The organism is Streptosporangium sp. CA-115845, assembly GCF_050943795.1.
GTDB lineage: Bacteria > Actinomycetota > Actinomycetes > Streptosporangiales > Streptosporangiaceae > Streptosporangium.
The window spans coordinates 1,233,979-1,291,040 of sequence record NZ_CP191988.1 but is presented as its reverse complement, the minus strand read 5'-3'; the positions used below and the strand labels follow the sequence as shown (position 1 = coordinate 1,291,040).

Below are 57,062 nucleotides of genomic sequence, written 5' to 3'. Positions count from 1 at the left end.
GCGATGAGCCGTTCCTCCGTCACGATCAACGGAGGGTCGATCCTGATTGGTTTCGCGCTGTTCGCGAACTTCCTCGGGATCGTCGGACGCCTCCAGGCGCCGGTGTCGACCGGTTACGGGCACGGGCTGTCGGTGCTGATGACCGGTCTGTGCCTGCTGCCCGGCGGGCTGTTGTCGGCGGTGGTGTCACCGTTGTCGGCCAGGCTGAGCGCGATCGTCACCCCGCGGGTGACGATCGCGCTGGGCTGCGCGGTCTCCGCGGCCGGGTTCGCGGCCCAGATCTCGCTGGGACACAGATCGCTGTGGGTGCTCGTCTGCCTCATCGCCGTTGTCTCGGCCGGCAACTCCATGGTCCTGGCGAACCTGCCCGCCCTCATCCTTCAGGTCACGCCCGAGGAGAACATCGGCGTCGCGAACGGGCTCAACTCGCTGGCCCGCGCCATCGGCATGTCGGTGAGCAGCGCGGTGTTCGGCATCGTCATGACGATGCCGGTCGGCGTCGCGTTCGTACCGCGCGGCTCCTATGACGCGTTCACCGCCGCCGGCGGGGCCGCGACGCTGGTCGCCCTCGTCATGTTCCTCCTGCAGCGCTCCCGGCGCGCCACCGCGGTCTGATGAGAACGGAGCGGCCGCTCCACCGATCCGAGGATCGGTGGAGCGGCCGCGGTTGGTCCTGAGGTCAGCGTCCGCCGTCCGGGGCCGCCCCCACGGTGGCGGGGGGCGGCTCGGGCAGCGAATCCGGGACCTGGCTGATCATCGAATCCTGCTTGGGGATCCGCAGGACCGTTGAGGCGAGGATCAGCCCGACGATCATCAGGCCCACCAGGAACACTCCGCCCGCGTTGATCGCGCTCTCGGGGTACCGGACGGCACCGTCCGGGGTGCGCATCGCGAGCTCCCCCATGATGACGAAGAGGATGACCGGCGTGGTGCTGGCGAAGCCGCTGTAGCTCACCTGCACCATCCCGGCGATGGAGCCCTGCTTGTCGGCCGGTGAGCCGGCGATGACCAGGCCGGGGACCGAGCCATAGGCCAGGCCCGTCCCCGCGCCCACCAGCAGGGCGGCGATGAGGACCTGCAGGTAGCTGCCGTGGTTGAAGCCGAGTTGGAAACCACCCAGCAGCATGAGCAGCAGACCGATCCTCATCATGGTCGCGCCGCCCACCCGGTTGAGCATCCGGCCGACGACGACGCCCATCACCACCATCGCCATCGATTGGGGTGCGGTGACCATCGCGTACTCCGACGCGGTCATCCCCAGGCCGTAACCGAGGCCGGCGGCGCCCGGCGTCATGCCGATCATCGGAAGGATCGAACCGGTGACGGCGGTCGCCCCGTACGCGGTGGCGGCCGTCACCGCGGCGAGAAGGATCGGCCGGCGGGTGAAGATCCGCAGGTCGACGATCGGCTGGGTGAAGTTCAACGACCGCTTGACGAACCCGAACAGAAGCAGCATGCCGACCGCGAGCGCGCCCAGCGTGGCGACCGAGCCCCAGCCCCACCTGCTCCCTGAGCTGATCCCCAGAAGCAGGATGCCCAGACCGAAGCCCAACATGGCGGCGCCCAGGAAGTCGACCCGCGAGGGGACGCGGAGCCGCGTCTCCGGAGTGGTGATCAGCAGCAGCGGTGTGAGGATGAGCATCCACAGCGCGTCGAAGGCGAACAGTCCGCGGAAACCCCAGTTGTCGAGCAGCCATCCGATGAGGAACGGCACCCCGACGGAGAAGACCCCGGTGCCGGTCATCGCGACCGCACTGGCCAGTGGCAGGATCCGCCGCGGGTACACGTCGCGCATCAGCGAGTAGCTCAGGAACATCGTGGGCAGCACGGCGCCCTGCAGCATCCGGCCCGCGACGAGCACGTCGAAGGTCGGCGCCAGGGTCGTGACGACCGAGCCGACCGTGCTCGTCATCAGACAGATGATCATCATCCGCCGCTTACCGTGGATGTCGGCCAGCTTCCCCACCAGCGGGCAGAGGATGGCCCCGGCGAGGATGAAGCCGGTGAGGAGCCAGCCTCCCTGGTCCGTCTTGAAGTGGGTGGTGATCGCCGGCAGCGCGGTCGTCACCAGGCTGTACCCCAGTGCGGTCCCTTCCAGGATCATGACCATCGTCACCATGGAGAGGACAAGCCGTGGGGTCCACCCGCCCGTCTCCGCCGTCGTATCCGTCGTACTCATCGTCAGGCCCTCCAGAAAAACGCGGTATTTCAATGAATCTCGGCATAGCCGCTGACCCGGCGCCTTCGTCGCGCGGGGTCCCGGCGGGGGGTGCTGTTCCTCCTCGGCGCCACGCGTGACACCGCGGTGTCACGCACGTCTCTCGATCGATGACGGACCACAGGTCCCCACGATGGGGATGCGGTCATCCCGGCCCGGCGGGGAACCGCCGGGGCTCAGTGACCATGCCTTTCATCGAGCACTCGCGATGAGCGGCGTCGTGCATTGGCGCAGACGCTAAGCCCCCGGTGACACGCATCACGTCGGGATCCCAATGAGCGGGACCCGGTAGTGAGAAGACCGTCACAAACATCTCGTCCGTACGGCGAGTCCGCGCCCGGCGAACCGGTCGGAACCGGCGACCGGCAGGTCGTGCGCGCCGCTGATCGGCCCCTCTCCCCGGTCTTGCCCCGCGTGTCCTGCTGAGCGAGACCGGTCCGAGACCGCGGGGAGGTCGTTGATTACGGTCCGGTTAGCCCGAAGGCCAAGCCCAAAGGCCAAGCCCACCGGTTCCGGCGGGCCGATGTGGACGTACTGGAGGAGATCAGTGCCGATTCAGTGGGATGAGACGACCGACGTCGTCGTCGTGGGATCGGGGGCCGCCGCGCTGACGGCGGCCTACACCTCGGCGGCGGGCGGACTGCGCACCCTGGTGCTGGAGAAGACCGAGTACTTCGGCGGCACCAGCGCGTACTCGGGGTCGGGGCTGTGGCTGCCAGGCAACCACGTCCTGCACCGGGCGGGCGTCGAGGACAGCGTGGAGCGGGGGCTGGAGTACTTCCGGGCCGTCGTCGGCGACCGCACACCGGCCGCGCTGCAGGAGGCGTACGTCTCGACGGCACCCGAGCTGGTGGAGTTCCTGGACCGCGACCCGGTGCTGGAGTTCGACTATCTGCCGTTCCCGGACTACTTCGCGGCTCCGGGGCGTGCCCCCGGCGGCCGGGGGATCTGCCCCAAGCCGCTGCCGGCGCACCTGCTGGGCACCAGGCTCGGTCAGCTGCGCCCGCCGATCTCGATCGACCAGTTCGGCGTGCCGCAGGAGCGGGAGACGCTGACCGGGGGTCAGGCCCTCATCGGCAGGCTGTTGCTCGCCCTGGACGGCACCGGGAACGCCGCCCTGCGGACCGAAACGCGGATGCGGTCGCTGGTGGTCGAGGACGGCCGGGTCGTCGGCCTGGAGGCCGAGCACGAGGGCCGCGCACTGATGATCCGCGCCGAACGCGGCGTGATCGTGGCCGCCGGCGGGTTCGAGCGCGACGCGGAGTCGCGGCGCGAACTGCAGGGCCTGCCCGGCGCGGACTGGTCGTCGGCCGCGCCCGGGTCGAACACCGGGGACGCGCTCGCCGCGCTCCAGGCGGTGGGCGCCGCGACGGACCTGACCAACGAGGCGTGGTGGTGCCCGGCCGTGCTGTTCCCCAACGGCCACGCCGCCTTCACCCTCGGCCTGCGCGGGGGCGTCTTCGTGAACGCCGCGGGCGAGCGGTTCGCCAACGAGTCGCTGCCGTACGACCGGATGGGCCACGAGATCCGTGCGGGCCACGCCACCGGTGTGTCACACCTGCCGGTGTGGTGGATCTTCGACGGGCGCTTCGCCAACGCGCCCGGGATGTCGCAGCCCGCGCCCGATCCCGAGGCGTTCCATGCGGCCGGTCTGTGGTGCAGCGCCGACACGCTCACCGCTCTCGCCGAGCGGATCGGCGTGCCCGCCGACGTGCTCGGCAAGACCGTCACCCGGTTCAACGGGTTCGCCGCCTCCGGCGTGGACACCGACTTCCATCGGGGCGAGGACCCCTACGACCGGTTCTTCGCGACCGGGGACGGCCCGAACCCCGCCCTCGTCCCGATCGAGCGGGCCCCGTTCCACGCGGTGCAGGTGGTGCTCGGCGACCTCGGCACCAAGGGCGGCGCGCGGATCGGGGAGGACGGGCAGGTGCTCGGCGAGGACGGAAACACGATCCCCGGCCTGTACGCCATCGGCAACTCGGCCGCCTCGGTCGCCGGGCATGTCTACCCGGGCCCCGGGGTCCCGCTCGGCTCAGGAATGGTCTTTGGTTACCGTGCCTCCTCCCGGATCCTCAAGGAGGGCCGATGAGCACCGAGAAGATCAACGACGCCGTCGTCCGTTACCTGGACGCCGTGGCGAACGGGACCGCGGACGACATCGCGTCCTGCTACGCGGAGGACGGGACGCTGGAGGACCCGGTGGGCAGCGAGCCGCGCCGTGGCCGCGCCGCGATCCGCGAGTTCTACTCGGCACTCGAAGGCGCGCGACGGGACACCGAGCCGCTGACCGTCCGCGTCGCCGGCAACAGCGCCGCCTTCCACTTCCGGGTACGGATCGAGCGCGGTGACCGGACGTTCGAGATCGAGCCGATCGACGTGATGACCTTTGACGAGGACCGGCGGATCACCAGCATGAGGGCGTACTGGAGCGGCGACGACATGCGGGAGGTCCGGTGAACCCTCGGTGCGCGACCGGCCGGGCCGTCGCCCTCCGCCACCGGGCCGACCGCCCGGCCACCTAGTGCGACGTTCCTCATCGGATGCACAGATCCACATCGGCCAAGGACGCGGAAAAGGCCGCCTTGACAAGCTCGGCTTCTCGGCCACGCGTTCGCGCCCTCCGTTGAGGAACGGAGCACCAGGTTGAACCCGTCCATGCCACGGGCCCGGCGCGTCGCGCGCCGGGCCCGTGACCGTTCCACCCGCCCCTCCCGGTCCCGCCTGAGTGCCCGGCGGGACCGGCCGGCATCAGACCAGACTGTCCTCGATGGTCAGGCCGAACTCACCCTTGCCGTACATTCCCAGGGCGCGCTCGGCGTCGTTGGCGACGTGCACGCTGCCCGCGTGCGCGTCCCGCCAGGCCCGCTCGATGGGGTTGCCCCGGCCGAGCGAGTTCCCTCCGGCGGTCTTGAAGAGGCTGTCGATCGCCTCCACCGCCCGCTCGGTGGCACGGACCTGGTCCCTGCGGACGCGCAGCCGCAGCTCCATCGGAATGCGCTCGCCCCGGACGGCGTACTCGTACACCTCGCGCACGTTGTGGTCCGTCTGCAGCACCGCCGCGTCGATCTCCGAAGCGGCCCTGGCCACCGCGACCTGGGCGAACTGCTCCTCGGCGAACCGTCCGCCGCCCAGACTCAGCCGTACCCGGTCACGCATGGCGGTGACGTAGGCCCGGTAGCAACCGGCCGCCATGCCGACGACGGGAGCGGTGATCGCGTTGGTGAAGACGGTCGCGAACGGCATCCGGTAGAGCGGGCCGGTGTTCACCTTCTGGCCGGGGCCGCGCAGTTGTGCCTGCTCGTAGTTGCGCATGGCGCGGTGCTGGGGCACGAACACCCGCTTCACGATGATGTCGTTGCTGGCCGTTCCGCGCAGTCCGATGACGTCCCAGACATCCTCGATCACGTAGTCGGTGCGGGGGACGAGGAGGGTCATGAAGTCCACCGGCCTGCCCTGCTTCTCCACCACCAGGCCCCCGACCAGTGCCCACGACGCGTGGCCGCAGCCGGAGGAGAAGCGCCACCGGCCGGAGAGCTCGTATCCACCCTCGACCGGGGTGAGCCGCCCCACGGGAGCGTACGACGAGGACACGAGCACGTCCGGGTCCTCCCCCCAGACCTCGTCCTGCGCGGCCTCGTCGAACAGGGCGAGCTGCCACGGGTGGACGCCGAGCACGGAAACCACCCAGCCGGTGGATCCGCAGACCGCGGAGATCTCCCGGACGACCTCGAAGAACCTCACGGGATCGCTCTCGGTGCCGCCGTACCTGCTGGGCTGCAGCATCCGGAAGACCCCCGTCCGGATGAGCTCCCGTATCGTCTCCTCGGGCACCCGCCGGTTCACGTCGGCCGCGCCGGCCCGCTCCCCGATCTTCGGCAGCAGTGCGCGGACCGCGTCCAGGACCTCGTCGCCCGCGGGAGAGTCGCGTTCACGCCGGTGCGCCGTACCGATGCTCATCTCCCCGCCGCGAGGGCGACCGCGATCTCGATGAGCTGGTCCTCCTGACCGCCGACGAGCTTGCGGCGCCCGGCCTCGATCAGGATCTCGGCGCCCGACACGCCGTACTTCCTCGCCTGGCGGTCGGCGTGCTTCAGAAAGCTGGAGTAGACCCCGGCGTACCCCATGGTGAGCGACAGCCGGTCGAGCAGGCACTCGCCGTCCATGACCGGGCGGACGACGTCCTCGGCGGCATCGATGATCTTCAGGGTGTCGATGCCGGTGCGGATGCCGAGTTTCTCGGTGACCGCGGCGAACCCCTCGACGGGCGTGTTGCCGGCACCGGCGCCGAACCTCCGCGTCGAGCCGTCGATCTGCAGGGCGCCCGCCCGCACGGCGATGACCGAGTTGGCCACGCCGAGGCCGAGGTTCTCATGGCCGTGGAAGCCGACCTGGGCGTCGGATCCGAGCTCGGCCACCAGCGCGGCGATCCGGTCACCGGTCTCCTCCATGATCAGCGCGCCGGCCGAGTCGACCACGTACACGCACTGGCATCCCGCGTCGGCCATGATCCGCCCCTGCCGGGCGAGGACCTCGGGCGGCTGGCTGTGCGCCATCATCAGGAACCCGACCGTCTCCAGGCCGAGCTTCCTGGCGAGACCGAAGTGCTGGATGGAGATGTCCGCCTCGGTGCAGTGGGTGGCGATCCGGCAGATGCTCGCGCCGTTGTCGGCGGCCTCGCGGATGTCGTCCTGGAGCCCGAGGCCGGGCAGCATCAGGAACGCGATCTTCGCCCGCTTCGCCGTCGCCACCGCGGCCTTGATCAGCTCCTGTTCCGGGGTGTGGCTGAAGCCGTAGTTGAACGACGAGCCGCCGAGCCCGTCGCCGTGGGTGACCTCGATCACCGGCACGCCAGCGTCGTCCAGCGCGGCGACGATGGACCGGACGTGCTGAGGCGTGAACCGGTGCTGCTTGGCGTGCGAGCCGTCGCGCAGCGACGAGTCGGTGATCCGGATGTCGAGGTCGGAGCTGTAGGACATGGATCGATCTCCCTGTGACTAGGAGCGCTCGGCGAGAATGCGCTGCGCGAAGCCTTCGCCGACCTTGGCGGCGGCGGCGGTCATGATGTCGAGGTTCCCGGAGTACGGCGGCAGGAAGTCGCCCGCGCCCTCGACCTCGATGAACACGGCGACCCGGGCGAGCCCGCCGCTCATCGGCGTGGGGTCGTCGAACTGCGGTTCGGCGCGCAGCCGGTAGCCGGGCACATACGATGCCACGGCGCCGACCACATCCTTGATCGAGGCCGTGATCGCGTCCTGGTCGGCGTCGAGCGGGATCGAGCAGAACACCGTGTCCTGCATGAGCATCGGCGGCTCGGCCGGGTTGAGGATGATGATGGCCTTGCCCTTGCGCGCACCACCGATCATCTCGATGCCCCGCGCGGTGGTGCGGGTGAACTCGTCGATGTTGGCCCGGGTCCCGGGGCCCGCCGACGGAGAGGCCACACTGGCGACGATCTCCGCGTAGGCCACCTCGGTCACCCGGGAGACGGCGTGCACGATCGGGATCGTCGCCTGCCCGCCACAGGTGATCAGGCTGACGTTGGGCACGTCGAGGTGGGCCCCGAGGTTGACGGCGGGTACCACCGCCGGCCCGATCGCGGCCGGGGTCAGGTCCACCGCCGGGATGCCGAGCGCCTGATACCTGGGCGCGTTCTCCCGGTGGACGTACGCCGAGGTCGCCTCGAAGACGACGTCGGGCCGTTCGGCCTGGGCGAGCAGCCACTCGACGCCCTCGTCCGAGGCGATCAGGCCCGCGGACTCCGCCCGCTTCAGCCCGGGGCTGTCAGAGTCGATGCCGATCATCCAGCGCGGCTGGATGACGTCGGAACGGAGCAGCTTGTACATCAGGTCGGTGCCGATGTTGCCCGAGCCGACGATCGCGGCGGTCGCCTTGGTCACTGTGTCACCCTCATTCGAATCGAGCGGTCACGGAGCCGAGCCCGGAGAACTCGGCGCGGAAGGTTTCGCCGGGGCGCGCGTCGATCGCCCTGGTGCAGGACCCGGGGAGGATGACGTGCCCGGCCTCGAGCTTCACTCCGAAGGAGGCCACCTTCCTGGCCAGCCAGGCCACGGCGGTGGTCGGGTTCCCCAGCACCGCGTTGGTGTTTCCCCTGGTGATCTCGGTGTCACCGGCGTAGAGCACGGCCTCGATGTCGGCGACGTCCATGCCCGCGGCCTTCAGGTCGGCCGGGCTCATCCGGGCGTCGCCCAGGATCACGCCGGCCGAGGACGCGTTGTCCGCGATGGTGTCGGCCAGGCGGATCCGCCAGTCCCTGATGCGGCTGTCGATCAGTTCGATGCTCGGCACGACGTACTCGGTGGCGGCGAGCACGTCCTCCTCGGTGCACCCCTCGCCCGGAAGGCTCGCCCCGAGCACGTACCCGATCTCCACCTCGATCCGGGGGTAACAGTACCGGTCGGCCCGGATCGGCGCGTTCTGCGACAGCACCATCGTGTCGAGCAGATGACCGTAGTCGGGCTCGTCCACGCCCATCATCCGCTGCATCACCGGGGAGGAGAGTCCCACCTTGTGGCCGTACACCCGGGCCCCGTCGGCGAGACGGCGGCGGATGTTGATGAGCTGGACCTCGTAGGCGTCCACCACGCCGATGCCCGGGTATGCGTCGGTCAGCGGTTCGATCGGCACCCGATCCCGCTCTGCCTCCCACAGCCGTTCGGCCGCGGACTCCCGTCGCGTTACCTCCAGCATTCAGTCCTCCCGAATTCGTGTCCCGCATCGCGCTCGGGCGGTGCGGGCGGTTGATGGATGGGGATGGTCAGGGGTTCCCCGGACGGCTCTTCCCTTCGGCGAAAGTGGTCCGCCTCACCCGTCGTAGGTGACCCTGAGGTGCTCGCTGAGCGGGGTCGCCTGGCAGGAAAGGATCAGCCCGTCGGCGAGGTCCTGCTCGTCGAGGACCGTGTTGCGCTCCAGCGCGACCTCGCCCTCCAGCAGCACGCAGGCACAGGCGCTGCAGGCCCCCTCACGGCACGAGTACGGCGCCTCCATGCCGGCCGCCAGCAGCACGTCAAGGAGCTTGTTGCCCTTCGGCCAGGTCAGCGTCCTCTTCTCACCGTCCAGCTCAATCTCGACCGTGCCGCCGGGGCCCGACGGGTCGACCGCGACACCGGGCCCGGCGAAGGGGTCGGTGGCCAGCGACTCGAAACGCTCGACGTTGACCCGCCGCCTCGGGACACCCAGGTCGGCGAGGACCCGCACGGCGAGGTCCATGAACGGGCCGGGGCCGCAGACGAACGCCTCCCGGTCGGTGTAGGGCCGGGTCAGCGCGGCCAGGGCCGTCGCGCTGGGCAGGCCCTGCACCGACTCCAGCCAGTGGACGACGGTCAGCCGCTCGCCGTACTCGGCGGTCAGCGCGACCAGTTCGTCGCGGAAGATCACCGAGTTCTCGTCGCGGTTGGCGTACAGGAGGGAGACGGCGCCGGCGCCTCCGCGCAGACACGATTTGAGGATCGACATGACCGGGGTGATGCCGCTGCCGCCGGCGAGCAGCAGCAGGTCCTCGTCGAGCGAGGCGGGGACGAAGGTGCCCGCCGGTCGCAGCACCTCCAGCATGTCCCCCTCGGTGACGTGATCGCAGATCCAGTTCGACCCGTAGCCGCCCCGGGTGCGCTTCACCGTCACCTTGAGCTTCTCGTCGCACACCGGTGAGCTGCTCAGGGAGTAGCAGCGCGCCGCGCCCTCCGGGCGGGTGGTGGGCACCCGGATGGTGAGGAACTGGCCGGGCCGGTAGCCGAACCGGGTGTGGTCTCCGTCGGCGGGCTCCAGTACCAGCGAGTGCGCGTCGGAGGTCTCCCGGATGACCTCGACGACCCGCACCTTCAGCGGTCCCGGCCGGGTCATGCCCGCCACTCCTCGCCGAGCCTTCGGAGGTCGGACGGGACCGGCTCGATCGACCGGCACAGCGGCCTGCCGCCTTCGAACTCGTGGTCCCACCCGCTCACCGCTCGTCCTTCCTGGTCAGGAAGGACAGCACGACGCTCTCCCAGGCGGCTTTCTGCTCGATCATCACCCAGTGACCGCAGTCGGGGAAGATGTGCACCTCGACATCGGGGATGGACCGCATCGGCAGGATCGCCATGTCAACCGGGCTGACCCGGTCGTCGCGGCCCCAGGTGATCAGCGTCTTGGCCTTGATCTTGTGCAGCATCGCCCAGTACGGCGGGGCATCCGAGGCCGCCGCGGCCGCGGCGCCGGCGGCGAACGCCGCCTTGCCGTACATCCGGCGGGCGCCGGCCAGGGTGGCCGGTTCGGTGGCCAGCGCCCAGCGCTCCTCGATCAGCTCCTCGGTGACCAGGGACCGGTCGTAGACCATGGAGTCCAGCCACTGGACGAGTCGCTCCCGAGTGGGCTCCTCGGTGAAATCCATGAGCAGCCTGATGCCCTCACCGGGGCCCGGGCTGAACAGGTTCCTGCCGATGCCGCCGATGGTGACCAACCGGCGCACCCGGTCGGGATGGGCCATCGCCACCTGGGCGCCGACGGCTCCACCCATGGAGTTGCCGATCACGTCGGCCTGCTGGAGCCCGAGCCCGTCGAGGAAGCGGATCACCGCTGCCCGCGCCCCCACCATGGGATGTTCGCCGGTGGAGTCGCTCACCCCGAAACCGGGGAACTCCAGGATCAGGCAGCGGAAGTGCTCCGCCAGGACCGCGAGGTTGCCGCGGAAGTTCCGCCAGCCGGTGACTCCGGGCCCCGAGCCGTGCAGGAGCAGCAGCGGCGGGCCCTCGCCGGCTTCGTGGTAGCGCAGTACACCCTGGTCGGTCGCAAGTTCCCGCGCCGTCGACTCGTAGGTCAGCTCGGTAAGCATTCATCCGTCCCGTTCATCGCGGAGTATCGGCTTCGGGGAAGGTAGCCCGCGAGAGCCGGAGAGCGGATCGCTCCTCCCGATGAGTGAGACCCGGCCCGCCTCAGCCCGCGATCGGCCGGAACACCGGGCCGCGCACCGCGCCCCTTCCGCTCAGCGGGATCCGGTCCCGGCGAAACCCGCCGGAGATCCGTAACTTCGTTGCCCGAAGCCGCCGACGGGGCGGCGCTCGACGTTACCCGAGGTGAACCGCATGACAGCCGAGCCCTCACTCACTCCGGACTCCGCCGGTGTGGCTCCGCCCGATCCCGCGGAGATGCGGCAGGCGATGGGCATGTTCGCGAGCGGCGTGACGGTCATCACCGGCGTCGACGGCGGGGAGCCGGTGGGATTCGCGTGCCAGGCTTTCGCGTCGGTGTCCCTCGAACCGCCGCTGGTCCTTTTCTGCGCCGACCACAACAGCCGCACCTGGCCGAGGATCAGGAAGTCCGGGAGGTTCGGCGTGAACGTGCTCGGCGAAGAGCAGTCCGACCTCTGCGGCCGGTTCGGCTCCAGCAGGGGCAGGAAGTACGACGGGCTCGACTGGGAGCTGTCCCGGTGGGGTACTCCGGCGCTGCGCGATGTGCTCCTGCGCGTCCACGCCGAGGTCGTCGACGTGCACATCGCCGGGGATCACGACGTGGTGATCGGCCGGGTACTGGAGGTGGAGCGGGACGCCGGGCGGCGTCCCATGGTGTTCTTCCGGGGACGGTTCGGCGTCGACCATGAGACGGACGCCGAACAGGCGCTGTTCGCTCCCGGTCTGTGGGGCTGGGCGGATCAGTGGGGCCGGGACCGGGCCTGGGAATGACGCCGGGCCGTGCGGATCACAGCCAGTCGTCGTTCTCGCCCATGGTGAGCAGTCGGTTCATGGTCTCCGGAGACCAGTTGCAGTCCGGCACCCGGGCGGCTTGACGGGATCGCCCCCGCTGGTTGTCCAGGTCCGGGAAGAGGGCGAGCGAGGCCTGCCGTGCCGCGTCGACCACCAGCGGGGCAATGTTCTCCAGCGGCGTACGGGTGTCGCCGACGAGAGAGATGCTCGCCACCGGGCCCTCGTGGCCTCGGATCGCCGCGGCGGCACACGAGATGCTGGGGACGTTCTCGCCCCGTTCGAAGGCCAGCCCCTGGCGCTGCCGGACACGGTTCAGCTCCTGGTGCAGGGTGCCGATGTCGCCGATGGTGCGGCTGGTGAGCCGGCTTACCCTGTCCCCGACCAGCTCATCGACCCGCTCGGGCTCCAGCCAGGCGAGGATCGCCTTGCCGAGCGCGGTGGAGTGCGCCGGGGCACGGCCGCCGACTCGGGAGGGCACGGACAGGGCGAACCGCCCGCCGACCTTGTCCAGGTAGAAGACCTCCGAGCCGTCCAGGACCGCCAGATGGACGACCATCCTGGTTCTCATCTGCAGGTCGTGCAGCAGCGGCGCGGCTGCCTCTCGGATCTCGCCGTGGCTGCCGTCGCCCCCGCCGATCCCGAGCGCCCGCTTGCCCAGGCTGTAGCCGAAGGACGAGTGCTCCAGCCAGTTCAGTCGTACGAGTTGGTCAAGGATGCGATGCGCCGTCGAGCGCGGCAGGTGAGTGCACCGAGCCACGTCCTCCAGCGTGAGGTGGGTGAAACGGCCGTCGAACGCGTCGATGATCAGCGTCATCCGCTCGACCATCGAGGGCGGGAGCTCTCGCCGCGCGGACGCGGCCTGGCCAAGCTCAGAGAGAGCGGTCATCACATCTCCCCAAAAACTGAAATGAATTCTTGTTTTGGAATGTAGCAACGGGATGGGCGACAGGGAAGAGGGAGAAAGATCCCATAGTGATACTTTTTGTTCGATTCATCCCATGGGCACGTGAGCCCGCACCCCTCCACGCCGGGAAGATTTCCGCGAGGAGCTCCGGGTTGCGAGAAGCCGCTCGCCACGCCGCGGAGCGTGGCGGCGAGCGGGACCAGATTCATGCCATATGTAACATGTGGCTAATAAGTGCGTCAACGGACACAACACCGTCATATCTCCGCAACAAACCCGTGTCAGCCAGCCCCTCGCCCGACCGCCTCCCAGCAGCCTGTTCAGCTGAGACGGACCCCGGAACGTCCCGTCGACGACGGCCTGGCCGGGACCGCTTCGACGCCGCCCACGCGCGGATGACGGCGGCCGGTGTCGAGTTCGTGACCGTACCGCGCACCGAACCCTACGGGCGGATCGCCGTCTTCCTGGACATCGCCGGCAACCGATGGGACCTGCTCGGTCCGGCCTGAACGCGGATCCCGGTGCGAGGGCTGCCCGTGAGCGCCTGGCAGTAAAGGTGCAAGTGGTCGTTTAGCGTGATGCAATGATCTACTGACACGATCGGGGCCGCTTTGAAGGAGGCTCCCCCGTGCGTCGTTCCATCCCCCTGGCTCTCGTTGTCGCGATCTTCGCGCTGTCGGGGACGGTCGTCTCCCCCGCCCAGGCCACGGCCGGGCCGTGCAAACCCGGCCAGGGCGCCAACCTGCGCGGCAGGGACTTCACCAGGGGCGCCCGGCTCCCCGCCGACCTGCGCTGCGCCGACCTGACCGGGGCCAAGCTGAACAACGTGGAGCTCATCCAGAAGGACCTCACCGGAGCGATCCTGCGCGGCGCCTCGCTCAGGCGGGCCAACCTCACCCAGGCCACGCTGAAGTACGCCGACCTGCGGGGCGCCAACCTCACCGAGGCCGACCTGGGCCAGCTGCACGCCGACTACGCCGACCTGCGCAAGGCGATCCTGGTCGACGCCGAGGCCGGGCAGGCGGAGTTCCCGCACGCGAACCTGACCGGGGCGAGGCTGACCAGGGCCGAGCTGACCCAGGTCAACTTCACCGGCGCCAAGCTGATCGACGCCGACCTCGACGAGAGCACCCCCGGCCAGCTCAAGGCCCGCAAGGCCGACTTCACCAGGGCCAAGCTCCGCGAGGCCAAGCTGAGCCAGTCGAACCTGCGCAACGCGACGTTCACGTACGCCGACGTGAGCGAGGCCGAGTTCACCCAGGCCGAGCTCAAGGGCGCCGACTTCACCGGCGCGCTGGTCCAGGGGGCGTCCTTCATCCAGGCCGACGACGTCGACCTCACCGGCGCCAAGGGCACCCCCACGGGCCTGACCGTCCCGCTGCCGACCTCGTTGCCCACCTCCCAGACCGAGGACGCGGAGAAGGCGGACATCCCGCAGGCGGAACCCGCGCGAAGCGTCGGTCCGTCCGTGGGGCTCGTCATGGTCGTGCTCAGCGCGGTGGGCCTGGCACTGACCGTGGTGGCCTGGGGCGTCAGCGCCCAGCAACGGACCCGGCGCGCCGCGCGGTTCGCCGTGGTGCGGCGCGGCGCCGAGGACGACATCACCCGGCTGGGCGAGGAGATCGACCAGCTCGACTACGAGTTCCAGATCAGCGGGCGTGGCGGCATGACCGCCGACCACGACTGGCGGCACGCGCTCGACGCCTACGAGGCCGCCAAGCAGGCCCTGTCGATCGCCCGCCGCTCCGAGGAACTGCACTTCGTGGCCCGCGCCGTCCAGGACGGCAGAGCCGCCCTCGCCCGCCTCCGCTCCCGCGTCCGCTGACGCCGTCCGGCAGGACGGCGACAACCGGGAGCGTGCGGGTTCGGGCAGCAGATCATCGCCTCGTGCGCGTGGCGGTCACCTCGGGCGCGGAGTCACTTCCGGCGAACGTGGCTTCGGGGCGATTCGCAGCAAGAGGAAAACCTGTTGATATCTCTCCCCTCCTCCGCTTCACTCGCATCGTCGCGACGAGTTTTCGAAAGGGGGGATTTTGATGCCTGCGGGCACCGAAGCCGCCGTCGCACGCCCACGACATGGCGTGACGAAGGCACCGGTGACCTGTGCCCATCATCATCCCTGAGGAAGTCTCCTTGTCCCGCAACCCGTCCCGCGACCGCGCTCGCATCCGTTCCTTCCGCTGCGTCCACTGCGGCCTCGACGTCCCCGCCGACGCACCGGGCACGGCGCACCGCAACCACTGCCCGACCTGCCTGTGGAGCAGGCACCTGGACAACACCCCAGGCGACAGGGCGGCGGACTGCGGGGCGTCGATGGCCCCGATAGCCGTCCACGTCCGCCACCACGGCGAGTGGGCCCTCGTCCACCGCTGCACGGGCTGCGGAACACTCGACACCAACCGCATCGCGGGTGACGACAACCCGCTCGCCCTCATGCGGATCGCGGTGGCGCCCCTGGCCCGGCCGCCGTTCCCGCTCGACTGGTTCGCCCGGCTCTGAACTCGGCCGGCGCGGCATCGCGGCTGTCGGCCCGGCACGCAGCGGCGACAGAGAGCCTCTCCCCTCGTCCGCGAGGTGAGAGGCCTCCTCCGCCTCGAACGAGGGGTGGCCGGGGGCGTCGGGGAACGTGGCCGGAGCCGGGCACCGGCTCGGGGGTCACTGCATGGACGACGCCCGGCGATCACTCCTGTGCTGAGCGGGCGCCTCGGCCGGTGAGGTCAGGGCCTCCTCCTGGCCGAAGGTGATCACCATGTACCTGCCGTTGGCATAGCTGACCACAGGCCGCCCGAGCATCTCGCCCACCCGGCGGGCGACCGCCTGGAACAGCTCCACCATCTCCGGCGTGTCGGCGCTCACCCTGAACCGTCCGTTGGCGACGAGCTGCTGGGCGACGAGGGAGGCGAAGTTCGCCTCGCTCCGGACCCTCTCCTCCACGCTGAGAGGGGTGCGCCGGTACGCGGGCGGCGTGCCGAGAGGGTGGGTCATCGCTGATCTCCTTGTGATCTCCGGCTTCCCAGCATGCCATTCGCGCTCCACCCGGGAGCCACGACCGAGCAACCGAGACGAACCGGAGATCACGGCCCATGATCCCGACAAGCCCCGTTTTCCGCACGTGCCACGTCGTTGCAGGTCAGCAGCTATAGCTGATCCAGTGCAGCGGGTAATCACCCCAGGTCTATCGGGGTCGTGTGCGGAATACAGGACGAGCCGATGTGAGCCCGGCGAAGGTTTCCGGTCACGGCGGGCGAAGCCGGGTGAGCCGGGTGGCGGCCGGTCAGATGCCGCTGGGGGTCATGGGCTGCATGAGGCGGCGGGCGGCCTCGGTGACGGAGCCGGACAGGGAGGGGTAGACCGCGAAGGTGTGGGCGACCTGGTCGACGGTCAGGCGCTGCTGCACGGCCACCGAGACCGCCAGGATCAGCTCCGAGGCGCGGGGGGCGACCACCACGCCGCCGAGGACGATGCCGGTGTGCGGGCGGCAGAACAGCTTCACGAAGCCGTCGTTGAAACCCTGCATCTTGGCGCGGGCGTTGGTGGCCAGCGGCAGCTTGACGATGTTGGCCTCGATCTCGCCGGCCTCGATCGCCCGCTCGGCGACGCCCACCGCGGCGATCTCGGGGTCGGTGAAGATGGCGGAGGCCACGGTGGCCAGGCGGAGCGGCTGCACGGCCTCGCCGAGGGCGTGCCAGACGGCGATCCGGCCCTGCATGGCGGCGACCGAGGCGAGCATCAGGACCCCGGTGCAGTCTCCGGCCGCGTAGACGCCGGGGGCGGAGGTGCGGGAGACCTTGTCGACCTGGATGAAACCGCCCCGGTCGAGGGTGACCCCGGCCTCCTCAAGGCCGATCCCGGCGGTGTTGGGGACCATGCCGACGGTCATCAGGCAGTGGCTGCCCTCGGCGGTCCTGCCGTCCTCCAGCGTGACGACCACGCCGTCCGCGGTGCGCTTGACGGACTCCGCGCGGGAGCGGCCCATCACGTTCATGCCGCGGCGGCGGTAGACCTCTTCGAGGACCTCGGCGGCGTCGGCGTCCTCGTTGGGCATCATCCGGTCACGGGAGGAGACGAGCGTGACCTCCGAGCCCAGCGAGCGGTAGGCGCCCGCGAACTCGGCGCCGGTGACGCCGGAGCCGACCACGATGAGGTGCTCGGGCAGCTCCTCCAGGTCGTACAGCTGCCGCCAGGTGAGGATGCGCTCGCCGTCGGGCTCGGCGCCGGTCAGGATGCGCGGGGTGGCGCCGGTCGCCACGATGACGACGTCGGCGCGGATCGTCCGGTCTCCGGCCCTGATCACCTGCGGGTCGACCAGTCGTCCCGGCGCCTTGATCACCTCGACGCCCTCGGCGGCCAGTCGCGCGGCGATGTCGGCGGACTGCGCCTTGGCGAGCTCCTTGACGCGCCTGTTGACCAGCGGCATGTCGGCGATGACGCCGCCGACGTCGCCGTCGGGGCCGCCGGTGAAGTGCACCCCGAGCATGCTGGCGTCGAGAAGCGCCTGCTTGCGTACGGAGGTGGCGATCAGCGTCTTGGAGGGCACGCAGTCGGTGAGCACGCAGGCTCCGCCGGGGCCGTCCTGTTCGACGACGGTGACCTGGGCCCCCAATTGGGCGGCGACCAGCGCGGCCTCGTATCCACCGGGTCCGCCACCAATGATCACTATCCTCGTCACGTACCCCATTCTCCCGCATGGCGCGACCGGCCATCGCTCGGCATCCCTCTCAAAGCACGAAAGTCCCCCAAAACCGTCGTAATTCCACGAGACATCGGCGTGGCTTCGAGGCCGGGTGAGCGTCTCGCGGATCTTCGATTAGTGTTGGCCAACGTGCCTGTCTACGCCGCCTACGGCAGCAACATGGACCCGAAGCAGATGGCCCAGCGGGCCCCGCACTCCCCGATCAGGGGAACGGGCTGGCTCCAGGGCTGGCGTCTGACCTTCGGCGGGAACGATCTCGGCTGGGAGGGCGCCCTCGCCTCCATCGTCGAGGACGCCGCCGAGCAGGTCTTCGTGGTCCTCTATGACGTGCCCGAGTGGGACGAGAGCTCTCTCGACCAGTGGGAGGGTGCGGCGCGCGGCCTCTACCACAAGGTCAGACTCCGGGTGCAGACCATGGAGGGCGAGGTCGTGGCCTGGTTCTACGTGCTCGACGGCTACGAGGGCGGCCTGCCCTCGGCCCGCTACCTCGGCATCCTGGCCGAGGCGGCCGAGCGCGCCGGCGCCCCCGACGACTACGTCAAGGAACTGCGCGGCCGCCCCTGCACCTCCCTGGGAGGCTAGGCCCTGTCCTGTGGATCTTGCCGTGGCGAGGATCGGTCAGGTGGTGTCTCGCAAGGCGGAGGAGGGAGCCGCAGCGTGCTGCGGTGACCAACGACAACGCGGCGAGGCGCCGCCTGACCGTAGTGGGCAAAAGATCCGCAGGACAGGGCCTAGGCCCGGCGTTTCCACCCGACATCGGGCCTGTGACGATGTCGCATGCCCGGAGGCATCGCAGAACGGCTGTCCGCGACGCCTCCGCCGTCTCACCCGAGGCGGGCCGGGCCGGCGCCGGCTCTCCTCGCACGAAGCAGGAACACGGTCAGCACGGCCGCCCCGGACAGCGCCTGCGCGACCACCAGGGCGCCGAGGGCGGACGGTCCGGCGGCCGGCGCCAGTAGCGCGGGGGCGCAGCCGAGCGCGGCGATGTCCACGCCGGTCATCGCCCAGACGAGCGGGCCCATGGGTACGGAGCCCATCGGAGTGTCGATGACCGGCATCGAGTGATCGACGAAACCCCGCCGGGCCATCCGCAGGGCTCCGGCGGCCAGGGCGGGCGCGGACAGCGGGCCGAACAGCCACCACGGACCGGCGGGCAGGGCCCCCGTCGCGGCCAGTCCGGCCAGGGCGAGGGTGAGCCAGACGGCGCTCAGCAGCATCGGCAGCAGCGCCCGTGCGGTGAGCGCCGCACGGGCGCCCACCCCGAAGAGCCGCGCCAGACTCGGGTCCTCCCCGTCGCGGCGCGCGCCTGTGGTGCACGCCACCGCGGCGGTCAGCGCGCCGCCGGCCGTCAGGATCATCGCGACCGGGGAGAGACCGCCTGCGGCCTGGGCGGCCAGAGCGGGCAGCGCGGTCGCCGCGAGCAGGGCGGCCAGCCGGCCTGGGCGGCGCCCCAGCCTGCGCCAGTCCTGCCAGGCCAGGGCCGACGGGGCGGACAGGGGCCGCGGGAGCCGGGGCATCGGCCACGACAGGGCCCCCGACAGCGGCGCCGGCCACGGGCGGGAGCGCAGGGTGCGCCCGCGCCAGTGACCGTCCTCGGCGATCCAGGTCAGGGCTCCGAATTCCAGGACCACCGTCGCGGCGGCCACCCGGCCGGCGCGGGTGGACGCGGCCAGGACGGTACGCGCGTGGATGCGCCCGAGTGCCGCCCACGCCCGCCGTACCAGCAGGGCGGTCACGGTAGCGCAGAGCGCCACCGAGGCCGCGCCCAGCGAGACCGGCGCGTCGGCGACGGCGACCAGCAGATGCCGCCCCGGACCGCTGCCCAGCACCGCCGCGAGCACGGCCACGATCACGAGGACGACGAGCGCCCCCTGCAGCCAGGAGTCCCACTGCGGGGACGCCTGCGCCAGCACGGCCGCCGCCATCCCGCCGACCGCCGCCGAGACTCCCAGTAGCACCGCGGTGACCAGCCGCGGCGTCAACTGATCCGGCGCACCGAGTACGGCGAGCAGGGCCAGGCCCAGTCCCGCGCCGACCAGCAAGGAGATCGCCAGCAGGATCGCCGCGCTCCGTCCCAGCACGGCGCGGCGCGGGAGCGGGGAGAGCAGCAGCCAGGCGGCGTCGGCGGCCGGCAGCGCGACGGGGCCGAGCGTGCGGGCGAGCGCGAGGAGGCCCGCGTAGGCCAGTGCGATCAACGCCACCCCGGCCCCGAGCCTCGACGGATCCGCCTGACCGGCCATGGTCGCGACTGCGGAGGTGACGGGCCGGCCCAGCACCGCCACCGCCATCGCTAGCCCGAACAGGGCGATGTACCGGTCCGACCAGCTCATCGGTGCCCGGCCACCCGGCCGGATGAGGGCCCGCACGGCCTGGACCTCGTTCACGCGGCGACCTCCAGCGTGATCTGGCGTGCGCGGGTGACCTGGGCGAAGTCGAGGTCGTGGGTCGCCATCACCACGGCGCCACCGGCCGCCGCGTATTCGGTCAGCATGGTCGCCAGCCGCTTCCTGAACGTCGCGTCGAGTCCGCGCTCCGGCTCGTCCAGCAGGAGCAGCCGGCTCGGCCGGAGCAGGGCCATCGCCAGCGACAGCCGCTGTCGTTGGCCGGTGGAGAGCGTCGGCGGTGCCATGTCCCCTCGCCCCGCCAGGCCGAACACCTCCAGGGCCGTCCCGACCTCCAGACGGGACGAGCGGTGTACGGCGTGCATCAGTTCCAGATGTTCCCGCACGGTCAGCCCCGGGTACCACGCCGGTTCGTCGCCGACGAGGATGACGTCGCGCCAGAAGTCCGCATCATCCGCCGGCGGCCGATCAAGGACGCTGACCTCGCCGGACCTCGACGGCTGGAGACCCGCGAGACAGCGCAGCAACGTCGACTTGCCCACGCCGTTCACCCCGACCACGGCGACGATGTCACCTCGGTCGACCGTGAGGTCGACCCCCCGCAGGACCGGATTACCACTCAACTCCACTCGCACGTCACGGACCACGATGATCGATTCAGCCACCGTTTGACCCTAATACCCCCCCTGGCGGTATGGGGGTCTCCGGGGGCGAGGCGCCGACCCGGCAGACCGGATCCGCGACCCGCTACACGATGACGGCGTTCACCAACACCAGCGAGTCTTCACCGAGTCGCCCAGTGGCAACGGCGCCGACTACGGGCTGCACCTCGCGGTCAGCGCCGACTCGCTCAACTGGACACCGCTGAACCAGAACAACCCGGTGGTCACCCCGGCCCAGGGCACCGGGGGCTGCGCGGCCCGTTCATCCAGCGGAAGCAGGACGCCACCTTCCAGCTCCTGAACTGAGTCGGTGCCTGTCCATGGCCGTCCGGCGGACGGCCATGGACAGGCATGCAGGAAGCGGTACGGAGCGGACGGAACAGCACCGCTGACCGGTACGCTCGGTGAGTGAGCAACGATCCCTATGCACTCGCCACGGACGCCGCGGACGCGCTGAGCAGCGCCGTCGGCGTGGACTCCTTCGACGTCGCGCTGGTGATGGGTTCGGGCTGGGTCCCGGCCGCCGACGCGATCGGCGAGACGGTCGCCGAGATCCCGGTCACCGACCTGCCCGGCTTCGCGCCGCCCGCCGTGGCGGGCCACGCGGGCCGGATCCGCGCCGTGCGGACCGAGTCCGGCAAGAACGTGCTGATCTTCCTCGGCCGCACCCACCTCTACGAGGGCCGCGGGGTGGAGCCGGTCGTGCACGGGGTGCGGACCGCGATCAGGGCCGGGGTGGGCACGGTCGTGCTGACCAACGCCGCCGGGGGCCTGCGCCCCGAGACCCAGGAGGTCGGCGAGGCGGTGCTGATCAGTGACCACATCAACCTGACCGGGGCCAGCCCGATCACCGGCGCCACCTTCGTCGACCTCACCGACGTCTACACCCCGCGCCTGCGCGAGCTGGCCCGCGAGGCCGACCCCTCGCTGGCCGAGGGCGTCTACGTGGCCTTCCGCGGCCCGACGTACGAGACCCCGGCAGAGGTCCGGATGTGCCGCATCCTGGGCGGCGACATGGTGGGCATGTCCACAGTGCTCGAGGCCATCGCGGCCCGCGAGGGCGGCGCCGAGGTGCTCGGCATCTCCCTGGTCACGAACCCGGGCGCCGGTCTGGTGGGCGAGCCGCTCAACCACGAGGAGGTGCTGGAGGTCGGCCGCGCCACCGCCACGCGGATGGGCGGCCTGCTGGCCAGGGTCGTCGGCAAGCTGTAGATCCCACGGCCGGGACCGCACGACCGGGACTGCACGGTCTGGGACTGCACGGTCTGGGACTGCACGGTCTGAGGCCGCACCAGCCGAGACCACACAGTCCGGGAGCACACAGTCCGGGAGCACACCGGCCGGGACCACCCCCGGCCGTGGGAACCGGCCACACACGAGGATCGGTTCCCTTCGGGGAGACATCCGGCTTTCAGGAATCACCCTGCTTGCAAGGGTTCAACCGGTGACGGGCCCAGGCCCGAGAGGTGACAATGAGCAGCGATCTCGTGGGGCTCGCCCGTTCCTGGCTGGCCCAGGACCCCGACCCCGACACCCGCGCGGAGCTGACCGAGCTGCTGGAACGCGGCGACGGCGACGCGCTGCGCGAGCGGTTCGGCGCGAAACTGGAGTTCGGCACCGCCGGGCTCCGCGGCGAGCTGGGCGCCGGCCCCAACCGGATGAACCGGGTGACGGTCATGCGCGCCGCCGCCGGTCTGGCCCGCGTCCTCGGTCCCGGCAGGCACGTCGTGATCGGCTACGACGCCCGGCACAAGTCCGACGTCTTCGCCCGTGACACCGCGGCCGTGCTCACCGGGGCCGGGCTACGCGCCTCGGTCCTCCCCGCGCCGCTGCCCACGCCCGTGCTGGCCTTCGCGGTCCGCCACCTCGGCGCCGACGCGGGCGTGACGGTCACCGCGAGCCACAACCCACCCCGCGACAACGGTTACAAGGTCTACTGGGGCGACGGCTCCCAGATCGTGCCGCCGATCGACGCGGAGATCTCCACCGCCATCGACGCGGTCGGGCCGGTCTCCGAGCTGCCCCTCGGCTCCCCGGACGATCCCGCATGGACCACGCTGGACGACGGTGTGGTGGCCGCCTACCTGGAGGCGGTGACCGCGCTCCCGATCGGCGCCGCCCGCGAGCTGCGGGTGGCGTACACCCCGCTGCACGGCGTCGGCGGCGACACCCTGGCCAGGGCCTTCGCCGCCGCCGGGTTCGACGCGCCGGCCGTCGTCGAGGCCCAGGCCGCCCCCGACCCCGACTTCCCCACCGTCGCCTTCCCCAACCCGGAGGAGCCCGGCGCGATGGACCTCGCGCTAGAGCTGGCGGAGCGGGTCGGCGCCGACCTGGTGCTGGCCAACGACCCCGACGCCGACCGCTGCGCGGTGGGCGTGCCGCTGCCCGGCGGCGGCTACCGGATGCTGACCGGCGACGAGGTGGGCGCCCTGCTGGGCGAGCACGTGATCAGGCGGACCTCCGGCGAGGGCCGCCTGGTGGCGACCACCATCGTCTCCTCGTCCCTGCTCGGCAAGATCGCCGCCGGGTACGGGGTGCGCTACGCCGAGACCCTGACCGGCTTCAAATGGATCATGAAGGCCGGTCCCGGCCTGCTCTTCGGGTACGAGGAGGCGCTGGGGTACAGCGTCGGCTCCGACCTCGGGCTGCCCGTGCACGACAAGGACGGCATCGGCGCGGCGCTGACCGTCGCCGGGATCGCCGCCGAGGCCAAGCTGGAGGGCCGCGGCCTGCTCGACCTCCTGGACGACCTGGCGCGCCGGCACGGCCTGCACGCCACGTCCCAGCTGTCGTTCCGGGTGGCCGACCTGTCGCTGATCACCGGTGCCATGGCCCGGCTGCGGGCCACGCCGCCCGCCCGGCTCGGCGGCCGCGAGGTGGAGAGCGCCGAGGACCTCAGCGAGGGCGTGGGCGGGCTCCCGCCCACCGACGGCCTCCGCTACCACCTGTCCGGCGGCGCCCGGGTCGTCGTCCGGCCCTCGGGTACCGAACCCAAGCTCAAGTGCTACCTGGAGGTCGTGGTCCCGGTGACCGGCGAGGTCTCCAAGGCCCGCGGGCGGGCGGTACGGGATCTCGACGCCCTGAAGGCCGACCTCACCAAGGCCCTCGGCCTCTGACCACGCCTGTTCCACGGCCGGGGACGATCATGCTTCCCCGTGATCGTCCCCGGCCACACCGTCTCCCCGAGCCCGGTGCCATCGCGATCGGGGCGATCAGACCAGGAAGGCCGCGACCACCAGCAGAGCGGCGACGGCCACGGCGACCAGGGCACTCGGTGCCCAGTTCATCCTGAGCGCAGCTGTTCCGGAGGCGGTGCCGGTCCCGCTGGTGACCCCGGTCTCCGCCTCGGGCACGGTCGCGTCGCTCTCCGGGGTCCCGGCGACCGAGGCCGCCCGCCTGGCGGCCTTGGCGCGTTCGGTGATCTGCTCGGCCACCCAGTCGGCGTGCGTCTTGCCCGCCATCGCCTCGGCGGCGGCCTGCTCGGCCTTCGAACGGACCGGCTCGGTCCTGAAGCGGCCCCGCGCGAGCGCGGGCCTTCCCTTGCGCGCGGCCGCCGCCCGCTCACGGGCCGAGGTCTGCGGCGCCCAGCAGCGGACCCTCCGGCCGCCGGAGGTGATCGTGATCAAGTGCGAGACCTTGACCTCGTCCACTCCGCTCCAGGGCACGAAGGCGTTCCGCAGCGGGTTGCGGACCAGCACCCCCTCCTCGGACAGGACGATCATCGGGCGCAGGCAGGTGACGAAGACCAGCATGGTCAGCACCCCCAGCACCGCCGCGGCGACCATCGAGAGACGACCGTTGTAGCGGACGACCAGATCCACCGCGTTGCCCGCGGCGAACACCATCCAGAGCCAGCCAACGATCATCGCGAAGTTGGAGCGGAACACCTGCTTCATGGGAGAAAGCTCACTTCACTCGTACGAGCCCGGTCACGCCTGCCACTTGAGGCGCGCGAAACCGGGCTTGATGACGCCGTTGATGAGCGCCAGGCGCTCGTCGAACGGCAGGAACGCGGACTTCATGGCGTTGACCGTGAACCACAGCATGTCGTCCCAGTCGTAGCCGAACGCCTCCGACAGCTTGGCGAACTCCTCGGAGAGGCTCGTACCGCTCATCAACCGGTTGTCGGTGTTGACGGTCACCCGGAAGTTCAGCCGGCGCAGCAGCCCGATCGGGTGCTCGGCGATGGAGGCCGCCGCACCGGTCTGCAGGTTGGACGTCGGGCACATCTCCAGCGGGATGCGCTTGTCCCGGACGTAGGCCGCCAGGCGGCCCAGCTTGGGCTCCCCGTCGCCGGAGACGGAGATGTCGTCGATGATCCGGACGCCGTGACCGAGCCGGTCCGCGCCGCACCACTGGATCGCCTGCCAGATCGACGGCAGGCCGAAGGCCTCACCGGCGTGGATGGTGAAGTGGGCGTTCTCCCGCTGGAGGTATTCGAAGGCGTCGAGGTGACGGGTGGGAGGGTAGCCCGCCTCCGCGCCGGCGATGTCGAACCCGGCCACCCCGGCGTCGCGGTAGCGGACCGCCAGCTCGGCGATCTCCATCGACCTGGCCTGGTGGCGCATGGCGGTGAGCAGGGTGCCCACCCGGATGCCCCGCCCCTCGGAACCGGTCCTGAAGCCCTCCTGGACCGCCTCGATGACCTCTTCGAGGCTCAGGCCCCCGGAGGTGTGCTGCTCGGGCGCGTAACGCACCTCGGCGTAGACGATGCCGTCGTCGGCCAGGTCCTCGGCGCACTCGGCGGCGACCCTGACCAGCGACTCGCGCGTCTGCATGACGCCGACCGTGTGGTCGAAGGTCTCCAGGTAGCGCACCAGCGAGCCGGAGTCGGAGGCCTCCCTGAACCAGGCGCGCAGGCTGTCGGCGTCGGTCGCCGGCAGCCTGTCGTAGCCCGACTCGCGGGCCAGCTCGATGATGGTCCCCGGCCGGAGCCCCCCGTCGAGGTGATCGTGGAGCAACACCTTCGGAGCCAGGCGGATCTGCTCAAAAGTGGGTGGCTGACTCATCTACATCCTTCCAGCGGGGAGAGCTCGACTCTAGTCACGGGGACGGGGTTCGGACGACGTGTTCACGACCGGCCCGTCCCGGTGCCGCGGGCCTGGTCGATGCCGTACGGGACGGCTAGTCGTCGCGGTTGGCGGTCTCGGGAGAGAAGGCGGGCAGGCAGACCGCGACGTACTCGGCGCCGTCCGGCCCCGAGCGGTAGCGGATCTTCTCCCCCGGCTCGCAGGTGAACGCCTGCCCCGCGCCGACCTCGGTGCTGCCCCCGTCGTGCTCCACGATCACCGTGCCCTTGAGCACCAGGGTGTACTCGGCGAACTCCGGTGTCTGGGCGGGCTCCTCCCAGCCCGCCGGGGCGACCATCCGCGCGATCGAGATTCGGTCGTCGCCGCTGTTGACCCGGCCGACGTACTCGTCGATCGTCTTGCCGCCCGGAACGGGAATCCGCGTCGCGCTGTCGATTTTGCGTACCATCAGACCAGTCTGTCACTGGTCACGGGGTGCGCCGCTCAGTGCGCGACGTCGATCACCAGCCGGTTCGGGTTCTTCTGCTCCAGCACCCGGAACGGCGCCCTGCGGTCGAGGACGACGCCCACGCCCACCACTCCCTCGAAGTCACCCGTCTTGACCACGCTCTGCACGTTGCCGAGCTGTGCCTGGAAGATCGGCCCGCCCGTCCAGGTCGGTTCGCCCGCCTCGGTGTGCGCGATGGCCGGGCTCATCGTCAGCTGGAGGTAGGCCCCGCCCTTGACGTCGACCCGATCGCCTGAGCCGTCCTGAACGAGCTCGGGCACCCAGCGCACCGTGTAGCCGGGCACCTCTCCGTTCAGGTCGATCACCACCCGGTCGAACCCCTGGTGCCGGCCGAACCTGGCCCCGGTGACGGTCGGCGAGGCGACGGTGGTGCGCTCGACCTCGATCTCCTTGGTACTCGTCGGGGGACGCGGCCCGGCCGGCGTGGAGGTCGGAGTGACGGCCGGATCCGCGGGGGCCGTGGTCGCCGGGGCCCCCGCGGACGGGGGCGCGGTCTGCGTGGCCGAGCCGCAGCCGGCCAGCAGGAAGAGGGGAAGGAGCGTGAGGGGGACGAGGGTGCGGTTCATCGGATACCTCCGTGGAGACCCCGCCTTCAGGCGGGGGAGGAAACGGACCCTGCGGAGCAGGACAAGGGCAGGCGATTCGCCGCCAGGCGGACCGCCGTACCGAACACACACGATCCTCAGCTGATCGCGCGGTATGGTGCGAGGCGTGGCGCAGATCGTGAAGCGGGCCTACAAGTACCGCTTCCACCCGCCCCCCGGACAAGCCGAAGAGCTTGCCCGGACGTTCGGCTGTGTGCGCCTGGTCTACAACAAGGCCCTGGAGGAACGCACCCGCGCCTACACCCTCCAAGGGCGTCGCGTCTCCTACGTGGAGTCCTCCGCCCGGCTGACCGAGTGGAAGCGCGGCGGTGCCTACGACTTCCTGTTCGAGGTGTCGTCGGTGCCGTTGCAGCAGGCGCTGCGCCATCTGCAGGCGGCGTTCTCCAACTTCTTCGCCAAGCGTGCCAGGTACCCCACGTTCAAGTCCCGCAAGAAGTCGCGGGCGAGCGCGGAGTACACCCGGTCGGCGTTTCGCCGGCGTGAGGGCGCACTGACCCTGGCGAAGATGGACGCGCCGCTGGCCATCGTGTGGTCGCGTCCCCTTCCCGAGGGCGCGCAGCCGTCCACGGTCACCGCGAGCAGGGACGCGGCGGGCCGCTGCTTCGTGTCCCTGCTGGTCGAGGAGAAGATCAGCCCTCTGCCGCCGGCCGAGCAGAGCGTGGGGGTGGACGCGGGCATCACCGCACTGGCGACGCTGTCGACCGGGGAGAAGATCGTCAACCCGCGTCACGAACGAGCCGACCGCCGCAAGCTCGCCAAGGCCCAGCGGGCGCTGGCCCGTAAGGAGAAGGGGTCGAACAACCGGGCCAGGGCGAGGCTGAAGGTCGCCGGGGTGTACGCCCGGATCGCCGACCGCAGAAGGGATCACCTGCACCAGGTCACGACACGGCTTGTTCGCGAGAACCAAGTGATCGCCGTGGAAGACCTGACCGTCCGCAACCTGGTCAAGAACCGCTCGCTGGCCCGCGCCATCTCGGATGCCTCGTGGCGGGAGTTGCGCTCCATGCTGGAGTACAAGGCCCGGTGGTACGGGCGGACCGTTGTGGCGGTGGACCGCTGGTTTCCCAGCTCGAAGCTGTGCTCGGCGTGCGGCGCGATCCAGCGGTCCATGCCGTTGGGAGTGCGCGAGTGGGTGTGTGCCTGCGGTGCCGCCCATGACCGGGATGTCAACGCCGCGAAGAACATCCTCGCCGCCGGGCTGGCGGAGAGGTAAAACGCCTGTGGAGCCGGTGTAAGACCTCAAGGGAGATTCCTCCTGGCGGGCGACTGGCGGTGAAGCAGGAACCCTCACGGGTGACCGTGGGAATCCCCCTCGTTTACGAGGGGGAGGATGTCAAGATGAGCCTCCTGCCCCGTTAGATGCCCAGGTCTCCGAAGAGGTGCACCCTCTGCCGCCCAGCTGCGCCCTGACAAGATCCTGACAGCTTGTCGAAGGGCGAGTCAAGCATCCGGATAGCGGCCGTAACAGCGGCGACGCACGGCACCCGGGCCCCACTCGGCTCGGTGTCACCAAGCCTCCGAGGCCGGGCCAACACACCCTGCCCATCACCCGCCGCACGTAGCTCGAAAACCATACGAACAGCGCGTTCCCGCAGTTCAGGGGCATACTTCCTCGGTGGTGCCATAACTCCTCACCCTTCCAGGCATCGGAGCCTCCAACCAACTCGTGGCCACCTGCTCTTCCGCTGATCTCGCCCGCGGACCTCCCGGCTCGCCACGGCCATCTCAGGCCCTCCACCCGCGAGGCACCGTCGCACCGGCCACGATCACCCGGTCCGGCCTCGCCTCGACGTGGCCCCGGACGGACCGCTCTTCTCAGGTCAGGCGGTGATGCGGTCGATCACCAGGGGGAGCAGGCCCGGATCGGCGCTCTCCCCGACGGTGTAGGCGCCCTCCAGCGCGGCGAGCGCCCGCTCGAAGCGGAAGGTCTCGTCCGCGTGCAGCGTCATCAGCGGCTGCCCCTCGCGGACGAGGTCCCCCGGCTTGGCGTGCAGCGTGATGCCCGCGCCGAACGACACCGGGTCCTCCTTGCGCTCCCGGCCCGCGCCGAGCCGCCAGGCCGCCAGGCCCACGCCGTACGCGTCGAGCCTGGACAGCACGCCGGACGAGGGCGCGGTGATCTCCATGGTCTCGGCGGCCGTGGGCAGCGGGGCGTCCGGGTCGCCACCCTGGGCGGAGATCATCCGGCGCCAGACGTCCATCGCCGAGCCGTCCGCGAGGGCCCGCTCCGGGTCCTTGCCACCGGACAGGCCCGCCGCCTGAAGCATCTCCCGCGCCAGCCGTACGGTCAGCTCGACCACGTCGGCGGGGCCGCCGCCGGCGAGCACCTCGACCGACTCGGTGACCTCCAGCGCGTTGCCCACGGCCAGGCCCAGCGGCCGGTCCATGGCGGTCAGCAGCGCGACCGTGTTGACTCCGGCGTCGGTGCCCAGCGCGACCATGGTCTCGGCCAGCTCACGGGCCCGCTCCGGGGTCTTCATGAAGGCCCCTGAGCCGACCTTGACGTCCAGCACCAGCGCGCCGGTGCCCTCGGCGATCTTCTTCGACATGATCGAGGAGGCGATCAGCGGGATCGACTCGACCGTGCCGGTGACGTCGCGGAGCGCGTACAGCTTCTTGTCGGCCGGGGCGAGCCCGTCGCCCGCCGCGCAGATGACCGCGCCGGCCTTGCCGAGTACGTCGAGCATCCCGTCGTTGGACAGGGACGCCTGCCAGCCGGGGATGGACTCCAGCTTGTCCAGGGTGCCACCGGTGTGGCCGAGCCCCCGGCCGGACAGCTGTGGCACGTGGCCCCCGCACGCGGCGACCAGCGGAGCCAGCGGCAGCGTGATCTTGTCACCGACGCCGCCGGTGGAGTGCTTGTCCGTGGTGGGCCCCGGCAGCGCCGACCAGTCCATCCGCGCCCCGGAACGGATCATGGCCTGGGTCCACTCGGCGATCTCCCGCCGGTTCATGCCGTTGAGCAGGATCGCCATCGCGAGCGCGGACATCTGCTCGTCGGCGACGACGCCCTTGGTGTAGGCGTCGATCACCCAGTCGATCTGCTCGGCCGACAGCTCACCGCCGTCCCGCTTGGTGACGATGACGTTGATCGCGTCCATGCTCAGGCCCCCCGGCTCAGGTCGTCGGGCCCGAAGGCGTACGGCAGGATCTCCGACATCGGCTTCGGGCCGTCGATGGTCTCCAGCAGCAACTCGGGGCCGCCGAACTCGTACAGTAGCTGGCGGCACCTGCCGCACGGCATGAGCAGCTCCTCGTGCCCGTCGACGCAGGTGAACGCGACCAGGCGGCCACCACCCGTGGCCTGGAGCGCGGAGACCAGCCCGCACTCGGCGCACAGTCCGATGCCGTAGGAGGCGTTCTCGACGTTGCAGCCGGACACGATCCGCCCGTCGTCCACCAGGGCGGCGGCGCCGACCGGGAACTTCGAGTAGGGGGCGTAGGCATGCCCCATGGCCCGCACGGCCTCGGCCTTGAGAGCCGCCCAATCGATTTCCACCATCAGTGCTGTTCCCCCCGGCGGTAGCGCACGCCGTCCGCCTGGGGCATGCGCAGGCTCTGTGAAGCCGCGGAAAGCACCAGCAGGGTCAGCACGTGCGGTGTGATGAAGACGAACTCGTTGGGCAGCTTGTCGACGGTCATCCAGAGCCAGATCAGCACCACGGCGGCGAGCACGGCCGCCACCGCGGCCGTGTACTGCCTGACACCGGGCTCTCCCGCGGCCAGGCGCCTGCGGACCTCGCGGCCGGTGTAGATCAGCAGCAGCAGGGCGCCGAAGAGCAGCAGGCCGGTGACCGCCTGGGAACTGCGGAGCTGGAGGCCGTCGGCGTAGCCGAACAGGGAGGCTCCGACGGCGAGGCCGCCGGGCCGCCAGTTACCGAAGATCATCGCTGCCAGCCCGATGAACCCCCGGCCCGCGGTCTGCCCCTCGACGTACTTGGTGGTCACGAAGACCAGGAACACACCACCGAGGCCGGCCAGCGCGCCGGAGATGACCGTCGCGACGTACTTGGTCAGGTAGACGTTGACGCCCAGCGACTCCGCCGCCCACGGGTTCTCGCCGCAGGAGCGCAGCCGGAGCCCGAAGGAGGTGCGCCACAGCACGAAGAACGTCAGCGGGATCAGCGCCACCGCCAGGATGACCAGGACGTTCACGTCGTGCGTGAGGCCGCGCAGGATCCCGGCGATGTCGGAGAGCAGGAACCAGTGCGTGTTCTCCAGTTTCCCGAGCAGGTCGGGACCGTCGGAGAAGAGCGGCAGGCTGACGCTCGGGGCCTCCGAGGAGAGCGTGGGCGAGGAGGTGATGCCCGCGCCCTTCTCGCCCGCGACCGTGCCCTGCGCGTACAGCACCTCGGACAGGAAGCGGGTGACGCCGGGGCCGAGGAGGTTGATCGCCACACCGCTGATGATGTGGTCGACGCCGAACGACACGGTCGCGATCGCGTGGATCAGACCGCCGATCGCGCCGCCGGCCAGGCCGGCGAGCAGCGCCGCGGCGGCCCCCCACTGGTAACCGGCCCATCCGGCGAACCAGGTGCCGAGCACCATCATGCCTTCGAGACCGATGTTGACGATGCCCGCCCGCTCGGCCCACAGCCCGCCGAGACCGGCCAGCCCGATGGGGACGGCGAGCAGCAGGGCCGCCGAGAAGGTGCCCGAGGACGTGAGCTCGGGCGCGCCCGCGACGACCCGCGCCAGGGAGAGCAGCAGGATGAGCGCCGCCACCCCGACGAGCGCCAGGTGGTAGCGGCGTACGCGACGGGCTTCCGAGGATGCCACGGACGTGGTCATGCGGCCACCTCTGCTCGCTGAGTGGTACCGAGTTGACGGGCGGCCCGCCGTTCCTCCTGGCGTATCGACATCCGGCTGGTGACCTCGTTGGCGATCACGACCATCAGCACGATCGAGCCCTGGATGATGGCGACGACGGAGGGCGGGATGTCGGCGAACTGCAGGGGCGCGGCCGCGCGGTCAAGGAAGCCGAAGAGCAGCGCGGCCACCGCGATGCCGACGGGCTTGTTCCTACCCAGCAGTGCGACCGCGATGCCGAGGAAGCCGAGGCCGGCGGTGAAGTTCGAGCCGTAGGCGTGGGTACGGCCGAGGATCTCCGGCAGGCCGATCAGGCCGGCGATCGCGCCGGAGAGGACCATCGCGGAGATCACCATGCGCTTGGCATCGACGCCGGAGGCGAGAGCGGCCGAGGGGTTCAGGCCGCTGGCCTTGACCTCGAAGCCGAACCGGGTGCGTTCGAGGACCAGCCAGATGACCACGCCGAGCAGGATCGCCACCATGAGGAAACCCCACAGGCCGCCGCGCGGAGCGGGCAGGCCGAACATCTCGAACAGGACGTTCAGGTCGGGGAACCACGCCGATTCCGGCAGCTCGGGGGTGGACGTCGTCAGCTTCCCCTCCGTGCGTTCCCCCGCGAACGGGCCCCGGACCAGGAAGGCGGCGAGGTTGATCGCGATGTAGTTGAGCATGATGGTGGAGATCACCTCGTTCACCCCCCGCGTCACCTTGAGCACCGCGGGGATGAACGCGTAGAGCCCGCCCACCAGCATCGCGACCACAATGATCAGGGTGATCTGGATCGGTCCGGGGAGCACGAACTGGGATCCCACGAAGGCGGCGACGATCGCCGCGATCCGATACTGCCCCTCGACACCGATGTTGAAAAGGTTCATCCGGAAGCCGATGGCGACCGCGAGGCCCGCGATGAACAGCGGGACGGCGCGGTTGACGATGAAGGTGATGGCGTTGACCACCTGCGGCTGGGTGTCGCCGAAGTCGAACATCGCCCCCAGCGCGGTGACCGGGCTGGCTCCGGCGGCCAGGATCGCGATGCTCGAAATTCCCATGGCGAGCAGCACGGCCACCACCGCACCCGCCACGGTCAGCAGCGTGCGTTGCAGCCTCGCGGGCATCATGCCTTCTCCTCCGCGATGGCACCGGTCATGTATCCGCCGAGTTGTTCGGGGGTGACCTGGCCTGGGTCGAGACGGGCCACCATGCGCCCGCCGTAGATGACGTGGAGGGTGTCCGACAGGCCGATCAGCTCGTCGAGGTCGGCGGAGATCAGCAGCACCGCGAGGCCGCCCGCGCGGGCGGCGCGCAGGTGGTCCCAGATGGCGGCCTGGGCGCCGACGTCCACTCCCCGGGTCGGATGGGCGGCGATGAGGAACTTCGGGTCGCCGCTCATCTCACGTCCGACGATCAACTTCTGCTGGTTGCCGCCGGAGAGCGCCAGGGCGAGGGTGTCGATGCCCGGGGTACGGACGTCGTACTCGCGCACGATGCGCTCGGTGTCCTTGCGCGACGCCGCGCGGTTCACCCAGATCCCCTTGCGGGCGGGCTTCCTGGTCTGGTGGCCGAGCACCCGGTTCTCCCACAGGGACGCCTCAAGCAGCAGCCCCTGGCGGTGCCGGTCCTCCGGGATGTAGCCGATTCCCGACTCGCGGCGGCGGAGCGTGGACCAGGCGGTGATGTCCTCCTCATCGAGGGTGATCCGCCCGCCGTCGAGCGTCCGCAGGCCCATGATGGCCTCGATCAGCTCGGACTGGCCGTTGCCCTCGACCCCGGCGATGCCCAGAACCTCACCGGCGTGGACCGTGAAGCTGACATCGGAGAGGAGCGGTTTGGCACCCGTTCCCTGGAGTGTCGCGTCGCGCACGTCGAGGACGACGCGGTCGGTGACCGTGGAGTCCCTGGTCTCCGGGGTGGGCAGCTCGCTGCCGACCATCAGCTCGGCGAGCTGCCTGGCCGTCGTGGAACCGGGATCGACGCTGGCGACGGTGGTGCCGCGCCGGATCACCGTGATGGCGTCGGCGATGCTCAGCACCTCGTCGAGTTTGTGCGAGATGAAGATGACCGTGAGGCCGTCGGCCTTGAGCTCGCGCAGGTTGGTGAAGAGCTCCTCGACCTCCTGGGGGACGAGGACCGCCGTCGGCTCGTCGAGGATGAGCACGCGCGCGCCCCGGTAAAGGACCTTGAGGATCTCCACCCGCTGCCGGTCACCGACGCCGAGTTCCTCGACCATCCGGTCGGGGTCGACCCGCAGGCCGTGATCTCCCGAGAGCTGGAGGATGCGCTTGCGCGCGCCCTTCATATCCAGGACGCCGCCCTTGGCGGGCTCGGCGCCGAGGATGATGTTCTCCAGCACCGTCAGGTTGTCGGCGAGCATGAAGTGCTGGTGCACCATTCCGATCCCGGCCGCGATCGCGTCGCCGGGGGTGCGGAAGGTGACCTCCTCGCCGTTGACGTAGATCTTGCCCTCGTCGGGCCGCTGCATGCCGTACAGGATCTTCATCAGCGTGGACTTGCCCGCGCCGTTCTCGCCCACGATGGCATGCACGGAACCGGCCTCGATGACGATCCGGATGTCATGGTTGGCGACGACACCGGGAAAGCGCTTGGTGATGCCCTCCAGCTTTACCGCGGGGGGCGCCGCGGCCGGGGTGTCCGAGCTCGTCGACAATGCGTTCTCCTGAGGAGCCAACGGGCTCACGGATCGTGATCGAGACAGGGAGAAGCCCGGGGGTGACCCCGGGCTCTCGGAAGTCGTTCCCCGTCCCCCTTTTCCAGGGGTACGGGGAACAGGCTTACGGCTTCGAGGGAACGGTGATCGAACCGTCGACGATCTTCTTCTTGGCCTCGTCGACCTTGGCGGTGACGTCGTCGATGAAGCCGCCGGAGGTGGACAGGCCGACGCCGTCGACCTTCAGGTCGTAGATGGCGTTGGTGCCGCCCTTGGCGCCACCCTGGAACGCCTTGATGAACTCGAACACGCCGACGTCGACCCGCTTGAGCATCGAGGTCATGATGACCTTCTTGAGGTCGGCCTCCTTGACCGTCTCGTACTGGTCGGAGTCGACGCCGATGGCCTGCTTGCCCGCGGCGGCGGCAGCCTGGAAGACACCCAGGCCGGAGTCACCGGAGGCGTGGTAGACGATGTCCGCGCCGTCCTGGTACATCTTCTCCGCGGCGATCTTGCCCTTGTCCGGGGCCTTGAAGCCGCTGAAGTCGCCGTCCGGGGTCAGGTACTTGATGTCAACCTTGATGTCCGACTTGACCGACTTGGCACCAGCCTCGAACCCGGCCTGGAACTTCTTGATCAGGTCGTTCTCGACGCCGCCGACGAACCCGAGGTGGCTCGACTTGCTCTTCTCGGCAGCCGCCACGCCCGCGAGGTAGGAACCCTGCTCCTCGGCGAAGAGCAGACCGGTCACGTTCGGGCCGTTGGAGGCCGAGTCGACCACCGCGAACTGGATGTCGGGGAACTCGGCGGCGGCCTTCTGGATGTCCTCGCCGTAGGCGAAGCCGACACCGACGATCGGGTTGTAGCCCGCCTCGGCCAGCTGGCGGAGCAGCTCACCGCGGTTCGAGCCGTCGGCCGCCGGGCTGAGGTCCTTGATCTCGGCGCCGAGTTCCTTCTGCGCGCGCTCCAGACCGGCGTAGGCGGAGTCGTTGAAGGACTTGTCCCCACGACCGCCGACGTCGTAGGCCAGACCGACCTTCAGTCCAGACGCCTGGGGCGCCTCGCTGCTCGCCCCGGAGCTGGCCGCCGGGCTCGCCGCCGTATCCGTACCGCCGCCACAGGCGGCCGCTGCCATGAGCATGGCACCCGCCGCGGTGACCATCGTCATCTTGCCGAACTGACTGCGGAGCAAGGTGACTCCTCCGTCCCTCTTCGCCGTACCGAATTTGTGCACGCGCGAAGGAACGCACGGCAACCCTGGACGGAATGTAGTTGGTCGGATAGAGCACTCCAAACCATCACTCAAGTCCGCAACCTGCCTGTTACCGACCTCAAGCGAGACTGTGACCAGAGCGGACCTCATTCTCGGTGCCTTTTCGAGGATTCAGGGCTCCGGACGTCGGCCCATCGGCCTCTGCCGTCCGGGGATCCCCTTTCCGGGAACGACGGGCGCTGTGACCAATCTCTCCCGTTCCTGCTCCCGGCCTCGCAGAACACACAGCGGGCCCGGAGGGGGACACAACCCCGCCGGACCCGCGCGGTCAACGCGTCAGTTGTCGGCCTTCAGCGCCTTCAGCGCCATCAGGGCCTCGCCCGCGACGGGGCGCTGCCCCTCCCAGAGCGCGGTCAGCGCGGTCGCCGCGAGGAACCGCACCCCGGTGCCGATGGCGCTCTCGTCCACGTCGAAGGTGCCCTGGTGGATGTCCGCCAGGTGCGCCGTCCCCGGCTCGCGGGTGCCGAGCCTGGCGAACGCGCCGGGGATGGACTCCAGGTACCAGCCGAAGTCCTCACCTCCCAGGCTCTGCTCCGTCGGCCCGGAGGCGCCCTCGCCGAGCACGCCCTCCGCGGCCTCGGCCAGCATCTGCACGCTGATCTTGTCGTTGACCACCGGCGGCACGCCGCGGATGTAGTCCATCTCGGCCTCGACGCCGTACGCGCCCGCGACCGACTCCAGCAGCGACTTGATCATGTCGGGGGCCGCGTGCCAGGCCGCCTCGTCCAGGCAGCGCACGGTGCCCTCGGCGACGCCGTCGTCCGGGATGGCGTTGGCCACCGACCCCGCCTCCACCCGGCCCCAGACCAGGCTGAGCGAGGAGCGGGGGTCGACCCGGCGCGAGAGCGCGGCGGGCAGCTCGGTGAGGATCTTGGCGAGTGCGAAGACGAGGTCGGCGGTGAGGTGCGGCCTGGCGGTGTGCCCGCCGGGACCGCTCACCCGGATCGTCACCTTGTCGCAGGCCGAGGTGATGGGGCCGGATTTGAGGCCGACCCTGCCGACGTCCAGCCGGGGGTCGCAGTGCAGACCGAAGATGCGGTCGACACCGCTGATGCCGCCGGAGGCCATGACCTCAAGCGCACCGCCGGGAAGCTCCTCGGCGGGCTGGAAGATCAGCCGGACCCTGCCGGGCAGCAGGCCGGCCTCGGCCTGCTGGGCGAGGAAGAGCGAGGTGCCGAGCAGGACCGCGGTGTGCACGTCGTGGCCGCAGGCGTGGCACACGCCGGGGACCGTCGAGCTGTAGGGGACGTCCTTCTCGTCCGGCACCGGCAGCGCGTCGATGTCGGCCCGCAGTGCCACGGTGGGGCCGTCACCGCTGCCGACGTCGCAGAGCAGGCCGGTGCCGCGCGGCAGCACCGAGGGGACCAGCCCCGCGGCGGTCAGGCGCTCGGCGATGCGCTGCGTCGTGCGGTATTCGGCGAACGCGAGCTCGGGATGCATGTGCAGGTCTCGACGGAAATTGATCAGTTCCTGCTCGCGACCGGCGAGGAACGTGTCGAGTTCTCCCCGCAAATTACGCCCCCGCATTGCTCACCGTCCTATTCCGCGCCGGCGGTCCTTCATCCTCGACGCACCGTGCCACTGCCCAGGATCTCGAAACCCATGAGGCAGTCCCGAAAAAAGCGATCGCCACACCAACGGGCCGGAGTGGGTCTCACGGGCCGTGTCAGCGCGGGCTGGTTGACGTCGACGCGGGAGCTGCGAGCCTGTGGTCTGGGGCAGCCGTCGCATCGGCGATGACAACGACTTTATCTCGCCTCGCGAGCAACTCGCCGACATCCACGCCAAATGTTTTGCCGCCCCATACCTCACTCGTACACCTTCTCCCCCGAGAGAACCAGAACGGATGACTCATATTGACTACGGGGCGGTAGTCGTGTGGGGTGACGGCCCGGCCGGAGGGTGACACTTCCGGGCCACTTCCAAACATCGCCGACCTGGCAATTTACCTGACCTCCGGTGCCGGTCATCGAACCCGGCGGAGTGATGTAAATGGGATGAATGCATGTTTCACTCCTCACATGATCGCTAACATCCCATTCGGGGAGAGGCAGTCGCGTTTGAGCATATTTGAACCGGACGAGGGCACGCTGGTGGTCCTTCCCTCGTTGTCGCTTCCCCAGGATGAACTGCGCAGGATCACCGGAGCCCTCTGCTACGAGGAACGACTGCTCTTCCTGCTCCTCACCCTGAGAGAGCCGAAGGTCGAGGTCGTCTACCTCACCTCGATGCCGGTGAACGACGCGGTCGTGGACTACTACCTGAGCTTCCTCGACGATCCGGACGAAGCCCGTACCCGCCTGCAAATGATCAGTTTGGATGATCCCGACACGCACCCGCTCAGCGAGGCGCTGCTGCGCCGCCCGGACGTGATCGAGCGTGTCCGCGCCGCGCTCGGGGACCGTCGAAAGACCCGCGAGGACGGCGGAGGCGCCTGGATGGTGCCGTTCGTGGTGAGCGAGTACGAGGAACGCCTCGCCGAGCTGCTCTCCCTGCCGGTGTACGGCCCGGCCACCTCCCTGGCCCACCTGGGGTCCAAGAGCGGTGGACGCGCGATCGGCGACGAGGCCGGGGTGCCGACGCTCAGGGGCTTCGGCGACCTGCGTTCGCTGACCGAGGTGGAGCACGCCGCCCGCGCGATGAGCCCCACGACCAGGCTGATGGTCAAGCTCAACAACAGCTACTCGGGGCTCGGGAACGCCATCGTGACCAAGGACGACCGGCCGCTCGTCTCCTGCCCCACGAGCTTCTCCGCCTCCGACGAGAACTGGACGACGTTCGCCGAGAAGATCGCCGAGCGGGGGGCGGTGATCGAGGAGTTCATCGAGGACCGGCCGCTGTGCTCCCCCAGCGCGCTGGCGAGGATCACCCCCGGCGGCGTCTACGACGTGGTCGCCACCCACGAGCAGGTCCTCGGCGGTCCCAACGGGGATGTCTACCAGGGCTGCAGCTTCCCCGCCCGGCGGGAGTACCGCGCCGAGCTGGGCGCGTACACCGAGCGGATCGCCAGGGTCCTGGCGGGCCGCGGCGTGGTGGGGCTGTTCGGCGTCGACTTCTTCGCCGTCAAGACCGACGGCGGCTACCGGACGTTGCTGTGCGAGATCAACCTGCGCATCGGCGGCACCACCCACCCGCTCGGCGCCGCGATCCTGACCACCGGCGCGTCGTACGATCCCGGTACCGGCACGCTGGTGCGCGACGGGCGGCCGAAGTACTACGTGGCGACGGACAACTGCGCCTCCCCCACGCTGAAGGGCCGCACCCCCGGGGAGGTCGTCAAGCTGGTTCACGATGCGGGTCTCGGCTTCGACCGCGAGAGCCGCACCGGGAACGTGCTGCACCTGCTGGGCGCGGTCACCGAGTTCGGCAAGCTGGGGTTCACCAGCATCGGCGACTCCGCCGAGGAGGCCGCCGAGCTACACCGAAGAACCCTGCTTACGCTGCGACCAACCGCGTAGGCCGATCACGCCGAGCACGATCGCGAGCACGATGTTGACGGCGATCAGGATTCCGTGGACCACGTAGAAGGCCGTCGGATGGCCGTCCGCGAGGTTGAAGCCAAGAGTGATCCATTCGAAGATCATGAAAGCGGCAAGGCCGATCAGAAAAGCGGCGATCTTTCGTGATATTTGCATGATGTCAGTATCCCGCCGAGTGGCCCGCACCTGGTCAGGGCACCTCTAACTCTATGCGAACCGGCACGAAGCTACCCTGAGATCATCATGGGGATCAAACATCTCGCGCCCGTCGGGGTGCTGCTCGCGGCGACCACCTTTCTCGGCGCGCCCGCTCAGGCCAGGACCGCGGGCGTGTCCGCGGCCGGTTCGCCGACCCTACGGGCGGCCACCGGCTCGCCGGCCGGTCCGCCGAGTACGGATCTCCTGAACCACCTCGCGGGCGCCGGTTCGCTGGGCCCGCACGCACGGGGCGAGAGGGAGCCGGTCGGCGGCTCCCGGCTCGCCGAGCGGGGCCTCATCGTCCCCTCGGGCGTGAAGGCCCCGCCGAAGACCGCCGCGAAGGCGTACGTGATCGCCGACGCCGAGACCGGCGCGGTGCTGGCGGCCAAGGACGCCCACGGGCGCTACCTGCCCGCGAGCACGCTGAAGGCGCTGACCGCGCTCACCCTGATCCCGAAGCTGGACAAGAACCGGAGGATCAGGCCGAGCAGCCGCGCCGTGAACGAGGAGGGCAGCGCGGTCGGCCTGGTCACCAAGCCCCTCTACACCGTCGACGACCTGTTCAAGGCGCTGATGCTGGTCTCGGGCAACGACTGCGCGATGGCGCTGGCCGAGGCCAACGGCGGCCTGGCCGCGACCCTGGCGGACATGAACGCCGAGGCCAAGCGCCTGCAGGCTTTCGACACGGTGGCCAAGACCCCGAGCGGGCTGGACAAGCCCGGCCAGAGCAGCTCGGCGTACGACCTGGCACTGATCGCCCGCGCCGGCCTGGCCAACGCCGACTTTCGGCGATATATCAGCACAAAAACCGACAAGTTCCCGGCGCCCAAGGGTTACTACGAGATCGGCAACCACAACAAGCTGCTCTGGCGCTACAAGGGCATGATCGGCGTCAAGAACGGCTGGACCTCCAAGGCCCTGGGCAGCTTCGTCGGCGCGGCCAAGCGCAACGGTCACACGATCATCGTGTCGATCATGCGCCACGACGGCTACTTCTGGGAGGAGGTCGCCGACCTGCTCGACTGGGGCTTCGCCAACCGCGGCAAGGTCACCCCGGTCGGACAGCTGGTCGACCCGATCCCCGAACCCACCCCGCTGCCCGCTCCCCCGACCGCCTCGGCGCCCCCCGCCGCCCCCACCCACGGTTCCACCCAGAACCCCGCCGCGTCCGCCAGGCCCGCCGACGAGGGCATCCCGATCGGCTACTACGTCCTCGGCGCGGGCCTGCTCGGCGGCCTGCTCTGGCTGGCGTACGGCCTGCGCAGGCGCTTCCGCTGAGGCGTGTTCCGCGGCTCGTGACCATGGCGACGATCCGCGGAACACGACCAGGGTCACGAATACGTCATCCGAGGAGGCTCTGGCGACGGGCCCTGGGCGGCGGGCAGGGCCCTGAATCCCAGAACGGCGAGCACCAGGGCGACGAGCAGGAGCACCGCCGTCTGGCCGAGCGTGCCGAGCATGATGATCCGGCTCACCTCGTCGGCGGCGTCGAAGCCGTGGTCAAGCCCGGCGAGGCGGGCGCAGAGCACCGGCACCGCCAGGATCGCCAGGGCCAGCGGCCACGAGGGTGTGCGCCGGGCGGGAGAGCGGAGGTGCACATACCCGTAGCCGATACCCGCGCCCAGGATCAACGTGCTCGCGAGTCCGAGGGGGTCGAGCCATGGCCACCACCAGGCTGGTATGTCAGGGGCCGCCACCAGCCGGAACAGCACGTCGAACACGATGCCCGCGGCGAGGGGCAGCATGAGCAGCCACCGGGGGCGGCGAGCCGGCCGGACATCACGGTGGAAGCCGGTCCACAGAGCCGACAGAGTGACCACCGGCATCAGCGACCAGGCCAGTGCCTCGAACGGGCCCCACCCCACCGAATCCGTCAGGACGAGCAGATCCACCACGAAGGCGAGGAGAGCCGGCGCCTTGGCCGTGCGCGCCTGGCCGAGGACGAGCGCGACGAAGGGCGCGATCCAGACGGCTCCGGCCAGGCTCCGCAGAATGTTCGCGAGCCGCTCAGCCGATCCGAGGGGTCCTGCCACCTGGGCGAGCGAAGGATCGGCCGTGCCGATCACCCCGTACGTGTGCAAGGCGGCCGCGACGGTCAGGACCGCGAGGAAGGCCTGGAAGAGCAGCCCCAGCAGGGCCACCAGGCGGACCGTCTCGCCCCACGAGAGGGATCTCGGCGCCGCGCCCGCGCCGCCGAGGCGGACCCGGACCGCCAGCGCGGCCACGCTGGCGATCTCCGACCAGCGAGGCCGGGGCCCGTCCGCGTCGGAGACGTCCGGCGAGCCCTCCAGGAAGACGGCGACCATCTCCTCCTCGCGCTCGGCACGGTAGGAGGCGGGCAGCAAACGCAGCCAGTAGCGGTAGCGCTCCTCCAGCAGGCTCACCGGCGCACCACCCGCTCACCTGCCGCCACCCTGCCGGCGGCGCATCCGAATCGCCTCGGGTCACCGTCGCGCCCGCTCACCGGCACACCGCCCCGGAGGCGGCTGAGGCGTCGCTCTGCTCGTTCATCGGTGGAATCGTCCTCTCGCCGGTCTTCACGAGTTCATCGAACGGCTTCGCCGGGTCGCCCGGAGTGCCCCGCCCTCACGCCGGCCCGCCCGCGACGGACGGACGCCCGCGCCTGGCGCGGAGGCGGTCGACCGCGGTCCTGGCGTTCTCCGCGAGCCGGACGGCCTCGGCCTCCAGCGTCCGCGACCCCGCGTCGGTGAGCCGGTAGTAACGGCGCAGCCGCCCCTGCTGGACCTCCTCACGGTCGAGAGCCACCAGCCCGTCGCCCGCCAGCCGGTCGAGCACGCCGTACAGCGTGCCGACCTTGAGCCGGACCCGCCCGCCGGACAGTTGCTCGACCTCCCGCACGATGCCGTAGCCGTGACACGGCGCATCGACCAGCGCGGTCAGGATGAGGAACGCGGGCTCCGTCATCGCCCTTGGAGTCATGCCTCACAGCATATATCGGTAAGCATGATATTAGGTAGAGCAGACCAAGGGAGATGCCCGGATCAGTGGGGGATGGCGTTGGCGGGGATCGGAGTGGGGTAGGGCGGGGGGCCGAGGGAGGCCGTCGCGGTCCAGGCGGCGGTGTACATGATGACCCGGGCCGAGAGGTTGATCCAGACCAGCAGGCCGACCACCACGGCGAACACCCCGTAGACGGGGTTGTTCAGGATGTGCGAGAGGAGCAGCGCCGCGAGTTGCTTGAGCAGGGCGAAGCCGACCGCGCCGAACAGGGCGCCGCGCAGCAGCACCTGGAGCGGCTGTCTGGAGCGCCCCAGCCAGCGCAGGATGATCAGGAAGACGACGACGTCGGCGAGCGCGCTGACCGTCACGCCGACCAGCCAGATCGTGCCCCTGCCGACCGCCGACTCCGACAGCCCCAGCCATTCGGCCACGGTCCCGCTAGCCTGGGTGGCGAAACCGCCGACCAGCACCGAGGCGACCATGGTGGTGCCGAGGAGGACGAGCGCCGACAGGTCCCTGAGCTTGGCCAGCAGGAAGTTGAGCGGCGGCTCGGTGGTCATGGAGATCTCGCGCAGCGCGCCGCGCAGCGCGTCGATCGCGCCGAGCCCGGCGTAGAGCAACCCGAGCAGGCCGATGACGCCCGCGCTCGTCCGCGAGTCGGCGATCTCCTGGATCGGCAGCTTGTCGGCGAGACCCGGCAGGTACTGGTTGATCGCCTCCCGCAGGGTCGCGGTGGCGTCGGGCCTGACGGAGAGGAAGTAGCCGAACACCGCGAAGGCCAGCGCGATGATCGGGAAGAACGACAGGAAGGCGAAGTAGCTGATCGCTCCCGCGAGCCGGTCGCCGGACTGGATCTGGTAGCGCTGGAAGGTCCTGACCAGATGGTCGAACCAGGGCCACCTGATCCGGGCCGTGCCCAGCACCGCGCTGAACCGTTCACGACCCGCCTGCACGCGTTCCATCACACTTGCCACGTGCGCCCTCTACCCAGTCACCGCCGTCCCGACCGTGGACGGCGGTGAAAAAGCAGCCGTGCGTACCCGGAGGATCACGGGGTGGGCAGGAAGCCCACCCGGTCGCGGACCTTGGCCATGGTCTCGGCGGCCACCGCGCGGGCCCGCGCGGCCCCGACGGCGAGCAGCCGGTCGAGCTCGGCCTCGTCGGCAAGCAGCTTCTCGGTCCGCTCGCGGATCGGGGTGAAGGTGTCGACCACGAGCTCGGCGACGTCCTTCTTGAAGGTGCCGTATCCCTGCCCGACGTAGCGGGCCTCCAGCTCACCGATGGGCGTCCCGCTCAGCGCGGACTGGATGCGCAGCAGGTTGGTGATGCCCGGCTTGTTCTCGTCGTCGGCGAGGACCTCGGAACCGGTGTCGGTGACCGCGCGCATGATCTTCTTGCGGAGCGGCCCCGGCTGCTCCAGCAGGTCGAGGATGCCGGCGGGCGAGGAGGAGGACTTCGACATCTTCGCCGTCGGTTCCTGGAGGTCGGTGATCTTCTCGACCCCCTTGACGATGTGCGGCTCGGGCACCGTGAAGGTCTCGCCGAAGCGGTGGTTGAAGCGCTGCGCGAGGTCGCGGGTGAGCTCCAGGTGCTGCTTCTGGTCGGCGCCGACCGGAACCTTGTTGGCCTGGTAGAGCATGATGTCGGCGGCCTGCAGGATCGGGTAGGTGAACAGGCCCACGCTGGCCGAGCTCTCGCCGTGCTTGGCCGACTTGTCCTTGAACTGGGTCATCCGCCCCGCCTCGCCCATGCCGGTGAGGCAGATCAGCACCCAGGCCAGCTCGGTGTGCTCGCGGACGTGGCTCTGCACGAAGACCGTGGACCGCTCAGGGTCGAGGCCGGCGGCGAAGAGCTGGGCGGCGGCGATCCTGGAGCGCCTGCGCAGCTCCTCCGGACGGTAGTCCACCGTGATCGCGTGCAGGTCGACGACGCAGTAGAAGGCGTCGTAGCCCTCCTGCATCGCGACGTACTGCCGCACCGCACCGAGGTAGTTTCCCAGGTGGAAGGAGTCGGCGGTGGGCTGGATTCCCGACAGGACGCGAGGGCTGGCCATAGCCGTCAATTCTGTCAGCTGTCGGGAGTGGTCGGCGCCTCGGCCCGTGAGGTGCTCCGCTTGATCCTGACTCTGGCGACCCTGCGGCCGTCCATGTCGGTGACCTTCAACTCGAACCCGGGGATCTCCACCCGCTCCCCGAGCGCGGGCAGATGGCCGAGTTTCGACATGACGAACCCGCCGAGGGTCTCGTACGGGCCGTCGGCCAGGCGGATCCCGCTCTCGGCCGCCACCTCGTCGAGGTTGGCCAGCCCATCGAGCTCGACCTCCCCCGCGGGCAGCGCGACGTGCTCGTCCGCCACGTCGTGCTCGTCGCGGATGTCGCCGATCAGCTCCTCGACCAGGTCCTCCAGGGTGACGATGCCCGCGGTGCCGCCGTACTCGTCGACCACGATCGCCAGGTGGTGTCCCTCCCTGCGCATCTCCGACAGCGTGGCCATCACCCGCTTGCTGGTGGGGACCAGCTTGACCGGGCGGATCGGCACCAGCTCGCTGATCGGCTCGATGGAGCCGGTCAGCACCGGGTCGAGCAGGTCACGGATGTGGACGAAGCCCACGATGTCATCGTAGGAGTCCCGGTAGACGGGGAAGCGGGAGTGCGGCATGGCCGCGGCCAGGATCGCCGCCTCGGCCAGCCGCGTGTCGGCGGCCATGAACTCCACCTCGGTGCGCGGCAGCATCACCTCGCGGAGCTGCCGCTTGCCCGCCGCGAAGACCTCGCCGATCAGGTGGCGCTCGTCGTCGGTGAGCTCCTGGTGGCCCACCACCATCTCGCGCAGTTCCTCGGTGGAGATCTCCTCGCGGTCGGTGCCCGGGTCGCCGCCGAGCAGCTTCACCACCCCGTCGGTGGACTTGGACAGCGCCCAGATGATCGGCCGCGAGAGCGCGGCCATCCTGTCGAGGAACGGCGCGACCAGCAGTGAGATCCCCTCGGCGCGCTGCCTGGCGATCCGCTTGGGCGCGAGCTCGCCGAAGACCAGCGAGGCGTACGAGATCACCAGCGTGACCAGCACCAGGGCGAGCGGGTCCGCCACGGCCTCCGGCACCCCCCAGCCCGTCACCACCGGGGTGAGGTCCCTGGCCAGGGTGTCGGCGCCCAGGGCGGCCGAGAGCATGGTCGCCACGGTGACGCCGATCTGCACCGCGGACAGGAAACGGTTGGGGTCCCGGGCGAGCCTGGCGGCCCTCACCCCCCTGCGCCCCCGGGCGCCGAGCCGCCTGACCTGGCTCTCCCTGAGGGAGACCATGGCCATCTCGGCCGCGGCGAAGAAGCCTCCGATCAGTACGAAGAGCATGACCAAGGCGATGTTCGCCAGGACGCTGTTCACGAGATCGTCTCCGTCATGGCGGTCGCCCGTTCCGGCGGTGGCCGATATTTGATGTGCCAGCATATGCTGGCGTAGGGTTACAAAAATAAACAAGTACAAACAACATCAAACAGGAGGCTCCGTGAAGCTGCTCGTCACCGGAGGCGCCGGATACATAGGCAGCGCCGTGGCGGCACAACTCGTCGAGGCGGGCCACGAGGTCACCGTGCTGGACGACCTCTCCACCGGCCACGCCGACGCGGTGCCACCGGGCGCCCGCTTCGTCGAGGGGTCGATCACCGAGGCCGCCGGGGTGCTCAACGGCATCGACGGAGTGCTGCACTTCGCGGCGAAGTCCCTGGTCGGCGAGTCCGTGGAGCGGCCCGGCCTGTACTGGGCGCACAACCTCGGCGGCACCCTGGCCCTGCTCGACGCCATGCGGGGCGCCGGGGTGGGCAGGATCGTCTTCTCCTCCACCGCCGCGACGTACGGCGAGCCGGAGCGCTCCCCGATCCTGGAGACCGACCCGACCCGGCCCACCAACCCCTACGGCGCGTCCAAGCTCGCGGTCGACACCGCGCTGAGCACGTTCGCCGGGCTGTACGGCCTGGCCGCGGTGAGCCTGCGCTACTTCAACGTGGGCGGCGCCTACACCGCCGGGGACGGCAACGTCTACCGCGAGCGTCACACCACAGAGACCCACCTGATTCCCAACATCCTCGCCGTCCCACTCGGCGGACGCGAGTCCGTCAGCCTGTTCGGCACGGACTACCCGACCCCCGACGGCACATGCGTGCGCGACTACATCCATCTGGCCGACCTCGCCAGGGCCCACCTGCTGGCGCTGGACGCCTGCTCGCCGGGCGAGCACAAGATCTACAACCTGGGTAACGGGACCGGCTTCTCGGTCTCCGAGGTGCTGTCGGTCTGCCGCGAGGTGACCGGCCACGAGATCCCCGCGGTCGTGCGCGAGCGTCGCGCCGGTGACCCGGCCGTGCTGGTGGCCTCCGCCGAGAAGATCCGGCACGAGCTCGGCTGGAAGCCGGAGCACCCGTCGCTCCGTGACGTCGTCGCCGACGCCTGGGCCGCCCTGACCGGCTGACCGCCTCCCGCCGCGCCCGAGACACCTGCCCGGCGCCGGCCACCCGCCGGCTCGGAGGACCATGCCTACCTCAGGCTGAAGCGGGCCGTGTTGTTGGCCGGACGGCGGTCACCCAGCCGCAGGGAGTAGACGGTCGCCTCGGCCCGCGGCGCGTGCCCGCGGGCCACGAAGGCGAGCATGAAACTCACCCTCCTGCCCGCGCCGACCGTACGCAGCCTGCAGCCGACGTAGGCGGGATGGGAGTCGCACCGCGCGCCCCTCGCCGACATGAGGCGCGCGCCGCCGGTGTCGAAGAAGACCCCGGCGTCGTGGACACGCCGCGGCCCGCGGTTGCGCACCACCGCGGACACGGTGACCAGACGGCCCGCGCGCGCCGCACGCGAGAGCCTGACCGCGAGGTCCGTACCGTCGTCCACCTCGGTCAGCGTCTGGGAGTGGTTGTTCGTCTCGTCGTCGTCCACGACCTCGGAGGAGAGCGTCGCGCTCGCCGTCAGCGGGCCCCGCGCGCCGGACCTGACCACCCCGTTGATCGTCACCCCACCGGTCTGCCCGGCGGGGACGTCCTTCGTCGCGGCGCAGACCACCTCACCGGTGGTGGCACCGGGGAGGCACTCGGCGACGTTGACCCCGATCACCTCCACCCCGTCGGGCAGCCGGACCGTGAGCAGCGGCAGCACCGCGTCTCCGGGGCCGGCGTTGCGCACCTCGGCACGGTAGGTCAGCGGCTGTCCCGGTTGCGCGCGCTTCGGGGAGACGGTCAGCCGCACCGACAGGTCGGCGCCGCCCCAGCCCTCGTCATCGGGCGAGGCCGACGCCGCCCGGGGTACCGTCGCGAGCACGAGACAGATCACCCCTGCGACGATCCGTACCGCGACGTGCTCCCTGAACAGCGATCCCCCGACCATAGGTGATCATTGAACGCCGGGACACACCGCTCCGCGATGATCGACACGCCGCCTTTTCTGTTCGCTAATTCTCAGTGTTTGTCCGTGAGAGTCAGCGAGCCGCCGCGTTGCCGTGGCGGCGTTCCCCGTTGCCGGGGTTCCCGTTTCATCGGTGCGTGCCCAGCACGGATGCCGGGTCCTACCGCTCCTCGGCGGGCGTTTATCGTCTCCCCGCGACTCTGGGCGACGTCGGCCACGAGCGCGGCCAGATTACGGGCGGCGTTCAGATCCCGGTCCAGGACCAGACCACACCCGGTGCACTCATAGGTGCGCTCGGACAGGGGCAGCTTGGCTTTCACCACACCGCAACCCGAACACGTCTTACTGGACGGATACCACCGATCGGCCACCACCAGCCGCCCGCCACTCCAGCCGGTCTTGTAGGTGAGCTGCCGTCTCACCTCACCCATCCCGGTGTCGGCCACCGTGCGAGCCAGGCGCCGGTTGGCCGGCATGCCGGACACGTTGAGGTTCTCGACCACGATCGTGCCGTAGGTGCCCGCCAGGCGGGTGGTGAGCTTGTGCAGACCGTCGCGCCGCCGGTTCGCCACCCGGGCGTGCGCCCTACCCAGCGCCACCTTGGTCTGGCGCCAGCGCCGGGAGGACTCCTGGCGGCCACCGTCTGGGGCGCGCGGACCGGTCCGGCGGGCCAGTTGCTTGTTCAGCCGACGCAACCGCCGCAACGCCGTGCGGTGGTGGGTGGGATTGTCGATGACCCTGCCGGTGGACAACACCGCGAGATTCCCGACCCCCAGGTCCACCCCCACCACCGCGTCTGGTCGGGTCGGGGTGCGTTCGATGCGGTCGATCTCGCAGGTGAACGCCACGAACCAGCGGCCCCCCTCACAGCGGACGGTCGCCGACAGGATCCGCCCGGTACCCCGCTCCAGGTGACGGGCCAGCTTGCGGGTGGACTCGCAGGTGCGGATCATGCCCAGCCGCGGCAGCGTGATGTGACGGCGATCAGCCTCGACGCGGATGGTGCCAGTGGTGAACCGGCAGGCGGAGGTGGTGCGGTGCTTGGACTTGAACCGGGGAACCCGACCTGCTTACCCACCCGGCTGCCTTTGCGGGAGGCCGACCAGTTCGCCAACGCCCGTGCCAGAGCCTCCAGGCCGGTGTTGTAGGCCTCCTTGGAGTTCTCCGCCCACCACGGCGCCACCTCACCCTTGGCCGCGTTCCACAGTTTGCGCAGCGCGTACAGCGACCACGGCACCTCGGTCAGCAGCTCAGCGGGCACCCCATAAGACCGCTCGGCGGCGCGCTGATCCAGCGCGGCCTTGACCCGTGCCAGCGCCCAGTTGAACGCGAACCGCGCCGCCCCACCATGCGAGAACAAGTCGGCCACCAGGGCGGGAGTGGGATCGAGGGCGTAGCGGTAGGCCTGATGAATCCGCAACCACCCCACCCCCAGGCTTCACTCACCGCTGCCAATCGATAGCGGTGAGCTTACTTTCAGGGGATGGTCAACAACTTCTCAACGGGAAGAAACCTTGACGCCGGCCCGAAACTGAACTCCGGTGTCGCGTGCCATTCCCTCCAACACCTCGGCCCACCGGGCGGAAGAACCCAGAGGGGAACTGATAAAAACTGATGAAACACCCAGCAGTTCACACCCCTCTGCCGTCCGTGTTCTCCGGGAGCCGGACGTACTCCCGGTGAGCCGGGACGCGAAGGGGGCCCCGGTTCACCGGGGCCCCCTTCGAGCGCTGACTGGGAAACGTCCGCTCAGATGAGACCGAGCTCACGCACCGCGGAACGCTCCTCCTCAAGCTCGCGCACCGTGGCGTCGATCCGCTCACGGGAGAAGGCGTCGATCTCCAGACCCTGGACGATCTCCCACTTGCCGTCGCGCGAGACGACCGGGAAGGAGGAGATGAGCCCCTCGGGCACGCCGTACGAGCCGTCGGAGGGGATCGCGGCCGAGGTCCACTCGGCGCCGTTGACCCAGTCGAAGACGTGGTCGATCGCCGCGTTGGCGGCGGAGGCGGCCGAGGACGCGCCACGGGCCTCGATGATCGCGGCGCCGCGCTTGGCGACGGTGGGAATGAAGGTGTCGCGCAGCCAGGCCTCGTCGACCAGTTCGGCGGCGATCTTGCCACCGACCTCGGTGTGGAAGAGGTCGGGGTACTGGGTGGCGGAGTGGTTGCCCCAGATGGTCATCTTCTTGATCTCGCTGACCGGGACCTGGAGCTTGGCGGCGAGCTGGGAGAGCGCGCGGTTGTGGTCGAGGCGGGTCATCGCGGTGAAGCGCTCGGCCGGGACGTCCGGGGCGTGCTGCTGGGCGATGAGCGCGTTGGTGTTGGCCGGGTTGCCGACCACCAGCACGCGGATGTCGTCCGCCGCGTTGTCGTTGATCGCCTTGCCCTGCGGGCCGAAGATGCCGCCGTTGGCCTGGAGAAGGTCTCCGCGCTCCATGCCCTTGGTCCGGGGACGGGCACCGACCAGGAGTGCGACGCTGGTGCCGTCGAACGCCGCGTTCGCGTCGTCGGTGACCTCGATGCCGCTCAGCAGCGGGAACGCGCAGTCGTCGAGCTCCATCGCGGTGCCCTCAGCGGCCTTGACCGCCTGCGGGATCTCCAGGAGGCTCAGCTTGACCGGGACGTCGGCGCCCAGCAGCTGGCCCGAGGCGATGCGGAAAAGCAGCGCGTAGCCGATCTGACCGGCGGCACCGGTGACGGTGACCTTTACGGGAGTCTGGGCCATGACCTTCCCCCACTCGAAGGATGAATTGTGACGCTCGGATGCTACCCGCACACGACGAACGACCGTCGGGCGAGTGCCCCCATCCGGCTTCCAGTCGGCGGAATCGGCGTGGCGGGTGCCCTGGCGGGCACGGCGCGCCGCCGAGACGCTCGCCTGCGAGACAGCACTCACCACGACGTCGACTCCCCTGACGCAAGCCGCATGAAAGGTGCGGCTGTCACGGAAGCAGCAGGCCCCAGTAGAGGCCCCACGGGATGAACACCAGCCCGCCGGCGACCAGGAGGCCGAGCCGTACCCTCTCCCCCGCCGGCACGGACCCGCGGGCGCGGTACCAGGCCGGCGCGGTGAGAACCGCGGCGACCGCGGAAGCCGCCGCGAGGGCCTGCAGCGCGAGCCAGATCAGCGGGCGTTCGGCCAGCACGGGGCCGGGAGCGGCCAGCTTGCCGCCGGTCATCATCAGGTAGAACAGGTAGGAGAGCGACCCGAGCACCACCGCGAGCCCTCCGGCGCTGAGGAACCTCGCGGCCCTGCTCACCGGCGCCCGCGAGCCGCCGCGTAGCCGACGCGCCAGCGCGACCAGCGGATAGGCGGCGAACGCGACGAGTCGCTCGGCGCCAATACCGGCACGACCGGTTACCACCTGCGCCAACTCGAGAAATCCGGCTTCATCGAGGAGATCCCTGAGCGCTCGGCGAGCAGGGAGCGCTGGTGGCGCAAGGTCGAGGAACCAAGAGACATTCGGCTGCCCACGCCCGACCAGCTCGCCCCCGAGGACCGCCCCGTGCTCGCCGAGTTCCACCGGATCGGCATGGACGAGGATCGCGTGCTGTTCGAGCGCTTTCCCGAGGCGTACCGGCGCGACCCCGACTGGGCCAGAGGATCGCGCGGTCTCGGCCGGATGACCAAGGCCGAGTTCCAGGAGTTCTTCGACGCCTACGTCGCGCTGCTGATGAAGTACAGCCATCGGGCGGAAGACGCTCCGCCGGACGCGCGCCCCCTGCACATCCGGCTCTTCGCCCTGCCCGCCGACGAGGACTGACCCACCTCGGCCACGCGTACGGCCGGCCTGGCCCCCGCTTGAGGGACAGGACAGCCGGCCAGGCCCTACTGGGCGCAGGTGGCCATGGCGGGGCGGCCGTTCTCCCGTCCGGGAAACTCGACCCTGGAGAAGTGCTTGTCGAGCAGCCTGCGGACCGTACCGTCCTTGTAGAGAGCGGCGATCGCTCCCCTGACGGCCTCGCAGGTGCGCCTGTCGCCCTTCTTGAGCGCCACCGCGTAGCGCTCGTCGGTGAGCTTGAGGCCGAGCAGCTTGTAGCGGATGCTCTCCCGGTTGCCGAAGCCGGCCAGCAGCAGGTCGTCGCCGGGGATCGCGTCGACCTCACCGGCCCGCAGCTTGTCGACGCACTCGGAGTAGGTCTGGGCGGGCACCAGGGTGAGCCGCTCGACCACGTCCTGGATCACGGCCACGGAGACACTGGCGGCCGGCTGGCACATCCGGCTGCCCTCCAGGCCCTTCACGGTCACGATCGGTGAGCCGTCCTTGACGAGAGCGTCGACGTGGGCGAGGTAGTAGGGCCCCGCGAAGGTGACGTCGTCGGTGTCGTTGATCGAGTAGGTCGCCAGGACCAGGTCGATGTCACCGTCCGCCAGCAGCTTCGGCCGCTCCGCGCGGGCGGTGGACCTGAAGGTGACGCCGCTCTCCGGCACCCCCAGCGCCTTGGCGATCTCCAGGGCCAGGTCGATCTCGAAGCCGCCCCACTTCCCGCCGTTGTTCAGTGCGATGCCGGGCAGGAAGTCGCGCACGCCGATGGTGAGCCTGCCCGTCTGGGCGGCCTTGTCGACCACCGAGGTGTACGAGGGGCGGGCGGTCCCGGCCGACTCCGGCCCGCTCTGGGAGACGGTCCTCGGCCACCAGCGGACCGCGGCGAACGCCGCCCCCGCGATCAGCAGCACGGCGACCCCGATGGCGATCCAGCGCCTCCCCTGTCGGCGGGCCGGCGGCGCCGCCGGCCCGCCGACAAGGGTCGCGGACACCTGCCAGCTGGGCGGCGGCACCTCCCCCGCCTGTTCCGGGGAGGCCACGCTGTCGCCGTATCCGGGAGACGAGGGGTACTCCCGGTAGCCGGGAGAGGACGGGTACTCGCCATACCCGGGAGACGAGGGGTACTCCCGGTAGCTCGACGGGCGGTGCTCCGGAGAGCGCTGGTCGGGGTGGGACGGGTTCTCCGCGGGACCGTGCGCGGACGGGAGGTCGCCCCGGCCGGAGGCCTCATGGCGTTCGCCCTGCCCCGGCCGCCTGGTCCGGCCCCCCTGTCCCTCGATACCGGTGCCCTCCTGACCAGGGCGGAGGGGCTGGTCCTGGACGGGGTTTCCCACCCGGAACCCGGTGGACGGAAGGACCGGCTCACCCGGGGCGTTCGTCCGGTGAGTCGGGGTGCGCATCAGACTGGTCGCGTCGTCGTCGGGGCCCGGACCTTGGGCACGGGGCCGGGGCCGGTCGCGCCCCTGATCACGGGCCTGGGACTCGTCGCGGTTCTGGGTGCGGGAGCGGAGCTCGTCGGGGGCGGCGACCTTGGCCCCCTGGGTGAGGATCGCGGGCGAGGCGTTCACCGTCTCGGGATGGCCGAGCATCCTGAGCAGGATCTGGTCCGCCGAGGGCCGGTTGGCGGGTGACTTGGCCAGCGCCGAGGTGACCACACCGCGCAGCGGCTGCGGCAGCGAGCCGAGGTCGACCTCGTAGTTGAGGATGCGGTTGAGCACCACGGCGATCGACCTCCCTTCGAAGATCGTCTCGCCGGTCGCGGCGAACGCGATGGTCGCTCCCCAGGCGAAGACGTCGGTGTGCGGCCCGACGTCGGAGCCGGAGATCTGCTCGGGCGCCATGTAGGCGGGGGTGCCGATGGCCCGGCTGGTGATCGTGCCGGTGGAGTCGAGGATGCGGGCGATGCCGAAGTCGACGACCCTCGGGCCGTCGGCGGCGATGAGCACGTTGTCCGGCTTGAAATCGCGGTGCACGATCGAGGCGTGGTGGATCGCGGTGAGCGCGGTGGCCGTGCCGATCGCCAGCCGCTGCAGCGCGGCGCCCCGCAGGGGGCCGTCGGTCTCCACGACCTCGCTCAGTGACCTGCCCTCGATGTACTCACTCGCGATGTAGGGGGTGTCGCCCTTGAGGTCGGCGTCCAGGACGGCCGCCGTACAGAAGGACGCGACCCGCTGGGCCGCCCGCGCCTCCCTGGCGAACCTGGACCTGGCGGTGGCGTCGCCGGAGAACTTCACGTGCAGCAGCTTGATCGCCGCCCGCTCCCCCGCGGCGTTGATCCCGAGGTAGACGATTCCCTGCCCGCCCTCGCCGATCTTCCCGACGACGCGGAACGGCCCGAGCTGGCGCGGCTCTCCCGCTTCCAGTGGCGCGATCTCCGGCATCATCGTCCCCACGGTCTCGTAATCTCCGACGTGGCAAACTTTACGGTGCCATGACTCACAGCCTCCCTTTGTTATCCCGACGTGACCTCAGTTTTCCTACAACGTGGCCATGTCCACAGCCCCCGTCATGGTGAGATGCCAGACACGTTCACTCCCCAATCTCCGACATTCACCCCAATCTGGCGCTCCAGCCGCTTAGATCGCTACCGTTGTACGTCCCTCAGGCAAGCCGGAGCAAAAACTTCCATGCGCCGATATATCGGTTATCGCGAGTTCGTGCAGCGCGATCAGCGTTCCCTCGTCGGCACCGCCCTCCTTCTCACCGGCAGCCACGAGCAGGCCATCCGCCTCGCCCTGCGGTCCTTCCACACGGTCGCCCTCTCCTGGCCGCCACCGGTGTGGGAGAACCCCACCACGCATGCCCAGATCGCGCTCTACCGCCGCTTCCTGGCGCGGCCGAGCGCCGCCGGACCGACGGCTCTGGTGCGGCTTCCTCCCCGGCAGCGCCTCCTCGTCGTCGCCTGCCTGCACGACGGCAGGAGCCGCGCCGAGATGGCCTCCGTCCTCGGGCTGCCGGAGAAGACGGTGCAGGCGGAGATCACCGAGGCGGTCGACACCCTCACCAAGGGGAACGAGACCCGCCTCGTCACCAGGATGGCCACGGCGGCGGGCGAGGCGTCGGTTCCCGACCTCAGCGCCCGGTCCATGCGCACGCTCAGGCGGCGTCGCAACCGGGGAGCCCTCCTCGCCGTGGCGGCGGCGCTGGTACCGGTCGGCCTGATCGCCGCCTTCGTCATGCTCCAGCGTGCGGAGGTATGGAACTCGGCGCTGGGCGAGCGGAACCGGCCGCACGCCGCACAGGCCCAGGAGCCGGTACGGGCGGTCTCCAGCCCCGCACCGAGCGCCACCCCGGCACCGTGGCAGGCACCGCGGACCTCCGCGGTGATCCGCTACGCGGTCCCCGGACTCTGTCCCGGCCGGGGCGTCCAGCCGGACGGCACGTCCCCGGCGCGGGCCGGCGACGTGACCTGCGCGGGCTGGACCCTGACGCTGGCCTCCAGCGGCCCTGAGAGCTCTGCTCCCGGTCTTCCCGCGTGCGAGGGCCCAGGTCCCTGCGAGTCGACGCTGAGCGTCCCCGACGCCGCTCAGCGTCTCGCGCGCGGCGACGGCGAGGAGCACCCTCGGCTGGTTCCCGCCATCAGCCACGACGGGCGCCGCATCGCCTACCTCAGCGCGGCGGAGCGCCGCTATGTCGCCCACGACCTCGGCAGCGGGGTGAAGCGCTACCTGTCGCCGGTTCTCGCCTCCGCCGACACCGAGAACGGCACGCTGGTGAGCGTCTCCTCCAACGGCCGCCACTTCACGGTCACGCTCGGCGAGCGGCGGCTGCGAACCGACTTCACGACCGGCGACCTGACGTCCGTACCCGCGGAGCGGCTGCCGCCGACCGAGAAGGCCGCCGCCTGGCTTGGCAAGAGGTACGGAACCTGGGCCGACTCTCCCAGCGGTAGGTACTCCGCCGCGATCGTCGCGGGGAAGGGCGAGGACCCCCACAGTCTCCATGTCATCGACGCCGAGTCGCGGCGGGTCTTCAGGCGGCTCCCGCTCCCCGAGACGGAGCGGCCCGCCACCGCCGAGGTGGTGAGCTGGCTGGACACCCGCGAGGTGGTCGTCAGGATGAGCGCCAGGGACGGCGGCGACCCCCTCGGTCTCTTCCGGGTGGACGCCGTCACCGGACGGGCGCGCCCCCTGCCCGGCCTCCCCGCCGACGCCCCGATCGTGCTGGGGGCCGCGGCGGCCCCATGACCCCGTACGACCAACAGGGGCCGTGGAGGGCCACCCCGCCCTGGAGACACGACGGCCCCGTGACCCCGTACGACCAACAGGAAAACACGGAAAAGGGCCGCCGGGGGCGGCCCTTTCTCGTGGTCGGGGGCTGACCTGACGCCGGTCAGGCCATCTTCTTCTTCAGGTTCTCGTCCAGCGCCGCCAGGAAGTCCTGGGTGGTCAGCCACTTGGCGTCGCCGCCGACCAGCAGGGCGAGGTCCTTGGTCATCTGACCGCCTTCGACGGTCTCGACGCAGACCTGCTCCAGCTTGTTCGCGAAGTCGATCACCGCGGGGGTGTTGTCGAGCTTGCCGCGGTGCTGGAGGCCCCGGGTCCACGCGAAGATCGAGGCGATCGGGTTCGTGGAGGTGGGGTTGCCCTTCTGGTGCTCACGGTAGTGACGGGTCACCGTGCCGTGGGCGGCCTCGGCCTCGACGGTCCGGCCGTCGGGGGTGAGCAGGACCGAGGTCATCAGTCCGAGGGAGCCGAAGCCCTGGGCGACGGTGTCGGACTGGACGTCGCCGTCGTAGTTCTTGGCGGCCCAGACGTATCCGCCCTCCCACTTGAGCGCCGCGGCGACCATGTCGTCGATCAGGCGGTGCTCGTAGGTGATGCCCGCCTTCTTGAAATCAGCCGCGAATTCCTCTTCGAAGACCTCGGCGAAGATGTCCTTGAAGCGGCCGTCGTAGGCCTTCAGGATCGTGTTCTTGGTGGAGAGGTAGACCGGGTAACCGCGCGACAGGCCGTACCGCATGGAGGCGCGGGCGAAGTCGCGGATCGAGTCGTCCAGGTTGTACATCGCCATCGCGATGCCGGGGCCGGGGAAGTCGTAGACGTCGAGCTCGATCGGCTCCGAGCCGTCCTTGGGCGTGTAGGTGAGGGTCAGGGTGCCCTCGCCGGGGATCTTCAGGTCGGTGGCGCGGTACTGGTCGCCGAACGCGTGACGGCCGATGATGATCGGCTTGGTCCAGCCGGGGACGAGCCTCGGCACGTTGGACATGATGATCGGCTCGCGGAAGATGACACCGCCGAGAATGTTGCGGATGGTCCCGTTCGGGGACTTCCACATCTTCTTGAGGCCGAACTCCTCGACCCGAGCCTCGTCAGGAGTGATCGTGGCGCACTTGACGCCGACTCCGTACTGCTTGATCGCGTTGGCGGCGTCGATCGTCACCTGGTCGTCGGTGGCGTCGCGGTGCTCGATCCCGAGGTCGTAGTACTTCAGATCGACGTCGAGGTAGGGAAGGATCAGCTGGTCCTTGATGAACTGCCAGATGATCCGGGTCATCTCGTCGCCGTCAAGCTCGACGACGGGGCCCTCTACCTTGATCTTGGGCATGCGTGTGGTTCCCCTTCTGAACTAAATTGGCCAGACAGTCCTTTTTGAGGCTCACTGGCCGTTGAGGCTATCGGACAGGGCCAACCGCCTTGCGGCGTACCCGCTCGTCCGACCTATCGCATCGGCATGAGAGCCGGGAATTCGAGGATCAGCCCGCCCGCCATCAGGGCGATTCCGAGAACGGCGAGGGTGAGGGCGTCCGTGGTCTTGCGGCGCACGGCGAGCCGCCCGCCTCCGGCCAGCCGGGCCAGTGCCCCCAGTGTCATGACGGCGCCGAGGGCGAAACCGCCCCACTCGGGCATGTCCAGCAGCACCGCGA

52 protein-coding genes and 1 pseudogene (2 of these 53 only partly in view) are annotated in these 57,062 nt (G+C 70.2%); 16 read left to right on the top strand and 37 right to left on the bottom strand.

Going from position 1 to position 57,062, the window contains the following annotated elements:
- Positions 1–615 carry the 3' portion of an MFS transporter gene (locus ACQP0P_RS08265; protein WP_433373080.1) on the top strand. 837 nt of this gene lie to the left of the window's left edge, so the window shows 615 of its 1,452 coding nt (coding positions 838–1,452); its start codon lies beyond the left edge, outside the window; it ends in the stop codon at positions 613–615.
- Positions 616–679: 64 nt separating this feature from the next.
- Here ACQP0P_RS08265 and ACQP0P_RS08260 read toward each other — a convergent pair whose 3' ends face one another.
- The gene (locus tag ACQP0P_RS08260; RefSeq protein ID WP_433373078.1) at positions 680–2,179 is read right to left on the bottom strand and encodes an MFS transporter; all 1,500 of its coding nucleotides are present in this window, start codon (positions 2,177–2,179) and stop codon (positions 680–682) included.
- Between the two features lie 586 nt (positions 2,180–2,765).
- On the opposite strand from ACQP0P_RS08260, the gene ACQP0P_RS08255 reads away from it, so the two are divergent.
- Together ACQP0P_RS08255 and ACQP0P_RS08250 are read left to right on the top strand one after the other, a co-directional pair.
- Positions 2,766–4,310 carry an FAD-binding protein gene (locus ACQP0P_RS08255; RefSeq protein ID WP_433373075.1) on the top strand — a complete coding sequence of 515 codons (1,545 nt, stop codon included), beginning with the start codon at positions 2,766–2,768 and terminating at the stop codon, positions 4,308–4,310.
- Complete coding sequence (locus ACQP0P_RS08250) at positions 4,307–4,678, top strand: nuclear transport factor 2 family protein (RefSeq protein WP_433373072.1); 372 nt, start codon at positions 4,307–4,309, stop codon at positions 4,676–4,678. The genes ACQP0P_RS08255 and ACQP0P_RS08250 overlap by 4 nt, the downstream gene beginning before the upstream one ends.
- 291 nt (positions 4,679–4,969) lie before the next feature.
- On the opposite strand, the gene hsaA is transcribed toward ACQP0P_RS08250, so the two are convergent.
- The 6 genes from hsaA to ACQP0P_RS08220 all read right to left on the bottom strand — a co-directional run bounded on the left by hsaA (position 4,970) and on the right by ACQP0P_RS08220 (position 11,045).
- Positions 4,970–6,178, bottom strand: a complete 1,209-nt coding sequence (gene hsaA / locus ACQP0P_RS08245) for a 3-hydroxy-9,10-secoandrosta-1,3,5(10)-triene-9,17-dione monooxygenase oxygenase subunit (protein WP_433373069.1) — start codon at positions 6,176–6,178, stop codon at positions 4,970–4,972.
- Entirely contained in the window at positions 6,175–7,197 is a 1,023-nt protein-coding gene (gene dmpG, locus ACQP0P_RS08240; RefSeq protein WP_433373066.1) for a 4-hydroxy-2-oxovalerate aldolase, read from the bottom strand. The genes hsaA and dmpG overlap by 4 nt, the downstream gene beginning before the upstream one ends.
- An 18-nt stretch (positions 7,198–7,215) precedes the next feature.
- Complete coding sequence (locus tag ACQP0P_RS08235; protein ID WP_433373065.1) at positions 7,216–8,118, bottom strand: acetaldehyde dehydrogenase (acetylating); 903 nt, start codon at positions 8,116–8,118, stop codon at positions 7,216–7,218.
- 10 nt (positions 8,119–8,128) lie between these two features.
- Positions 8,129–8,929, bottom strand: coding sequence for a 2-keto-4-pentenoate hydratase (locus ACQP0P_RS08230; protein ID WP_433373062.1), 801 nt, complete (start codon positions 8,927–8,929; stop codon positions 8,129–8,131).
- Between the two features lie 114 nt (positions 8,930–9,043).
- Positions 9,044–10,078, bottom strand: a complete 1,035-nt coding sequence (locus tag ACQP0P_RS08225) for a 2Fe-2S iron-sulfur cluster-binding protein (RefSeq protein ID WP_433373060.1) — start codon at positions 10,076–10,078, stop codon at positions 9,044–9,046.
- 97 nt (positions 10,079–10,175) lie between these two features.
- Positions 10,176–11,045, bottom strand: a complete 870-nt coding sequence (locus tag ACQP0P_RS08220; protein ID WP_433373057.1) for an alpha/beta fold hydrolase — start codon at positions 11,043–11,045, stop codon at positions 10,176–10,178.
- A 250-nt stretch (positions 11,046–11,295) separates the two neighbouring features.
- Here ACQP0P_RS08220 and ACQP0P_RS08215 point away from each other — a divergent pair, with 250 nt between their 5' ends.
- The gene (locus tag ACQP0P_RS08215; RefSeq protein WP_433373055.1) at positions 11,296–11,892 is read left to right on the top strand and encodes a flavin reductase family protein; all 597 of its coding nucleotides are present in this window, start codon (positions 11,296–11,298) and stop codon (positions 11,890–11,892) included.
- A gap of 16 nt (positions 11,893–11,908) precedes the next feature.
- Here the strand turns inward: ACQP0P_RS08215 and ACQP0P_RS08210 are convergent, their stop codons facing one another.
- Positions 11,909–12,799 (bottom strand): IclR family transcriptional regulator, encoded by an 891-nt coding sequence (locus ACQP0P_RS08210; RefSeq protein WP_433373052.1) that lies wholly within the window; start codon positions 12,797–12,799, stop codon positions 11,909–11,911.
- 413 nt (positions 12,800–13,212) lie between these two features.
- Between ACQP0P_RS08210 and ACQP0P_RS08205 the strand changes: the two genes are divergently transcribed.
- From ACQP0P_RS08205 to ACQP0P_RS08195, 3 genes are all read left to right on the top strand, one after another.
- A complete protein-coding gene (locus tag ACQP0P_RS08205) occupies positions 13,213–13,326 on the top strand; it encodes a hypothetical protein (protein WP_433373050.1) in 114 nt (37 codons plus the stop codon).
- A 119-nt stretch (positions 13,327–13,445) separates the two neighbouring features.
- Positions 13,446–14,642: a pentapeptide repeat-containing protein gene (locus ACQP0P_RS08200; RefSeq protein ID WP_433373047.1), complete on the top strand. Its 1,197-nt coding sequence runs from the start codon at positions 13,446–13,448 to the stop codon at positions 14,640–14,642.
- Positions 14,643–14,950: 308 nt separating this feature from the next.
- Positions 14,951–15,316: an RNHCP domain-containing protein gene (locus ACQP0P_RS08195; protein ID WP_433373044.1), complete on the top strand. Its 366-nt coding sequence runs from the start codon at positions 14,951–14,953 to the stop codon at positions 15,314–15,316.
- 156 nt (positions 15,317–15,472) lie between these two features.
- On the opposite strand, the gene ACQP0P_RS08190 is transcribed toward ACQP0P_RS08195, so the two are convergent.
- Together ACQP0P_RS08190 and ACQP0P_RS08185 are read right to left on the bottom strand one after the other, a co-directional pair.
- The gene (locus ACQP0P_RS08190) at positions 15,473–15,802 is read right to left on the bottom strand and encodes a hypothetical protein (protein WP_433373042.1); all 330 of its coding nucleotides are present in this window, start codon (positions 15,800–15,802) and stop codon (positions 15,473–15,475) included.
- A 289-nt stretch (positions 15,803–16,091) separates the two neighbouring features.
- On the bottom strand, positions 16,092–17,486 hold the full coding sequence (locus ACQP0P_RS08185) for an NAD(P)H-quinone dehydrogenase (RefSeq protein ID WP_433373039.1): 1,395 nt from the start codon (positions 17,484–17,486) through the stop codon (positions 16,092–16,094).
- Positions 17,487–17,639: 153 nt separating this feature from the next.
- Between ACQP0P_RS08185 and ACQP0P_RS08180 the strand changes: the two genes are divergently transcribed.
- Positions 17,640–18,092, top strand: coding sequence for a gamma-glutamylcyclotransferase (locus tag ACQP0P_RS08180; RefSeq protein ID WP_433373036.1), 453 nt, complete (start codon positions 17,640–17,642; stop codon positions 18,090–18,092).
- 242 nt (positions 18,093–18,334) lie between these two features.
- Here ACQP0P_RS08180 and ACQP0P_RS08175 read toward each other — a convergent pair whose 3' ends face one another.
- A complete protein-coding gene (locus tag ACQP0P_RS08175; protein ID WP_433373033.1) occupies positions 18,335–19,894 on the bottom strand; it encodes a DUF6297 family protein in 1,560 nt (519 codons plus the stop codon).
- Positions 19,891–20,517 (bottom strand): heme ABC exporter ATP-binding protein CcmA, encoded by a 627-nt coding sequence (ccmA, locus tag ACQP0P_RS08170; protein WP_433373030.1) that lies wholly within the window; start codon positions 20,515–20,517, stop codon positions 19,891–19,893. Before ccmA ends, ACQP0P_RS08175 begins: the two co-directional genes overlap by 4 nt.
- Positions 20,518–20,922: 405 nt before the next feature.
- Between ccmA and ACQP0P_RS08165 the strand changes: the two genes are divergently transcribed.
- Both ACQP0P_RS08165 and ACQP0P_RS08160 read left to right on the top strand, forming a co-directional pair.
- Positions 20,923–21,726: a purine-nucleoside phosphorylase gene (locus ACQP0P_RS08165; protein WP_433373027.1), complete on the top strand. Its 804-nt coding sequence runs from the start codon at positions 20,923–20,925 to the stop codon at positions 21,724–21,726.
- A gap of 260 nt (positions 21,727–21,986) precedes the next feature.
- Positions 21,987–23,630 carry a phospho-sugar mutase gene (locus ACQP0P_RS08160; protein WP_433373024.1) on the top strand — a complete coding sequence of 548 codons (1,644 nt, stop codon included), beginning with the start codon at positions 21,987–21,989 and terminating at the stop codon, positions 23,628–23,630.
- 96 nt (positions 23,631–23,726) lie between these two features.
- On the opposite strand, the gene ACQP0P_RS08155 is transcribed toward ACQP0P_RS08160, so the two are convergent.
- The 4 genes from ACQP0P_RS08155 to ACQP0P_RS08140 all read right to left on the bottom strand — a co-directional run bounded on the left by ACQP0P_RS08155 (position 23,727) and on the right by ACQP0P_RS08140 (position 26,618).
- Positions 23,727–24,410 (bottom strand): hypothetical protein, encoded by a 684-nt coding sequence (locus ACQP0P_RS08155; protein WP_433373022.1) that lies wholly within the window; start codon positions 24,408–24,410, stop codon positions 23,727–23,729.
- Positions 24,411–24,443: 33 nt separating this feature from the next.
- Positions 24,444–25,523 carry an adenosine deaminase gene (locus ACQP0P_RS08150; RefSeq protein ID WP_433373020.1) on the bottom strand — a complete coding sequence of 360 codons (1,080 nt, stop codon included), beginning with the start codon at positions 25,521–25,523 and terminating at the stop codon, positions 24,444–24,446.
- A 115-nt stretch (positions 25,524–25,638) separates the two neighbouring features.
- Entirely contained in the window at positions 25,639–25,992 is a 354-nt protein-coding gene (locus ACQP0P_RS08145; RefSeq protein WP_433373017.1) for a cupin domain-containing protein, read from the bottom strand.
- Between the two features lie 35 nt (positions 25,993–26,027).
- Positions 26,028–26,618: an AMIN-like domain-containing (lipo)protein gene (locus tag ACQP0P_RS08140; RefSeq protein WP_433373014.1), complete on the bottom strand. Its 591-nt coding sequence runs from the start codon at positions 26,616–26,618 to the stop codon at positions 26,028–26,030.
- A 133-nt stretch (positions 26,619–26,751) separates the two neighbouring features.
- Here ACQP0P_RS08140 and ACQP0P_RS08135 point away from each other — a divergent pair.
- A pseudogene (locus tag ACQP0P_RS08135) lies at positions 26,752–28,016 on the top strand (RNA-guided endonuclease InsQ/TnpB family protein).
- Between the two features lie 461 nt (positions 28,017–28,477).
- Here ACQP0P_RS08135 and ACQP0P_RS08130 read toward each other — a convergent pair.
- The 7 genes from ACQP0P_RS08130 to ACQP0P_RS08100 form a co-directional block, all read right to left on the bottom strand.
- Positions 28,478–29,758 carry a thymidine phosphorylase gene (locus ACQP0P_RS08130; RefSeq protein WP_433373012.1) on the bottom strand — a complete coding sequence of 427 codons (1,281 nt, stop codon included), beginning with the start codon at positions 29,756–29,758 and terminating at the stop codon, positions 28,478–28,480.
- A gap of 2 nt (positions 29,759–29,760) precedes the next feature.
- The gene (locus tag ACQP0P_RS08125) at positions 29,761–30,159 is read right to left on the bottom strand and encodes a cytidine deaminase (protein WP_433373009.1); all 399 of its coding nucleotides are present in this window, start codon (positions 30,157–30,159) and stop codon (positions 29,761–29,763) included.
- Positions 30,159–31,448, bottom strand: a complete 1,290-nt coding sequence (locus ACQP0P_RS08120; protein ID WP_433373006.1) for an ABC transporter permease — start codon at positions 31,446–31,448, stop codon at positions 30,159–30,161. Before ACQP0P_RS08120 ends, ACQP0P_RS08125 begins: the two co-directional genes overlap by 1 nt.
- A complete protein-coding gene (locus ACQP0P_RS08115; protein WP_433373004.1) occupies positions 31,445–32,584 on the bottom strand; it encodes an ABC transporter permease in 1,140 nt (379 codons plus the stop codon). Before ACQP0P_RS08115 ends, ACQP0P_RS08120 begins: the two co-directional genes overlap by 4 nt.
- A complete protein-coding gene (locus ACQP0P_RS08110; RefSeq protein ID WP_433373001.1) occupies positions 32,581–34,131 on the bottom strand; it encodes an ABC transporter ATP-binding protein in 1,551 nt (516 codons plus the stop codon). The genes ACQP0P_RS08115 and ACQP0P_RS08110 overlap by 4 nt, the downstream gene beginning before the upstream one ends.
- A 124-nt stretch (positions 34,132–34,255) precedes the next feature.
- Complete coding sequence (locus tag ACQP0P_RS08105; RefSeq protein WP_433372998.1) at positions 34,256–35,323, bottom strand: BMP family lipoprotein; 1,068 nt, start codon at positions 35,321–35,323, stop codon at positions 34,256–34,258.
- Positions 35,324–35,680: 357 nt separating this feature from the next.
- Positions 35,681–36,931: a M20 family metallopeptidase gene (locus ACQP0P_RS08100; RefSeq protein ID WP_433372995.1), complete on the bottom strand. Its 1,251-nt coding sequence runs from the start codon at positions 36,929–36,931 to the stop codon at positions 35,681–35,683.
- A gap of 533 nt (positions 36,932–37,464) precedes the next feature.
- Between ACQP0P_RS08100 and ACQP0P_RS08095 the strand changes: the two genes are divergently transcribed.
- Positions 37,465–38,862 (top strand): peptide ligase PGM1-related protein, encoded by a 1,398-nt coding sequence (locus ACQP0P_RS08095; RefSeq protein ID WP_433372992.1) that lies wholly within the window; start codon positions 37,465–37,467, stop codon positions 38,860–38,862.
- On the opposite strand, the gene ACQP0P_RS08090 is transcribed toward ACQP0P_RS08095, so the two are convergent.
- Positions 38,821–39,039 (bottom strand): SCO4848 family membrane protein, encoded by a 219-nt coding sequence (locus ACQP0P_RS08090; protein WP_433372989.1) that lies wholly within the window; start codon positions 39,037–39,039, stop codon positions 38,821–38,823. The two genes, ACQP0P_RS08095 and ACQP0P_RS08090, sit on opposite strands and share 42 nt — an antisense overlap.
- Before the next feature lie 87 nt (positions 39,040–39,126).
- On the opposite strand from ACQP0P_RS08090, the gene ACQP0P_RS08085 reads away from it, so the two are divergent.
- Positions 39,127–40,359: a D-alanyl-D-alanine carboxypeptidase family protein gene (locus ACQP0P_RS08085; RefSeq protein ID WP_433372987.1), complete on the top strand. Its 1,233-nt coding sequence runs from the start codon at positions 39,127–39,129 to the stop codon at positions 40,357–40,359.
- Positions 40,360–40,412: 53 nt separating this feature from the next.
- Here the strand turns inward: ACQP0P_RS08085 and ACQP0P_RS08080 are convergent, their stop codons facing one another.
- The 5 genes from ACQP0P_RS08080 to ACQP0P_RS08060 form a co-directional block, all read right to left on the bottom strand.
- Entirely contained in the window at positions 40,413–41,465 is a 1,053-nt protein-coding gene (locus ACQP0P_RS08080; RefSeq protein WP_433372984.1) for a hypothetical protein, read from the bottom strand.
- Positions 41,466–41,667: 202 nt separating this feature from the next.
- Positions 41,668–42,021, bottom strand: a complete 354-nt coding sequence (locus ACQP0P_RS08075; protein ID WP_350956155.1) for a PadR family transcriptional regulator — start codon at positions 42,019–42,021, stop codon at positions 41,668–41,670.
- A gap of 62 nt (positions 42,022–42,083) precedes the next feature.
- Entirely contained in the window at positions 42,084–43,016 is a 933-nt protein-coding gene (locus ACQP0P_RS08070; protein WP_433372980.1) for a YihY/virulence factor BrkB family protein, read from the bottom strand.
- 74 nt (positions 43,017–43,090) lie between these two features.
- Entirely contained in the window at positions 43,091–44,095 is a 1,005-nt protein-coding gene (gene trpS, locus ACQP0P_RS08065; RefSeq protein WP_433372977.1) for a tryptophan--tRNA ligase, read from the bottom strand.
- A gap of 14 nt (positions 44,096–44,109) precedes the next feature.
- A complete protein-coding gene (locus tag ACQP0P_RS08060; protein ID WP_433372974.1) occupies positions 44,110–45,423 on the bottom strand; it encodes a hemolysin family protein in 1,314 nt (437 codons plus the stop codon).
- Positions 45,424–45,544: 121 nt separating this feature from the next.
- Between ACQP0P_RS08060 and galE the strand changes: the two genes are divergently transcribed.
- Entirely contained in the window at positions 45,545–46,504 is a 960-nt protein-coding gene (gene galE, locus ACQP0P_RS08055) for a UDP-glucose 4-epimerase GalE (protein ID WP_433372971.1), read from the top strand.
- Positions 46,505–46,569: 65 nt separating this feature from the next.
- Here the strand turns inward: galE and ACQP0P_RS08050 are convergent, their stop codons facing one another.
- From ACQP0P_RS08050 to ACQP0P_RS08030, 5 genes are all read right to left on the bottom strand, one after another.
- The gene (locus ACQP0P_RS08050; RefSeq protein ID WP_433372968.1) at positions 46,570–47,409 is read right to left on the bottom strand and encodes a hypothetical protein; all 840 of its coding nucleotides are present in this window, start codon (positions 47,407–47,409) and stop codon (positions 46,570–46,572) included.
- Positions 47,410–47,480: 71 nt separating this feature from the next.
- Positions 47,481–48,428: an IS607 family element RNA-guided endonuclease TnpB gene (gene tnpB, locus ACQP0P_RS08045; RefSeq protein WP_433381746.1), complete on the bottom strand. Its 948-nt coding sequence runs from the start codon at positions 48,426–48,428 to the stop codon at positions 47,481–47,483.
- Entirely contained in the window at positions 48,377–48,847 is a 471-nt protein-coding gene (locus ACQP0P_RS08040) for a helix-turn-helix domain-containing protein (protein WP_433372965.1), read from the bottom strand. Before ACQP0P_RS08040 ends, tnpB begins: the two co-directional genes overlap by 52 nt.
- A 329-nt stretch (positions 48,848–49,176) precedes the next feature.
- On the bottom strand, positions 49,177–50,154 hold the full coding sequence (locus ACQP0P_RS08035) for a malate dehydrogenase (RefSeq protein ID WP_355623815.1): 978 nt from the start codon (positions 50,152–50,154) through the stop codon (positions 49,177–49,179).
- 217 nt (positions 50,155–50,371) lie between these two features.
- A complete protein-coding gene (locus tag ACQP0P_RS08030) occupies positions 50,372–50,803 on the bottom strand; it encodes a hypothetical protein (RefSeq protein ID WP_433372963.1) in 432 nt (143 codons plus the stop codon).
- A gap of 132 nt (positions 50,804–50,935) precedes the next feature.
- Between ACQP0P_RS08030 and ACQP0P_RS08025 the strand changes: the two genes are divergently transcribed.
- Positions 50,936–51,193, top strand: coding sequence for a hypothetical protein (locus ACQP0P_RS08025; RefSeq protein ID WP_433372960.1), 258 nt, complete (start codon positions 50,936–50,938; stop codon positions 51,191–51,193).
- A gap of 65 nt (positions 51,194–51,258) precedes the next feature.
- Here the strand turns inward: ACQP0P_RS08025 and ACQP0P_RS08020 are convergent, their stop codons facing one another.
- Positions 51,259–53,580: a protein kinase domain-containing protein gene (locus ACQP0P_RS08020; protein WP_433372957.1), complete on the bottom strand. Its 2,322-nt coding sequence runs from the start codon at positions 53,578–53,580 to the stop codon at positions 51,259–51,261.
- A gap of 243 nt (positions 53,581–53,823) precedes the next feature.
- On the opposite strand from ACQP0P_RS08020, the gene ACQP0P_RS08015 reads away from it, so the two are divergent.
- Complete coding sequence (locus ACQP0P_RS08015) at positions 53,824–55,383, top strand: sigma factor-like helix-turn-helix DNA-binding protein (RefSeq protein ID WP_433372955.1); 1,560 nt, start codon at positions 53,824–53,826, stop codon at positions 55,381–55,383.
- Between the two features lie 145 nt (positions 55,384–55,528).
- Here the strand turns inward: ACQP0P_RS08015 and ACQP0P_RS08010 are convergent, their stop codons facing one another.
- Positions 55,529–56,743, bottom strand: a complete 1,215-nt coding sequence (locus tag ACQP0P_RS08010; RefSeq protein ID WP_433372953.1) for an NADP-dependent isocitrate dehydrogenase — start codon at positions 56,741–56,743, stop codon at positions 55,529–55,531.
- Between the two features lie 113 nt (positions 56,744–56,856).
- Positions 56,857–57,062: the 3' portion of a DUF3017 domain-containing protein gene (locus ACQP0P_RS08005; RefSeq protein ID WP_433372951.1), read on the bottom strand. 85 nt of this gene lie beyond the right edge of the window; 206 of the gene's 291 nt are visible here — the last part of the coding sequence; the start codon falls outside the window, past its right edge; it ends in the stop codon at positions 56,857–56,859.

Coding starts and splice junctions, on each gene's coding strand:
- ACQP0P_RS08130 (WP_433373012.1), bottom strand. CDS start 29,758: ATGGACGCGATCAACGTCATCGTCACCAAGCGGGACGGCGGTGAGCTG.
- ACQP0P_RS08145 (WP_433373017.1), bottom strand. CDS start 25,992: ATGGTACGCAAAATCGACAGCGCGACGCGGATTCCCGTTCCGGGCGGC.
- ACQP0P_RS08160 (WP_433373024.1), top strand. CDS start 21,987: ATGAGCAGCGATCTCGTGGGGCTCGCCCGTTCCTGGCTGGCCCAGGAC.
- ACQP0P_RS08155 (WP_433373022.1), bottom strand. CDS start 24,410: ATGAAGCAGGTGTTCCGCTCCAACTTCGCGATGATCGTTGGCTGGCTC.
- ACQP0P_RS08150 (WP_433373020.1), bottom strand. CDS start 25,523: ATGAGTCAGCCACCCACTTTTGAGCAGATCCGCCTGGCTCCGAAGGTG.
- ACQP0P_RS08075 (WP_350956155.1), bottom strand. CDS start 42,021: ATGACTCCAAGGGCGATGACGGAGCCCGCGTTCCTCATCCTGACCGCG.
- ACQP0P_RS08220 (WP_433373057.1), bottom strand. CDS start 11,045: ATGCTTACCGAGCTGACCTACGAGTCGACGGCGCGGGAACTTGCGACC.
- ACQP0P_RS08115 (WP_433373004.1), bottom strand. CDS start 32,584: ATGATGCCCGCGAGGCTGCAACGCACGCTGCTGACCGTGGCGGGTGCG.
- ACQP0P_RS08085 (WP_433372987.1), top strand. CDS start 39,127: ATGGGGATCAAACATCTCGCGCCCGTCGGGGTGCTGCTCGCGGCGACC.
- ACQP0P_RS08020 (WP_433372957.1), bottom strand. CDS start 53,580: ATGATGCCGGAGATCGCGCCACTGGAAGCGGGAGAGCCGCGCCAGCTC.
- ACQP0P_RS08190 (WP_433373042.1), bottom strand. CDS start 15,802: ATGACCCACCCTCTCGGCACGCCGCCCGCGTACCGGCGCACCCCTCTC.
- ACQP0P_RS08010 (WP_433372953.1), bottom strand. CDS start 56,743: ATGCCCAAGATCAAGGTAGAGGGCCCCGTCGTCGAGCTTGACGGCGAC.
- ACQP0P_RS08215 (WP_433373055.1), top strand. CDS start 11,296: ATGACAGCCGAGCCCTCACTCACTCCGGACTCCGCCGGTGTGGCTCCG.
- ACQP0P_RS08250 (WP_433373072.1), top strand. CDS start 4,307: ATGAGCACCGAGAAGATCAACGACGCCGTCGTCCGTTACCTGGACGCC.
- ACQP0P_RS08015 (WP_433372955.1), top strand. CDS start 53,824: ATGCGCCGATATATCGGTTATCGCGAGTTCGTGCAGCGCGATCAGCGT.
- ACQP0P_RS08120 (WP_433373006.1), bottom strand. CDS start 31,448: ATGACCACGTCCGTGGCATCCTCGGAAGCCCGTCGCGTACGCCGCTAC.
- ACQP0P_RS08050 (WP_433372968.1), bottom strand. CDS start 47,409: ATGGTCGGGGGATCGCTGTTCAGGGAGCACGTCGCGGTACGGATCGTC.
- trpS (WP_433372977.1), bottom strand. CDS start 44,095: ATGGCCAGCCCTCGCGTCCTGTCGGGAATCCAGCCCACCGCCGACTCC.
- hsaA (WP_433373069.1), bottom strand. CDS start 6,178: ATGAGCATCGGTACGGCGCACCGGCGTGAACGCGACTCTCCCGCGGGC.
- ACQP0P_RS08225 (WP_433373060.1), bottom strand. CDS start 10,078: ATGACCCGGCCGGGACCGCTGAAGGTGCGGGTCGTCGAGGTCATCCGG.
- ACQP0P_RS08100 (WP_433372995.1), bottom strand. CDS start 36,931: ATGCGGGGGCGTAATTTGCGGGGAGAACTCGACACGTTCCTCGCCGGT.
- ACQP0P_RS08140 (WP_433373014.1), bottom strand. CDS start 26,618: ATGAACCGCACCCTCGTCCCCCTCACGCTCCTTCCCCTCTTCCTGCTG.
- ACQP0P_RS08090 (WP_433372989.1), bottom strand. CDS start 39,039: ATGCAAATATCACGAAAGATCGCCGCTTTTCTGATCGGCCTTGCCGCT.
- dmpG (WP_433373066.1), bottom strand. CDS start 7,197: ATGTCCTACAGCTCCGACCTCGACATCCGGATCACCGACTCGTCGCTG.
- ACQP0P_RS08205 (WP_433373050.1), top strand. CDS start 13,213: ATGACGGCGGCCGGTGTCGAGTTCGTGACCGTACCGCGCACCGAACCC.
- ACQP0P_RS08230 (WP_433373062.1), bottom strand. CDS start 8,929: ATGCTGGAGGTAACGCGACGGGAGTCCGCGGCCGAACGGCTGTGGGAG.
- ACQP0P_RS08260 (WP_433373078.1), bottom strand. CDS start 2,179: ATGAGTACGACGGATACGACGGCGGAGACGGGCGGGTGGACCCCACGG.
- ACQP0P_RS08125 (WP_433373009.1), bottom strand. CDS start 30,159: ATGGTGGAAATCGATTGGGCGGCTCTCAAGGCCGAGGCCGTGCGGGCC.
- ACQP0P_RS08035 (WP_355623815.1), bottom strand. CDS start 50,154: ATGGCCCAGACTCCCGTAAAGGTCACCGTCACCGGTGCCGCCGGTCAG.
- ACQP0P_RS08210 (WP_433373052.1), bottom strand. CDS start 12,799: ATGACCGCTCTCTCTGAGCTTGGCCAGGCCGCGTCCGCGCGGCGAGAG.